This is a genomic window from Escherichia sp. E4702, assembly GCF_963883545.1.
GTDB lineage: Bacteria > Pseudomonadota > Gammaproteobacteria > Enterobacterales > Enterobacteriaceae > Escherichia.
The window spans coordinates 115,343-156,067 of record NZ_CAWORF010000027.1 but is presented as its reverse complement, the minus strand read 5'-3'; the positions used below and the strand labels follow the sequence as shown (position 1 = coordinate 156,067).

Annotated in this window: 35 protein-coding genes, 2 pseudogenes and 1 riboswitch (1 of these 38 running past the window's edge); of the genes and pseudogenes, 24 read left to right on the top strand and 13 right to left on the bottom strand. The window is 53.2% G+C overall.

Translation table 11 applies throughout. The annotated features are described in order from the left end of the window. The 4 genes and pseudogenes from AACU94_RS17635 to araB all read right to left on the bottom strand — a co-directional run. A pseudogene (locus tag AACU94_RS17635) lies at positions 1 to 1,158 on the bottom strand (3'-5' exonuclease); the annotation flags it as partial. Positions 1,159 to 1,232: 74 nt separating this feature from the next. Beyond that, on the bottom strand, positions 1,233 to 1,928 hold the full coding sequence (gene araD / locus AACU94_RS17630; RefSeq protein ID WP_135489909.1) for an L-ribulose-5-phosphate 4-epimerase: 696 nt from the start codon (positions 1,926 to 1,928) through the stop codon (positions 1,233 to 1,235). Positions 1,929 to 2,212: 284 nt separating this feature from the next. Then, positions 2,213 to 3,715, bottom strand: coding sequence for an L-arabinose isomerase (gene araA / locus AACU94_RS17625; RefSeq protein ID WP_135489907.1), 1,503 nt, complete (start codon positions 3,713 to 3,715; stop codon positions 2,213 to 2,215). A gap of 10 nt (positions 3,716 to 3,725) precedes the next feature. Further along, entirely contained in the window at positions 3,726 to 5,426 is a 1,701-nt protein-coding gene (araB, locus tag AACU94_RS17620; protein ID WP_135489906.1) for a ribulokinase, read from the bottom strand. 338 nt (positions 5,427 to 5,764) lie between these two features. Here araB and araC point away from each other — a divergent pair, with 338 nt between their 5' ends. Together araC and AACU94_RS17610 are read left to right on the top strand one after the other, a co-directional pair. Beyond that, entirely contained in the window at positions 5,765 to 6,643 is an 879-nt protein-coding gene (araC, locus tag AACU94_RS17615) for an arabinose operon transcriptional regulator AraC (protein WP_130217548.1), read from the top strand. A gap of 85 nt (positions 6,644 to 6,728) precedes the next feature. After that, positions 6,729 to 7,493 carry a DedA family protein gene (locus AACU94_RS17610; protein WP_130257856.1) on the top strand — a complete coding sequence of 255 codons (765 nt, stop codon included), beginning with the start codon at positions 6,729 to 6,731 and terminating at the stop codon, positions 7,491 to 7,493. Between the two features lie 86 nt (positions 7,494 to 7,579). On the opposite strand, the gene thiQ is transcribed toward AACU94_RS17610, so the two are convergent. From thiQ to sgrR, 4 genes are all read right to left on the bottom strand, one after another. Continuing rightward, positions 7,580 to 8,278 (bottom strand): thiamine ABC transporter ATP-binding protein ThiQ, encoded by a 699-nt coding sequence (thiQ, locus tag AACU94_RS17605; RefSeq protein ID WP_135489904.1) that lies wholly within the window; start codon positions 8,276 to 8,278, stop codon positions 7,580 to 7,582. Further along, entirely contained in the window at positions 8,262 to 9,872 is a 1,611-nt protein-coding gene (thiP, locus tag AACU94_RS17600; protein WP_135489902.1) for a thiamine/thiamine pyrophosphate ABC transporter permease ThiP, read from the bottom strand. The genes thiQ and thiP overlap by 17 nt, the downstream gene beginning before the upstream one ends. Further along, positions 9,848 to 10,831 carry a thiamine ABC transporter substrate binding subunit gene (thiB, locus tag AACU94_RS17595; RefSeq protein ID WP_001469031.1) on the bottom strand — a complete coding sequence of 328 codons (984 nt, stop codon included), beginning with the start codon at positions 10,829 to 10,831 and terminating at the stop codon, positions 9,848 to 9,850. Before thiB ends, thiP begins: the two co-directional genes overlap by 25 nt. 30 nt (positions 10,832 to 10,861) lie before the next feature. Next, positions 10,862 to 10,961: riboswitch (TPP riboswitch) on the bottom strand. A 33-nt stretch (positions 10,962 to 10,994) separates the two neighbouring features. Continuing rightward, positions 10,995 to 12,650, bottom strand: a complete 1,656-nt coding sequence (sgrR, locus tag AACU94_RS17590) for a DNA-binding transcriptional regulator SgrR (protein ID WP_135486675.1) — start codon at positions 12,648 to 12,650, stop codon at positions 10,995 to 10,997. A gap of 88 nt (positions 12,651 to 12,738) precedes the next feature. On the opposite strand from sgrR, the gene sgrT reads away from it, so the two are divergent. Next, the gene (gene sgrT, locus AACU94_RS17585; RefSeq protein ID WP_130257853.1) at positions 12,739 to 12,870 is read left to right on the top strand and encodes a glucose uptake inhibitor SgrT; all 132 of its coding nucleotides are present in this window, start codon (positions 12,739 to 12,741) and stop codon (positions 12,868 to 12,870) included. A gap of 107 nt (positions 12,871 to 12,977) precedes the next feature. On the opposite strand, the gene leuD is transcribed toward sgrT, so the two are convergent. The 5 genes from leuD to leuL form a co-directional block, all read right to left on the bottom strand. Beyond that, the gene (gene leuD / locus AACU94_RS17580; protein ID WP_135489900.1) at positions 12,978 to 13,583 is read right to left on the bottom strand and encodes a 3-isopropylmalate dehydratase small subunit; all 606 of its coding nucleotides are present in this window, start codon (positions 13,581 to 13,583) and stop codon (positions 12,978 to 12,980) included. A 10-nt stretch (positions 13,584 to 13,593) separates the two neighbouring features. After that, positions 13,594 to 14,994, bottom strand: a complete 1,401-nt coding sequence (gene leuC / locus AACU94_RS17575) for a 3-isopropylmalate dehydratase large subunit (RefSeq protein ID WP_001140645.1) — start codon at positions 14,992 to 14,994, stop codon at positions 13,594 to 13,596. Between the two features lie 2 nt (positions 14,995 to 14,996). Beyond that, positions 14,997 to 16,088, bottom strand: a complete 1,092-nt coding sequence (gene leuB / locus AACU94_RS17570) for a 3-isopropylmalate dehydrogenase (protein ID WP_000042367.1) — start codon at positions 16,086 to 16,088, stop codon at positions 14,997 to 14,999. Continuing rightward, a complete protein-coding gene (gene leuA / locus AACU94_RS17565) occupies positions 16,088 to 17,659 on the bottom strand; it encodes a 2-isopropylmalate synthase (protein ID WP_135489898.1) in 1,572 nt (523 codons plus the stop codon). Before leuA ends, leuB begins: the two co-directional genes overlap by 1 nt. 90 nt (positions 17,660 to 17,749) lie before the next feature. Beyond that, complete coding sequence (leuL, locus tag AACU94_RS17560; RefSeq protein ID WP_001300467.1) at positions 17,750 to 17,836, bottom strand: leu operon leader peptide; 87 nt, start codon at positions 17,834 to 17,836, stop codon at positions 17,750 to 17,752. Positions 17,837 to 18,496: 660 nt separating this feature from the next. Between leuL and leuO the strand changes: the two are divergent. The 21 genes and pseudogenes from leuO to lpxC all read left to right on the top strand — a co-directional run. Then, a pseudogene (leuO, locus tag AACU94_RS17555) lies at positions 18,497 to 19,440 on the top strand (transcriptional regulator LeuO). Positions 19,441 to 19,757: 317 nt separating this feature from the next. After that, positions 19,758 to 21,482, top strand: a complete 1,725-nt coding sequence (gene ilvI / locus AACU94_RS17550) for an acetolactate synthase 3 large subunit (RefSeq protein ID WP_135489897.1) — start codon at positions 19,758 to 19,760, stop codon at positions 21,480 to 21,482. Between the two features lie 2 nt (positions 21,483 to 21,484). After that, entirely contained in the window at positions 21,485 to 21,976 is a 492-nt protein-coding gene (gene ilvN / locus AACU94_RS17545; protein ID WP_001252744.1) for an acetolactate synthase small subunit, read from the top strand. Positions 21,977 to 21,987: 11 nt separating this feature from the next. Beyond that, complete coding sequence (locus AACU94_RS17540) at positions 21,988 to 22,074, top strand: hypothetical protein (RefSeq protein WP_032160836.1); 87 nt, start codon at positions 21,988 to 21,990, stop codon at positions 22,072 to 22,074. A gap of 81 nt (positions 22,075 to 22,155) precedes the next feature. Next, entirely contained in the window at positions 22,156 to 23,160 is a 1,005-nt protein-coding gene (cra, locus tag AACU94_RS17535) for a catabolite repressor/activator (protein WP_064525210.1), read from the top strand. Positions 23,161 to 23,759: 599 nt separating this feature from the next. Then, entirely contained in the window at positions 23,760 to 24,218 is a 459-nt protein-coding gene (mraZ, locus tag AACU94_RS17530; protein ID WP_064525207.1) for a division/cell wall cluster transcriptional repressor MraZ, read from the top strand. A gap of 1 nt (position 24,219) precedes the next feature. After that, positions 24,220 to 25,161, top strand: a complete 942-nt coding sequence (gene rsmH / locus AACU94_RS17525) for a 16S rRNA (cytosine(1402)-N(4))-methyltransferase RsmH (protein WP_064525204.1) — start codon at positions 24,220 to 24,222, stop codon at positions 25,159 to 25,161. Next, complete coding sequence (gene ftsL / locus AACU94_RS17520; protein ID WP_000625658.1) at positions 25,158 to 25,523, top strand: cell division protein FtsL; 366 nt, start codon at positions 25,158 to 25,160, stop codon at positions 25,521 to 25,523. Before rsmH ends, ftsL begins: the two co-directional genes overlap by 4 nt. A gap of 15 nt (positions 25,524 to 25,538) precedes the next feature. Continuing rightward, a complete protein-coding gene (gene ftsI / locus AACU94_RS17515) occupies positions 25,539 to 27,305 on the top strand; it encodes a peptidoglycan glycosyltransferase FtsI (protein WP_000642222.1) in 1,767 nt (588 codons plus the stop codon). After that, positions 27,292 to 28,779, top strand: coding sequence for a UDP-N-acetylmuramoyl-L-alanyl-D-glutamate--2,6-diaminopimelate ligase (murE, locus tag AACU94_RS17510; protein WP_130217418.1), 1,488 nt, complete (start codon positions 27,292 to 27,294; stop codon positions 28,777 to 28,779). The genes ftsI and murE overlap by 14 nt, the downstream gene beginning before the upstream one ends. Further along, positions 28,776 to 30,134 carry a UDP-N-acetylmuramoyl-tripeptide--D-alanyl-D-alanine ligase gene (gene murF, locus AACU94_RS17505; protein WP_130221633.1) on the top strand — a complete coding sequence of 453 codons (1,359 nt, stop codon included), beginning with the start codon at positions 28,776 to 28,778 and terminating at the stop codon, positions 30,132 to 30,134. Before murE ends, murF begins: the two co-directional genes overlap by 4 nt. Then, the gene (gene mraY / locus AACU94_RS17500) at positions 30,128 to 31,210 is read left to right on the top strand and encodes a phospho-N-acetylmuramoyl-pentapeptide-transferase (protein ID WP_000964122.1); all 1,083 of its coding nucleotides are present in this window, start codon (positions 30,128 to 30,130) and stop codon (positions 31,208 to 31,210) included. Before murF ends, mraY begins: the two co-directional genes overlap by 7 nt. 2 nt (positions 31,211 to 31,212) lie before the next feature. Beyond that, on the top strand, positions 31,213 to 32,529 hold the full coding sequence (gene murD / locus AACU94_RS17495; RefSeq protein ID WP_130217414.1) for a UDP-N-acetylmuramoyl-L-alanine--D-glutamate ligase: 1,317 nt from the start codon (positions 31,213 to 31,215) through the stop codon (positions 32,527 to 32,529). Continuing rightward, on the top strand, positions 32,529 to 33,773 hold the full coding sequence (gene ftsW / locus AACU94_RS17490; protein WP_130204918.1) for a cell division protein FtsW: 1,245 nt from the start codon (positions 32,529 to 32,531) through the stop codon (positions 33,771 to 33,773). Before murD ends, ftsW begins: the two co-directional genes overlap by 1 nt. Next, on the top strand, positions 33,770 to 34,837 hold the full coding sequence (gene murG / locus AACU94_RS17485; protein ID WP_130204920.1) for an undecaprenyldiphospho-muramoylpentapeptide beta-N-acetylglucosaminyltransferase: 1,068 nt from the start codon (positions 33,770 to 33,772) through the stop codon (positions 34,835 to 34,837). Before ftsW ends, murG begins: the two co-directional genes overlap by 4 nt. Positions 34,838 to 34,890: 53 nt before the next feature. After that, a complete protein-coding gene (gene murC / locus AACU94_RS17480; protein WP_130217412.1) occupies positions 34,891 to 36,366 on the top strand; it encodes a UDP-N-acetylmuramate--L-alanine ligase in 1,476 nt (491 codons plus the stop codon). After that, on the top strand, positions 36,359 to 37,279 hold the full coding sequence (gene ddlB, locus AACU94_RS17475) for a D-alanine--D-alanine ligase (RefSeq protein ID WP_130204924.1): 921 nt from the start codon (positions 36,359 to 36,361) through the stop codon (positions 37,277 to 37,279). The genes murC and ddlB overlap by 8 nt, the downstream gene beginning before the upstream one ends. A 1-nt stretch (position 37,280) precedes the next feature. Further along, positions 37,281 to 38,111 (top strand): cell division protein FtsQ, encoded by an 831-nt coding sequence (ftsQ, locus tag AACU94_RS17470; protein WP_000075731.1) that lies wholly within the window; start codon positions 37,281 to 37,283, stop codon positions 38,109 to 38,111. Then, on the top strand, positions 38,108 to 39,370 hold the full coding sequence (ftsA, locus tag AACU94_RS17465; protein ID WP_000588474.1) for a cell division protein FtsA: 1,263 nt from the start codon (positions 38,108 to 38,110) through the stop codon (positions 39,368 to 39,370). Before ftsQ ends, ftsA begins: the two co-directional genes overlap by 4 nt. 60 nt (positions 39,371 to 39,430) lie before the next feature. Further along, a complete protein-coding gene (gene ftsZ / locus AACU94_RS17460; RefSeq protein WP_064525175.1) occupies positions 39,431 to 40,582 on the top strand; it encodes a cell division protein FtsZ in 1,152 nt (383 codons plus the stop codon). Positions 40,583 to 40,682: 100 nt separating this feature from the next. Further along, on the top strand, positions 40,683 to 40,725 hold the 5' portion of the coding sequence (gene lpxC / locus AACU94_RS17455) for a UDP-3-O-acyl-N-acetylglucosamine deacetylase (protein ID WP_000595482.1). It continues 875 nt past the right edge of the window; only the first 43 of its 918 coding nucleotides appear in the window; it begins with the start codon at positions 40,683 to 40,685; its stop codon lies beyond the right edge, outside the window.

The window sequence follows — 40,725 nt, the reverse complement described above, 5'->3', positions numbered from 1 at the left end:
CATAACCAGCGCGGTGCATACGGGAAATAGACGATGACCAAACGCCGCCACCGACCCCCCGTGCCGATCCACCGGCAGGCCGTTCACCGTCGCTCGTTCGAGCAAAAACGGCATGATTTCAGTTTTATGGAAAATCTGCGTCACCAGCTCGCAATCTTTCAGGTTATAAGTCGCCAGTGCGGGCTTATCTTCGGCGAAACGGCGGTCAATTTCGTCCATCCGATCCCACGGGTTATCGATAGATTTTCCTTCGCCTAATAGCTCCTGAGCGACAGTTTCCAGTGAGAATGAAGAGAAATTCCAGAACGCGGATTTCAGCGCCTCGATACCGTCGATAATTAGCCGACCTTTGGCCTGGGCGAAAAAGACGCCGTCTTTAAAGCCGTGCTCGCGCCACTCCAGCTCGCTGTTATCGCGCCCCAGACGCAGTGGAATACGGTAACGCTCGGCATGTTTTTGCAGCATTCGCAGATCGAACTGCACCACGTTCCAGCCGATGATCACATCGGGATCGTGGTTTGCAAACCAGGCGTTAAGTTTTTCCAGCAGCTGCGGGCGGCTGGCAACGTACTCCAGTTCGAAATCGAGCGCGGAGGCGTCGCCATTCTCTGGCCCCAGCATATAAACGATGCGCTGCCCGCAGCCCTCCAGGCCGATGCAGTACAGCTCACCGTGGCGGGTGGTTTCAATATCAATAGAAACCCACTTGAGCGGCGGACGATAGTCGGGATGCGGTTTCAGGCGAGCATTAACGATAGCGCCATTGCGCATATCTCCCTCGACCCACACTGGAGCGGTGATAAAACGCTCCATCAGATAGCGTTCTGGCGGGCGCACATCAGCCTCGTAGACGGTAACGCCACCTTCACGCAGGCGCTTTTCGTAATTCATCAACTGGCGATGGGCGCGACAGTAAAGGCCATACACCGGCTGACGGTGAAAATCCTTTAACGCCAGCGGCGTCAGGCGAAAGCCTTGTTCACCTTGCAAAATATGCTGAGCGCGGGGAACCTGATCGGCGGGAATAAACGCCACGGACTCTTGCGGCGCAAGCGTAACGTGCAACGGCCCGTTGTCCGTTGCCAGCCAGAAAGAAACTTCGGTCCCTTGAGGGGTATCCCGCCAGTGTCGGGTTAAGATAAAACCTGCCTGCGCCACGCTGAAAATCCAATAAAAAACCAGGCTTGAGTATAGCCTGGTTTCGTTTGACTGGCTGTGGTTTTATACAGTCATTACTGCCCGTAATACGCCTTTGCACCATGCTTACGCAGATAGTGCTTATCCAGCAAGGTTTGCTGCATATCAGGGAGCTGCGGGGCCAGCTGGCGGCAGAAAATCCCCATATAAGCGACCTCTTCCAGCACGATAGCGTTATGCACCGCATCTTCGGCGTTTTTACCCCACGCAAACGGACCGTGAGAATGGACCAGTACGCCAGGCATTTGCGCCGCATCGATACCCTGTTTTTCAAAGGTTTCAACGATGACGTTACCGGTTTCCCACTCATATTCGCCGTTGATTTCTGCGTCGGTCATTTTGCGAGTGCAGGGAATGGTGCCGTAGAAATAGTCGGCGTGAGTGGTGCCGGTAGCCGGAATTGACTGACCCGCCTGCGCCCAGATGGTGGCATGGCGGGAGTGCGTGTGCACAATACCGCCAATGGACGGAAATGCCTGATAGAGCAGTCGGTGAGTTGGCGTGTCGGAGGAGGGCTTTTTCGTACCTTCAACCACTTCACCGGTTTCGATGCTGACCACGACCATATCGTCGGCGGTCATGATGTTGTAATCGACGCCGGAAGGTTTGATCACAAAGACGCCGCGCTCGCGATCAACGGCGCTGACGTTGCCCCAGGTCAGAGTGACCAGGTTGTGTTTTGGGAGCGCCAGGTTGGCTTCTAAAACCTGGCGTTTGAGATCTTCTAACATGTTGACTCCTTCGTGCCGGATGCGCGTTGCTTATCCGGTCTACAAAATCGCAGCGCGTAGGCCTGATAAGACGCACCAGCGTCGCATCAGGCGTTGAATGCCGGATGCACTTTGCTTATCCGGCCTACAAAATCGCAGCGCGTAGGCCTGATAAGACGCGCCAGCGTCGCATCAGGCGTTGAATGCCGGATGCGCTTTGCTTCTCCGGTCTACAAAATCGCAGCGTGTAGGCCTGATAAGACGCGTCAGCGTCGCATCAGGCGTTACATACCTGATGCGGCTACTTAGCGACGAAATCCGTAATACACTTCGTTCCAGCGCAGCGCGTCTTTAAATGCTGGCAGGCGGGTGTCGTTATCAATCACCGTGATTTCAATGTCGTGCATCTCGGCGAACTGGCGCATATCGTTAAGGTTCAGCGCATGGCTGAAGACGGTGTGGTGCGCACCACCAGCAAGGATCCACGCTTCGGAAGCAGTTGGCAGATCCGGTTGCGCTTTCCACAGCGCATTCGCCACCGGCAGTTTCGGCAGGGAGTGCGGTGTTTTCACCGTGTCGATGCAGTTAACCAGCAGACGATAACGATCGCCGAGATCAATCAGGCTGGCGACAATCGCCGGACCGGTTTGGGTATTGAAGATCAGGCGGGCAGGATCATCTTTACCACCAATACCGAGGTGCTGAACGTCGAGGATCGGTTTCTCTTCCACCGCGATCGACGGGCAGACTTCCAGCATATGGGAGCCGAGCACCAGGTCATTACCTTTCTCGAAGTGATAGGTGTAGTCCTCCATAAAGGAGGTGCCGCCCTGCAGACCGGTTGACATCACCTTCATGATGCGAAGCAGGGCGGCAGTTTTCCAGTCGCCTTCGCCCGCAAAGCCGTAACCCTGCTGCATCAGACGCTGTACGGCCAGACCAGGAAGCTGTTTCAGACCGTGCAAATCTTCAAAGGTGGTGGTGAACGCGTGGAAGCCACCTTGTTCCAGGAAACGCTTCATCCCCAGCTCAATACGCGCCGCTTCCAGCACGTTCTGTCGTTTTTCGCCGTGGATTTGAGTGGCAGGCGTCATGGTGTAGCTGCTTTCGTACTCATCGACCAGCGCGTTAACATCGCCGTCACTGATGGAGTTCACCACCTGCACCAGATCGCCAACCGCCCAGGTATTGACGGAGAAACCGAACTTGATCTGTGCGGCAACTTTATCGCCGTCAGTGACCGCCACTTCACGCATGTTATCGCCAAAACGGCAGACTTTCAGATGACGGGTATCCTGTTTAGATACCGCCTGACGCATCCAGGAGCCGATACGCTCATGGGCTTGTTTATCCTGCCAGTGACCGGTAACGACGGCATGTTGCTGACGCATACGCGCGCCGATGAAACCGAACTCGCGGCCGCCGTGCGCGGTCTGGTTCAGGTTCATAAAGTCCATGTCGATGCTGTCCCACGGCAGCGCCGCGTTGAACTGGGTGTGGAATTGCAGCAACGGTTTGTTGAGCATGGTCAGGCCGTTGATCCACATTTTGGCTGGGGAGAAGGTGTGCAGCCACACCACCAGACCTGCACAACGATCGTCGTAATTGGCGTCGCGGCAAATTGCGGTGATTTCGTCCGGCGTGGTGCCCAGCGGTTTCAGCACCAGTTTGCAGGGCAGTTTCGCTTCCGTATTCAGCGCATTAACGACGTGCTCGGCATGTTGGGTGACCTGACGCAGGGCTTCCGGGCCATACAGATGCTGGCTGCCAATTACAAACCACACTTCATAATTATCAAAAATCGTCATTGTCGTGTCCTTATAGAGTCGGAACGGCCTGGGCAGCCTGTGCCAGGGCGGAAGTTGGAAGATAGTGTTGTTCGGCGCTTACCGCCCACTGCTGATAGCGGCGATAAAGCTGTTCAAAGCGTTGTGCCTGTTCGCTGCACGGTTGCAGGGTTTTCTCTACCGCACTGGCCATTTTTTGTTGTGCTGTTGGGATGTCGGCATGCACTTTCGCGGCGACGGCAGCAAAAATCGCCGCACCGAGCGCGCAACACTGATCAGAGGCGACAATTTGCAGCGGGCGATTCAGCACGTCGCAGCAGGCTTGCATAATCACCTGATTTTTCCGCGCGATGCCGCCCAGCGCCATCACGTTGTATACGGCGATCCCCTGGTTGGTGAAGCACTCCTGAATTGCGCGCGCGCCAAAAGCGGTAGCGGCAATTAAACCGCCGAACAGTAGCGGAGCGTCGGTGGCGAGGTTCAGGTCGGTAATCACCCCTTTCAGACGTTGGTTAGCGTTTGGCGTGCGACGACCGTTAAACCAGTCGAGTACTACTGGCAGGTGATCCAGAGACGGGTTTTGAGCCCATGCTTCGGTCAGCGCCGGAAGCAGTTGTTTCTGGCTGGCTTTGATTTGCTCTTTCAGTTCCGGATGCTGGGCGGCAAGCTGTTCCAGCGGCCAGCCGAGTACGCGACCAAACCAGGCGTAGATATCACCAAACGCCGACTGACCTGCTTCCAGACCGATAAATCCAGGAACCACGCTGCCATCAACCTGACCGCAAATGCCTTTAACTGCCCGCTCGCCAACGCTCTGTTTGTCGGCAATCAGAATGTCGCAGGTGGAAGTACCGATAACTTTTACCAGTGCGTTAGGCTGTGCGCCCGCGCCGACTGCGCCCATATGGCAGTCAAACGCGCCGCCGGAAATCACCACGCTTTCAGGCAGACCGAGACGCTGCGCCCATTCCGGGCATAAAGTGCCCACCGGAATATCGGCAGTCCAGGTGTCAGTGAACAGCGGGGAAGGTAAATGACGGTTGAGAATCGGGTCCAGCTCATCAAAGAAACTGGCTGGCGGTAAACCGCCCCAGCTTTCGTGCCACAGAGATTTATGCCCGGCGCTACAGCGTCCGCGGCGAATATCCTGCGGGCGTGTGGTGCCGGAGAGTAGGGCGGGTACCCAGTCGCACAGTTCAATCCACGATGCGGCAGATTGCGCCACGGCGCTATCCTGGCGAGTCACATGCAGGATTTTTGCCCAGAACCATTCGCTGGAATAAATACCGCCAATATAGCGAGAGTAGTCAGTTTTGCCCGGTGTATGACACAAGCGGGTGATCTCTTCCGCTTCTTCAACTGCCGTGTGGTCTTTCCACAAAACGAACATCGCGTTCGGGTTTTCGGCAAACTCCGGGCGCAGCGCAAGCACGTTGCCGTCGGCGTCGATTGGTGCAGGCGTGGAGCCGGTACTGTCGACGCCAATGCCGACCACGTCAGCGCGTTGTTCGGCGCTAAGCGCGGCCAGCACGGTTTTTAGCGCCGCTTCCATTGACTCGATATAGTCACGCGGATGATGACGGAACTGGTTATTCGGGGCATCACAATATTGCCCTTCCTGCCAACGGGGATACCACTCTACGCTGGTGGCGATCTCTTCACCGGTGGCGCATTCCACCGCCAAAGCTCGCACAGAATCACTGCCAAAATCGAGGCCAATTGCAATCGCCATCGTTTCACTCCATCCAAAAAAACGGGTATGGAGAAACAGTAGAGAGTTGCGAAAAAAAGCGTCAGGCAGGATCCGCTAATCTTATGGATAAAAATGCTATGGCATAGCAAAGTGTGACGCCGTGCAAATAATCAATGTGGACTTTTCTGCCGTGATTATAGACACTTTTGTTACGCGTTTTTGTCATGGCTTTTGCCCCCCTTTGTTACAAAATGCTTTTCACAAGCGGGGTTGCCGGTTGGATTAGCGAGAAGAGCCAGTAAAAGACGCAGTGACGGCAATGTCTGATGCAATATGGACAATTGGTTTCTTCTCTGAATGGCGGGAGTATGAAAAGTATGGCTGAAGCGCAAAATGATCCCTTGCTGCCGGGTTACTCGTTCAACGCCCATCTGGTGGCGGGTTTAACGCCGATTGAGGCCAACGGTTATCTCGATTTTTTTATCGACCGACCGCTGGGAATGAAAGGCTATATTCTCAATCTCACCATTCGCGGACAGGGCATAGTGAAAAACCAGGGGCGAGAATTTGTCTGCCGACCAGGCGATATTTTGCTATTCCCGCCGGGAGAAATTCATCACTACGGTCGTCATCCGGAGGCCCGCGAATGGTATCACCAGTGGGTTTACTTTCGCCCCCGCGCTTACTGGCACGAATGGCTTAACTGGCCGTCGATATTTGCCAATACCGGTTTCTTTCGCCCGAACGAAGCGCATCAGCCGCATTTCAGCGATTTGTTCGGGCAAATTATCAATGCTGGACAAGGGGAAGGGCGCTATTCGGAGTTGCTGGCGATAAATCTTCTTGAGCAATTGTTACTGCGGCGCATGGAAGTCATTAATGAGTCGCTACATCCGCCAATGGATAATCGGGTACGCGAGGCTTGTCAGTACATCAGCGATCACCTGGCGGACAGCAATTTTGATATCGCCAGTGTCGCACAGCATGTTTGCCTGTCTCCGTCGCGTCTGTCGCATCTGTTCCGCCAGCAATTAGGGATAAGCGTCTTAAGCTGGCGCGAAGATCAACGCATCAGTCAGGCGAAGCTGCTATTGAGCACGACTCGTATGCCTATCGCCACCGTCGGACGCAATGTTGGCTTTGACGATCAGCTCTATTTCTCGCGGGTATTTAAAAAATGTACAGGCGCCAGCCCGAGCGAGTTCCGTGCCGGTTGTGAAGAAAAAGTGAATGATGTAGCTCTCAGGTTGTCATAATTGGTAACGAATCAGACGATTGACGGCTTGACGGAGTAGCATTGGGTTTGCAGAATCCCTGCTTCGTCCATTTGACAGGCACATTATGCAAGCATTGCTGGAACACTTTATTACCCAATCCACTGTGTATTCATTGATGGCGGTGGTGTTGGTGGCCTTTCTGGAGTCACTGGCGCTGGTCGGTTTGATTCTGCCCGGTACGGTGCTGATGGCGGGGCTGGGGGCGCTGATAGGTAGCGGCGAGTTAAGTTTCTGGCACGCCTGGCTGGCGGGGATTGTTGGCTGCCTGATGGGCGACTGGATCTCCTTCTGGCTGGGCTGGCGGTTTAAAAAGCCGCTGCATCGCTGGTCCTTTCTGAAGAAAAACAAAGCGCTACTCGATAAAACCGAGCATGCGCTGCATCAACACAGCATGTTTACCATTCTGGTCGGGCGCTTTGTCGGGCCGACGCGCCCGCTAGTGCCAATGGTGGCGGGGATGCTGGATCTCCCGGTGGCGAAATTTATCACGCCAAATATTATCGGCTGCCTGTTATGGCCACCGTTTTACTTCCTGCCGGGGATTCTGGCAGGCGCGGCGATCGATATTCCTGCCGGAATGCAGAGTGGCGAGTTTAAATGGTTGCTGCTGGCGACGGCGGTGTTTTTGTGGGTTGGCGGTTGGTTGTGCTGGCGATTATGGCGCAGCGGCAAGGTAACCGATCGTTTAAGTCATTATTTGTCGCGTGGTCATTTGCTGTGGCTGGCACCGTTGATTTCTGCCATTGGCGTGGTGGCGCTGGTGGTGTTAATTCGCCATCCGTTGATGCCGATGTATATCGATATATTGCGTAAAGTGGTTGGGGTTTAGGGCATAGTCTTGTGCGGGGCGACTGATGCGGACAAAACGCACCCGTAGGTCGGATAAGGCGTTCACGCCGCATCCGACAGTGCATACTAACCCGTAATCCCCAATAGTGCCGAAGCACTCGCCTTACCGCTCAACAATTCATCGGTCTTACCCTGCCAGGCGATACGCCCGTCGGCGACCACCACCGAGCGCGTGGCGATCCGCGCGGCATCTTCCACACTGTGCGACACCATCAATAGCGTCATTTTTTGCTGCTGGCAGCTCGTGCTCACCAGCGTCAGCATCTCCTGGCGTAGCGCCGGGTCGAGCGCGGAGAACGGCTCATCGAGCAATAAAATCGGTTGTTCGCGCACCAGGCAACGCGCTAACGCCACACGCTGTCGCTGACCGCCAGAAAGCTCGCCCGGTAACCGCGCCATTAAATTATCAATTCCCATCTGACGGGCAATAGCGTGCATTTTGTCCTGCTGTGCCACGTTCAGCTTCAGTCCTGGATTAAGCCCCAGCCCGATGTTCTGCGCGACCGTCAGGTGACTGAACAGGTTGTTCTCCTGAAACAGCATCGACACCGGACGGCGTGACGGCGGCGTTGTGGTGTGATCAACGCCCTCGATAGTCAGCGAACCGCTGGCTGGCGTCAGAAAACCGGCGATCAAATTCAGCAGGGTACTTTTACCCGCGCCGCTTGGCCCGAGGATCGCCACCTGCTCGCCGCGTTCCATCGTTAAGCTAAAACGCATCGGCAAATGGTGGTAAAGCCAGGTGATATCAGTCAGTTTTAACATTTCGCCCCGGTAGTTTTTCAATCACGGTAAACAGCAGAAAACAGAGCAGCAGCAGAATTAACGCGGTGACCGCGCCGTCCTGGCTGCGATAAGAGCCAATTTGCTGGTAGAGATAAAACGGCAGGGTACGGAAATCATCGTTACCGAACAACGCCACCACGCCAAAATCACCAATCGATAACACGCAGGCAAAGGCCAGCGCCTGCGCCAGCGGACGTTTCAGGGCGCGCAGCTCCACCACTTTTAAGCGTGACCAGCCTTCAATGCCCAGCGACTGACACAACATGCTGTAGCGGGCGGTGATATCGCGCATTGGGTTTTCCAGCACCTTCAGCGCGTAAGGGATCGCCATTAACGCATTGGTGAAAATCACAATGCCGTCAGCAGATTGCGGCAGGCCGATAGTGTTGTTGAGCAGTAAAAAGAAGCCCGTTGCCAGCACAATCCCCGGCATGGCGAGGATCAGCATTCCGCTCATCTCCAGCGCCTGACCCGCCAGCATTTTTTGCCGCGCCCGCAGTTCGCGACTGCTCCATAGCAGCATCATGGTCAGCACTACGCACAATACGCCTGCCGCCAGCGCAATACGCAACGAGGTCCACAGCGCCTGCCACAGCACCGGTTGTGCCAGCACTTCCGGCAACTGGCGATTTACCCCATCGACGATCACCGCCAGTAACGGTGGCAGCAACAGCAGCAGCGCCAGCACAATTAACACAGTGTCGCAAATGCGGCTATGCAGACGATCGTCCGGGTCGCGCCAACCTTGCAGCAGCGTGGTGCCAGGCGCAATGGCCTTACTCAATCGCTGACTCAGCAGCACCAGACCGAGACAGCACACCATCTGGATCAGCGCCAGCATCGCCGCGCGGGCAGGATCGTAGTCGTAACTCAGCGCCTGATAAATAGCCAGCTCGATAGTCGTCGCTTGCGGACCGCCCCCCAGCGACAGCACGGTGGCGAAGCTGGCGAAACAGAGCATAAAGATAAGCGCAGCAACCGGCGGGATTTGTCGCCGTAACCACGGCCATTCGACGAAGCGGAAAAAATGCCAGCCGCGCATCCCAAGCTGGGCGGCAAGCTGACGTTGTTCCCCGGGAATGTTTTCCAGTGCCTGGAGTAATAAGCGGCTCGCCATCGGCAGATTAAAAAATACATGCGCCAGCAAAATGCCTGGCAGGCCGTAGGGCGAAAACGTCCACTCCAGACCAAGCGATTGCCAGAGCGATGCCAGCCAGCCCTGGCGACCATAGACGCTAAGAATGCCGAAAACGGCGACCAGCACCGGGAGGATCAAGGTCATTGCGCACAGACGCAACAGCGCCAACCGCCCGGGAAAGCGCCTGCGATAAAGCGCGCGGGCAAGGAATATTGCGGGTACGACAGAGAGCAGCGCCGAGAGAAACGCCTGCCAGAAGGAGAAGCGCACCACATGCCACAGGTAGCTGTCCTGCCAGATTGCCGCCCAGCTACCCTGCGGCGCGTTCCACCACAGGGCGAGAAACGCCGCCAGTGCAACCGCCACCACAAGCGTAGCGGCGCTTACACCTGGAATTAACCAGCCGGGAATTAACGGCTGACGGCGCGTTGCCATTCGCTAATCCATGCCTGACGTTGTGCCGCCACTTCGGCTGGCGTGAACTCCAGCGTGGTGGCCGGTTTGGTCAATTGTTCAAACCCGGCAGGCAGCGTGACATTTGCCACCGGATACATCCAGTTGCCGGTTGGGATCGCATTCTGGAAAGCCGGAGAAACCATAAACTGGAGGAATTTTTGCGCCAGCTCCGGCTGCTTGCTGGCAGCGGTGCGGGCGGCAACTTCCACTTGCAGATAGTGACCTTCGCTAAAGTTCGCAGCGGCGTAGTTATCTTTCTTCTCTTCGAGAATGTGATAAGCCGGAGAGGTGGTGTAACTCAGTACCAGATCGCTTTCGCCTTTTAAAAACAGGCCGTAGGCTTCACTCCAGCCTTTGGTGACTGTGACGGTTTTCTTCGCCAGCTTCTGCCAGGCTTGTGGGGCGTCATCGCCATAGACTTTTTGCATCCACAACAGCAAGCCAAGCCCCGGCGTACTGGTACGCGGATCCTGATAAATCACTCGCCAGTTTTGATCGCTCTCAACCAGTTCTTTCAGGCTTTGCGGCGGGTTTTTCAGTTTGTTCTTGTCATAGACGAAGGCGAAGTAGCCGTAATCAAACGGTACGAAAGTGTCATTATTCCAGCCGCCGGGAACGTTTACGGCATCCGCTGCCACACCGCTTTTGGCAAACAATCCGGTTTTACTGGCGGCGTCTAACAGGTTGTTATCCAGCCCCAGCACCACATCGGCTTTGCTGTTTTTGCCTTCCATCCGTAGACGGTTGAGAAGCGAAACGCCATCTTCCAGCGCCACCAGTTTCAGTTCGCAATTACAGTCGGCTTCAAAGGCTTTTTTAACCACCGGACCAGGCCCCCAGTCGGCGGCGAAGGAATCGTAGGTATAAACAGTCAGAACGGGTTTAGCGAAAACAGGCGCTGTGCACAGCAACAGCAGGGGAAGACATTTTTTTAACACTTTGCACCTCAAAAAAGAGTGGCAAAGGACTTGAGAAGGAGCCTCAAATCCCTTCGCCGGCGTTATCCGGATCAGGTTCGACGGGTATTTTCTCAGCGCACGCGTCTGCGTGGCACCCCGTTGAGAACGGCGTTAGTGTAGTGATTTTGTTATCAACCAGCAATCATGGATCCGGTGGCGCAAACCACGCTGATTTAAAATCGAACCAGCCGAGGGTGTTCATGCGCAGGCCGCGCATACTGCGTTGTCCCTGAATAATCAGCCAGTGGTGGATCAGCGGCACCATTGCTTTACTGGCAACCAGTTGCTGGCACCAGTTCGCCAGATTCATCTCGCCATTACGCCAGCGGGCGGCGTCGGCTTGCCAGTCGAGAGGAATACAGTGTTGTAGCAGCGGTACTTCGCACAAGTGCGCGAACAGCGAAAAATCCAGCGGCAGCGTAAAGTTGGCGCTGTTAAGCCAGATGTCGCTTTCGATCTCACCTTCGTGCCACTGATCGTAGCTGATCTCTTTGATTTCCAGCGTGACCTGGTGACTTGCCAGAATCTGCTGCATGATCCTGGCAATCACCCGATGTTCAATATGATCCTGATAAAAGGTCAGGGTGAGATGTTCCAGCCCGGCAGGTTTTTCGCAATGTGTTGGGCGGGCATGGTGCCAGCGGGGGAGCAACCCATAGGCCGGAAACCACAGTTGCTGGTACTGTTCCTCGGCGAAATAAACCAGATTGGTCGGCGAAAGTACATAGCTTATCCAGTCTCTGACTTGCTGATTCGCCCCGCGATGGGTGCGGCTGTCGAACAGTAAATAGTAGCAACCTTCTTCAAGGCGACTTTCAATCTCTTTTTCCTCGCCCTGCGGCCCTTTCAGCATCAGGCCTCCAGCGGGTTCATCGGCAATTTCCGGCAAGACCCAGACGTTAACTTCGTCGATTAATGCCCGATAACCGAAGAAATCATCGAATGCCTGAATTTTCAGTTGGTTAGTGCTGTTACGCATTACCGCATACGGACCGGTACCGATAGGGTGGCTGGCAAAATTGCTGAGGGTTTCCCATTCACGCGGCAGGATCATCGCCGGAACTTGCGCCAGCAGTAACGGCAACCAGCGATCTGGCTGAGTGAGATGAATATCCAGCGTCCAGGGCGTCGGCGACACAATTTCAGCAATATGCGAATAGAGCGGCAGCGTATTGATACGCTTCAACGAGGCGATGACGTCGTCCATTTCCAGTTCACGACCATGATGAAAATGGATCCCCGGACGTAAAAAGAAGCGCCAGTGAAGTGGGGAAATTTGCTGCCAGTGGTGGGCAATATCCGCTTCCAGTTCCCCATTTTCCTCATTTATTCGGGTTAACGCACTGAAGATTTGCCGGGCGATATGCGTTTCGGAACGGCGTAATGCGCTGCCAGGCAGCAGATTGCGCAACGGGCGATAGTAGAGCACGCGCAGGATATGCCGCCCCTGGCGGAAGCTGCGGCCCAGATGAGAAACCAGCATTTGCCGCACGGCAGTTTTATCACCGACTAACTGCACCAACTGGTCGATGCGATCCTGTTCCAGCAGGTCTTCCGCCCGCTGTTGCTGAAGCGCCAGCCCGGTGTAGAGGAATGTCAGACGCGAGCGTTTACCGCGCCCAACTTCAGCTTCCCATGTTAACCAGCCGCGATCTTGCATGGTGTTGAGCAGGGTGCGCATATGACGACGGGAGCAGCTCAATAACTCCGCCAGTTCGTTGAGCGTCGTGTCCTGCGATTTACCCTCGCAGCATTGCCACAGGCGGATGAACTGTTGTTGCAGACGAGCAGATGGCATAAAAGGGGAACTCCTGCGCAAAAGTCAGCAATTTTATTTTCCCTATATTAAGTCAATAATTCCTAACGATGAAGCAAGGAGGTGCCCCATGCGTCAGTTTTATCAGCACTATTTTACCGCGATAGCGACGTTGTGCTGGCTGCGTTGGTTAAGCGTTCCACAGCGTTTAGCCATGCTTGAAGAACTGATGCAGTGGGAGGGGAGTGATTCTGAATACTGATTTGCGGACATCATGTGTGACTGAGTATTGGTGTTAATCGCCACGCCAGCAGTGAATACCTGCTGGCTTTTTTCTTTTTGGCGATTGAGTGCCGGACGGCGTACAAATTAACGCATAAACGCCGGTTGCTTCTCTTCATAAGAGGCAATAGCGTCGTCGTGCTGCAGGGTCAGACCGATGCTGTCCAGACCATTCATCATGCAGTGGCGGCGGAAGGCATCGATAGAAAAACGATACGTTTTATCACCCGCTTTCACCTCTTGCGCTTCCAGATCCACGTCGAAATGAATCCCCGGATTGGCTTTCACCAGTGCAAACAACTCATCCACTTCTGCATCGCTTAATTTCACCGGCAGCAGTTGGTTGTTAAAGCTGTTGCCATAGAAGATGTCAGCGAAACTCGGCGCAATCACCACTTTAAAACCGTAGTCGGTCAATGCCCACGGCGCGTGCTCACGCGAGGAGCCGCAGCCGAAGTTTTCTCGTGCCAGCAAAATGGAAGCGCCCTGATACTGCGGGAAGTTCAGCACGAAGTCCGGGTTTGGCTGTTGGCCTTTTTCATCCAGAAAACGCCAGTCGTTAAACAGATGCGCGCCAAAACCAGTACGCGTCACTTTCTGCAGAAACTGTTTCGGGATAATCGCATCGGTATCGACATTGGCGGCATCCAGCGGAACCACCAGGCCTGTATGTTTGATAAATTTCTCTGCCATGGTCTGCTCCTTATTTAATGTTGCGAATGTCGGCGAAATGTCCGGTCACAGCAGCGGCGGCAGCCATTGCCGGGCTGACCAGATGCGTGCGCCCGCCGCGCCCCTGGCGGCCTTCAAAGTTACGGTTGCTGGTGGAGGCGCAACGTTCGCCCGGATTCAGACGGTCGTTGTTCATCGCCAGACACATTGAGCAGCCAGGCAAACGCCATTCAAAACCGGCTTCAATAAAGATTTTGTCCAGACCTTCCGCTTCCGCCTGAGCTTTTACCGGGCCAGAGCCGGGAACCACCAGTGCCTGTACGCCTGGCGCGACTTTTCGCCCTTTGGCGATTTCCGCTGCCGCACGTAAATCTTCAATGCGCGAGTTGGTGCAAGAACCGATAAACACTTTATCGATAGCGACTTCGGTCAATGGAATACCCGGTTTCAGCCCCATATAGGCCAACGCTTTTTCTGCCGACGCGCGTTCAACCGGATCGGCAAACGAAGCCGGGTCGGGAATGTTGTCGTTCACGGAAATCACCTGGCCTGGATTGGTGCCCCAGGTGACCTGCGGGGCGATCTCTTCTGCTTGCAGAGTCACAACAGTATCGAAAGTTGCGCCTTCGTCGGTTTGCAGGGTTTTCCAGTAGGCGACGGCATCGTCAAAATCTTTGCCTTTCGGCGCATGCAGACGGCCTTTGACATAATTAAAGGTGGTTTCGTCAGGTGCAACCAGACCGGCTTTCGCGCCCATTTCGATTGCCATATTGCACAGGGTCATCCGACCTTCCATGCTTAAATCACGAATTGCTTCGCCGCAAAACTCCACCACATGTCCGGTGCCGCCAGCGCTGCCGGTTTTACCAATGATCGCCAGCACGATATCTTTCGCGGTAATGCCCGGTGCGGCTTTGCCCTGGACTTCAATTTTCATGGTCTTCGCTCGACCCTGTTTCAGGGTTTGCGTTGCCAGTACGTGTTCAACTTCGGAAGTGCCGATACCAAAGGCCAGTGCGCCAAATGCGCCGTGGGTGGCGGTGTGCGAGTCGCCACAGACAATGGTCATCCCCGGCAAGGTGACGCCCTGTTCTGGCCCCATTACGTGGACGATCCCCTGATACGGGTGATTCAGGTCATACAGCTCGACGCCAAATTCTTTGCAGTTTTTGATCAGCTCCTGCATCTGGATCCGCGCCATTTCACCGCAGGCATTAATGTCTTTGGTCTGGGTGGAGACGTTGTGATCCATGGTGGCGAAGGTTTTCCCCGGCTGACGCACCGGGCGACCGTGGGCGCGCAGGCCATCGAACGCCTGCGGTGAGGTCACTTCATGCACCAGGTGGCGGTCGATATATAACAGCGGGGTTTCGTTTTCGGCTTCGTACACTACGTGAGCGTCGAACAATTTTTCGTATAACGTCTTAGCCATGATTACACCCCTTCTGCCACATAGCGGGCAATGATATCGCCCATTTCATCGGTACTAACGGCGGCAGCGCCACGGGCTAAATCCCCGGTGCGAATGCCTTCTTCTAATGCGCGGTTAATCGCGCGTTCAATGGCGGAAGCCGCATCATCGGCATCCAGGCTGTAACGCAGCAGCAGCGCCAGCGACAGAATTTGCGCAATCGGGTTAGCGATGTTTTTGCCAGCGATATCTGGAGCCGAGCCGCCTGCCGGTTCATACAGACCAAAACCTTGCTCGTTCAGGCTGGCGGAAGGCAACATCCCCATCGAGCCAGTGATCATCGCACACTCATCAGACAGAATGTCGCCAAACAGGTTGGAGCACAGCAGAACGTCAAACTGTGATGGATCTTTAATCAGCTGCATGGTGGCGTTGTCGATGTACATATGCGCCAGTTCGACATCCGGATATTCAATGGCGATCTCATTAACAATTTCCCGCCATAAAATAGAGGATTGCAGCACATTGGCTTTGTCGATTGAGGTGACTTTGCGACGACGCTTGCGGGCAGATTCAAACGCGATACGGGCGATGCGTTCGATCTCAAAACGGTGATACACCTCGGTATCAAACGCTTTTTCATATTGTCCGCTACCTTCGCGGCCTTTTGGCTGACCAAAATAGATGCCGCCGGTCAGTTCGCGCACGCACAGGATGTCGAAGCCGTTAGCGGCAATGTCAGCACGCAGTGGACAGAATGCTTCCAGCCCCTGATACAGTTTTGCCGGACGCAGATTGCTGAATAATTTGAAGTGCTTACGCAAAGGCAGCAGTGCGCCGCGTTCTGGTTGCTGGTCTGGCGGCAAATGTTCCCACTTCGGACCGCCTACCGAGCCAAACAGCACGGCATCGGCTTGCTCACAACCTTCAACCGTCGCAGGCGGCAGCGGCTGCCCGTGGTTATCAATGGCTGCGCCGCCTACATCGTAATGGCTGGTGGTGATGCGCATCGCAAAGCGGTTGCGCACGGCATCCAGCACTTTCAGCGCCTGGGTCATCACTTCCGGACCAATACCGTCCCCCGGCAATACGGCAATATGGTAATTCTTCGACATCACACGGTTTCCTTGTTGTTTTCGTTGTGTTGAGCTTTGCGTTGCAACTCTTTTTCGACTTCTGCGGCGCGCCAGATATTGTTCAGTACGTGCACCATGGCTTTGGCGGAGGACTCGACAATATCGGTGGCCAGGCCGACGCCGTGGAAGCGGCGACCGTTGTAGTTGGCGACAATATCCACCTGACCCAGCGCATCTTTACCGTGACCTTTAGCGGTCAGGCTGTATTTCACCAGTTCGACGTTATATTCAGTGATGCGGTTAATTGCCTGATAGACGGCATCGACCGGACCGTTACCGTTGGCGGCTTCTGCTTTGACTTCTTCGCCGCAGGCCAGTTTGACGGCGGCAGTGGCAATATCGTTAGAGCCAGACTGCACGCTGAAGTAATCCAGACGGAAATGCTCTGGCTCTTCTTGCTGCTTACCGATGAAGGCCAGCGCCTCCAGATCGTAATCAAACACCTGACCTTTTTTGTCCGCCAGCTTCAGGAAGGCGTCGTACAAATTGTCTAAATTATATTCATTTTCTTTATACCCCATCTCATCCATGCGATGTTTCACCGCCGCACGCCCCGAACGAGAGGTCAGATTCAGCTGGATTTGGTTCAGACCAATAGATTCTGGTGTCATGATTTCGTAGTTTTCGCGGTTTTTCAGCACGCCATCCTGGTGGATACCGGAGGAGTGTGCGAATGCGCCGCTGCCAACAATGGCTTTGTTTGCCGGGATCGGCATATTACAAATCTGGCTAACTAACTGGCTGGTGCGCCATATTTCCTGGTGATTAATGGCGGTGTGGACGTTGAGAATATCCTTACGAACTTTAATCGCCATGATGACTTCTTCCAGGGAACAGTTACCGGCACGCTCGCCGATCCCGTTCATTGCACCTTCCACCTGGCGTGCACCAGCATGTACCGCCGCCAGTGAGTTGCCGACCGCCAGGCCCAAATCGTCGTGGGTATGTACGGAAATAATGGCTTTGTCGATGTTAGGTACGCGTTCATACAGGCCGCTGATGATTCCGGCGAACTCAAACGGCATGGTGTAGCCCACGGTGTCCGGAATGTTGATGGTGGTGGCACCGGCATTAATCGCCGCTTCGACCACTCGCGCCAGATCGGCAATGGGTGTACGCCCGGCATCTTCGCAAGAAAATTCAACGTCATCGGTGTAATTACGGGCGCGCTTCACCATATAGATAGCGCGTTCGATCACTTCATCCAGCGTGCTGCGCAGCTTGGTGGCGATGTGCATTGGGGAGGTAGCAATAAATGTATGAATACGGAAGGCTTCGGCGACTTTCAGAGATTCAGCCGCCACATCGATATCTTTTTCCACGCAGCGGGCTAACGCACATACGCGGCTATTTTTGACCTGGCGGGCGATGGTTTGCACCGATTCAAAATCGCCCGGCGAAGAGACGGGAAAACCAACTTCCATTACGTCAACACCCATACGCTCAAGGGCCAGCGCAATTTGCAGTTTTTCTTTCGCACTCAGACTTGCCTGTAACGCCTGTTCACCGTCGCGTAATGTGGTATCGAAAATAATAACTTGCTGGCTCATGGTTTGGGTCCTTGTCTCTTTTAGAGCGCCTCGCTTCGGGCATAAAAAAACCCGCGCAATGGCGCGGGTTGTTTTTGACTGCGTGCTGGCTTAATGCTGGATGCCGCTCACTCGTCTACCGCGCAAAGAAGATGCGTTTAGTAGTAGTAGACCGATAAAGCGAACGATGTGAGTCATTAAATCAGCTCCAGATGAATGCGATATGCTTTTAGAGTTACTGGATACAAAAACGGATGTCAACCCTGTAGTAAGAAAAGCGGCTTTTCAGCGGTAATTTTGCATGTCTCAAATTAGCTAATTGTGCTGTGTATACATAAACCAACAATATTAATTTCTGTCAGCCAGATCACACTTTTCATTAATTGACATACTTCAGCATAATTTATTGCATTTAATCAATAAGTGATATACGTATAGATAGTATCAATTACCTAACCCATCCTGATGATTTTTCTGTAATTATTTATTTGATGAATGTTTAATTATTGATGAAGCTTATATTATTGATAAGTTAATAAGGAAGATATGGGTGATTAATATATAAATTTTTAATTAAAGTGGCGATTTTATACATATCACGGATGATTGAGCATTCATGGTGATTATGATTATATTGTTTGTGTGACAAAAACATTATAGATAATCATGCTGTGGTGGGTGACTTTCTGCGCGGCGGTGGGTTTTGTTTTAAACAGAACTCTTATCTTTATGTTTTCCTAATTTTACTCATTTTCCTTTTTCTTATTTTATATGTATGGTAAATCATATTTTTCAGGATTATTTTTTTTCTGCATTCCGGTAAGGAAAAGGGAGTTAAGTGTGACAGTGGAGTTAAGTATGCCAGAGGTAAAAACAGATCATCCAGAACCAGCAGATTTTAGTAAGCCACAGCTGCGCATGGTCGATCTAAACTTATTAACTGTTTTCGATGCCGTGATGCAGGAGCAGAATATTACTCGTGCCGCTCATGTTCTGGGAATGTCGCAACCTGCGGTCAGTAACGCTGTTGCACGCCTGAAAGTGATGTTTAATGACGAGTTGTTTGTTCGTTATGGTCGTGGTATCCAGCCGACTGCCCGCGCATTTCAGCTTTTTGGTTCTGTGCGCCAGGCGCTGCAATTAGTGCAAAACGAATTACCAGGTTCAGGTTTTGAGCCAGCCAGTAGCGAGCGGGTATTCCATCTCTGTGTTTGCAGCCCATTAGACAGCATTCTGACCTCGCAGATTTATAATCACATTGAGCAGATTGCGCCAAATATACATGTTATGTTCAAGTCTTCATTAAATCAGAACACTGAACATCAGTTGCGCTATCAGGAAACGGAGTTCGTTATAAGTTATGAAGATTTCCACCGCCCTGAATTTACCAGTGTGCCGTTATTTAAAGATGAAATGGTGCTGGTAGCCAGTAAGAACCATCCGCATATTAAGGGTCCATTACTGAAACATGATGTTTATAACGAACAACATGCGGCGGTTTCGCTCGATCGTTTCGCCTCATTTAGTCAACCGTGGTACGACACAGTAGATAAGCAAGCCAGTATTGCTTATCAGGCATGGCAATGATGAGCGTCCTTAGCGTGGTGTCGCAAACTCACCTGGTCGCTATTGCGCCTCGTTGGCTGGCTGAAGAGTTCGCCGAATCTTTAGAATTACAGATATTGCCGCTGCCATTAAAACAGAATAGCAGAACCTGTTATCTCTCCTGGCATGAAGCTGCCGGGCGCGATAAAGGCCATCAATGGATGGAAGAGCAATTAATTTCTATATGTAAACGCTAAACAAAAGCAGAATAAATCAGGCATTCCTTTCTGGTTTATTCTGCTTTTTTTATTAAATGCAGAATTTTATTCTAAATGCATGTGCGCCAGATTTCATGAATAATTAAAAAAATAGAGAAATTGCTGTAAGTAGTCGAATCTAGCCAATTTATTATCAATTTACGCCTTCATTCTGGAGTATTTTATCGTTTCTTTTCTCCTTTCCTCCTGTTTATTCTTATTTCTTCACGTTTGTGACTCTGTCTGCCAATTGCTTAAGCAAGATCGGACGGTTAATGTGTTTTACACATTTTTTCCGCCAAACAGTGAGGCAGGCCATGGAGATGTTGTCTGGAGCCGAGATGGTCGTCCGATCGCTTATCGATCAGGGCGTTAAACAAGTATTCGGTTATCCCGGAGGCGCGGTCCTTGATATTTACGATGCATTGCATACCGTGGGGGGTATCGATCACGTATTAGTTCGTCATGAGCAAGCGGCTGTGCATATGGCCGATGGCCTGGCACGTGCAACCGGGGAAGTGGGGGTTGTGCTGGTGACGTCGGGTCCTGGGGCGACTAACGCGATTACTGGTATCGCTACTGCTTATATGGACTCCATTCCCTTGGTTGTCCTTTCTGGTCAGGTAGCGACCTCGCTGATAGGCTACGATGCCTTTCAGGAGTGCGACATGGTGGGAATTTCCCGCCCGGTGGTCAAACACAGTTTCCTGGTTAAGCAAACGGAAGACATTCCTCAGGTGCTGAAAAAGGCATTCTGGCTGGCGGCAAGTGGTCGTCCTGGGCCAGTGGTGGTTGATTTACCGAAAGATATTCTTAATCCGGCGAACAAATTACCCTACGTTTGGCCGGAGTCAGTCAGTATGCGCTCTTATAACCCGACAACACTGGGTCATAAGGGGCAGATTAAACGCGCATTGCAGACACTGGCGGCAGCGAAAAAACCGGTAGTTTACGTTGGCGGCGGCGCCGTGACTGCGAGTTGCCATCAACAACTCAAACAGATTATTGAGCAGCTTAATCTTCCCGTCGTCTCTTCATTAATGGGACTGGGGGCGTTTCCGGCAACGCATCGTCAGGCGCTGGGGATGCTGGGAATGCACGGTACCTACGAAGCCAATATGACCATGCATAATGCCGATGTTATTTTTGCGGTCGGCGTGCGCTTTGACGATCGCACCACTAACAATCTGGCCAAGTACTGCCCGAATGCAACGGTTTTACATATTGATATCGATCCAACGTCGATCTCAAAAACCGTTACCGCCGACATTCCGATCGTTGGTGACGCGCGGTTGGTGCTGGATCAAATGCTGGAGTTGCTGGCACTAGAAACGGCTCACCAACCGTTGGATGAAATTCGTGACTGGTGGCAACAGATTGAACAGTGGCGCGCTCGCCAGTGCCTTAAATACGACACTCAGAGCGAAAAGATTAAACCGCAAGCGGTGATCGAGACACTCTGGCGACTGACGAAAGGCGATGCATATGTCACGTCCGACGTCGGGCAGCACCAGATGTTCGCAGCGCTTTATTATCCTTTCGACAAACCGCGCCGCTGGATCAACTCCGGTGGCCTCGGCACTATGGGCTTTGGTTTGCCTGCGGCGCTGGGTGTCAAAATGGCATTGCCAGAAGAAACCGTGGTCTGTGTCACTGGCGACGGCAGCATTCAGATGAACATTCAGGAACTGTCTACCGCTTTGCAATATGAACTGCCGGTGCTGGTGGTGAATCTCAATAACCGCTATCTGGGGATGGTGAAGCAGTGGCAGGACATGATCTATTCCGGCCGCCATTCACAATCTTATATGCAGTCGCTACCGGATTTCGTTCGTCTGGCGGAAGCCTATGGCCATGTTGGGATCCAGATCTCTCATCCGCAAGAGCTGGAAAACAAACTTAGCGAGGCACTGGAACAGGTCCGCAATAATCGCCTGGTGTTTGTTGATGTCACTGTTGATGGCAGCGAGCACGTCTACCCGATGCAGATTCGTGGCGGCGGAATGGATGAAATGTGGTTAAGCAAAACGGAGAGAACCTGATTATGCGCCGGATATTATCCGTATTACTCGAAAATGAATCAGGCGCGTTATCCCGCGTGATCGGCCTCTTTTCCCAACGGGGCTATAACATTGAAAGCCTGACCGTTGCGCCAACCGACGATCCGACATTATCGCGTATGACTATCCAGACCGTGGGCGATGAAAAAGTGTTGGAGCAGATTGAAAAGCAATTACACAAGCTGGTCGATGTGCTGCGTGTTAGCGAACTGGGGCAGGGGGCGCATGTTGAGCGGGAAATCATGCTGGTGAAAATTCAGGCCAGTGGCTACGGACGTGACGAAGTGAAGCGCAATACGGAAATATTCCGTGGGCAAATCATTGATGTCACGCCATCGCTTTATACCGTTCAATTGGCGGGAACCAGCGATAAGCTTGATGCATTTTTAGCATCGATTCGCGATGTGGCGAAAATTGTGGAGGTCGCTCGTTCCGGTGTAGTAGGACTTTCGCGCGGCGATAAAATAATGCGTTGAGAATGATCTCAATGCGCAATTTACAGCCCAACATGTCACGTTGGGCTTTTTTTGCGAATTCAGTGGGAACCTGGAATAAAAGCAGTTGCCGCAGTTAATTTTCTGCGCTTAGATGTTAATGAATTTAACCCATGCCAGTACAATGGGTATGGTTTTTACATTTTACTCAAGGGGCAATTGTGAAACTGGATGAAATCGCTCGGCTGGCGGGAGTGTCGCGGACCACTGCAAGCTATGTTATTAACGGCAAAGCGAAGCAATACCGTGTGAGCGACAAAACCGTTGAAAAAGTCATGGCAGTGGTGCGTGAGCACAATTACCACCCAAATGCCGTGGCTGCTGGGCTTCGTGCTGGACGCACACGTTCGATTGGTCTTGTGATCCCCGATCTGGAGAACACAAGTTACACCCGTATCGCTAACTATCTTGAACGCCAGGCACGGCAACGGGGTTATCAACTGCTGATTGCCTGCTCAGAAGATCAGCCAGACAACGAAATGCGCTGTATTGAGCATCTTTTGCAGCGTCAGGTCGATGCCATCATTGTTTCGACGTCGCTGCCGCCGGAGCATCCTTTTTATCAACGCTGGGCTAACGACCCGTTCCCGATTGTCGCGCTGGATCGCGCCCTCGATCGTGAACACTTCACCAGCGTGGTTGGTGCCGACCAGGATGATGCAGAAATGCTGGCCGAAGAGTTACGTAAGTTTCCTGCTGAGACGGTGCTTTATCTTGGCGCGTTGCCGGAGCTTTCTGTCAGCTTCCTGCGCGAGCAGGGTTTCCGTACCGCCTGGAAAGATGATCCACGCGAAGTGCATTTCCTTTATGCCAACAGTTATGAGCGAGAAACCGCTGCCCAGTTGTTCGAAAAATGGCTGGAAACGCATCCGATGCCGCAGGCGCTGTTCACCACCTCATTTGCGTTGTTGCAAGGCGTTATGGATGTCACGCTGCGCCGCGATGGCAAACTGCCTTCTGATTTGGCAATTGCGACCTTTGGTGACAACGAATTGCTCGACTTCTTACAGTGTCCGGTACTGGCGGTAGCCCAGCGTCATCGCGATGTTGCGGAACGCGTACTGGAGATTGTGCTCGCCAGTCTGGACGAGCCGCGCAAACCAAAACCAGGCTTAACACGCATTAAACGTAATCTCTATCGTCGTGGTGTACTAAGCCGTAGATAAACATTACGAAAAGATGCGCCAGTGGATTTTACCTCTGGCGCATTGAGTACGTAATTGGACATCGATATCCATAATGTAAATAAGACTATTCTGGACAATTATCCATAAGCCCTCCTGAATATCCTGCCAATTAACTCCATTCGCTGCGCTGAATGATAATTAACTCGTAACGGTAGATTGCAATTGCATTATTTTGTTACAAGCAAATCGGCAATTGCCGATTAAACAAACACTTTTCTAAACTTTTGTCCAAAGTCGCTGGCATCAGGCATGGCGCACGTGCAACAGGGACTGTTATCCGGGGGAGATATGTCCTAAAATGCCGCTCGCGTCGCAAACTGACACTTTATATTTCCATTAAGGAAAATCGAGTCGTTTTTAAAACGGTAATGATGAATGGGATTTTTTCTTACAACTATTCATGACGTTAATTTGCTTCGTTTGTTGGGCGATTTTTAAACAATGCAGATATTAGCCGTAAACATTGGGTTTTTTGCTTCGGTAAGGAATGTTCCTGGCTTGACAAGCTTTTCCTCCGCTCCGTAAACTCCTTTTAGTGGGAATTTGTGGGATAAAGTGGTAATCGGGGGGAGACTGGCATGTTCCGGGGAGCAACGTTAGTCAATCTCGACAGTAAAGGGCGCTTATCGGTGCCTACCCGTTATCGGGAAGAACTGCTCGGGAGCGCTGCCGGTCAAATGGTGTGTACCATTGACATTCATCACCCGTGCCTGCTGCTTTACCCCCTTCCTGAATGGGAAATTATCGAGCACAAATTATCGCGTCTTTCGAGCATGAACCCTGTTGAACGTCGTGTTCAACGCCTTCTGTTAGGGCATGCCAGTGAGTGTCAGCTGGATAGCGCAGGTCGATTATTAATCGCGCCTGTGTTGCGGCAGCATGCCGGGCTGACGAAAGAAGTGATGCTGGTCGGGCAGTTCAATAAGTTCGAACTGTGGGATGAAACGACCTGGCATCAACAGGTCAGGGAAGATATCGACGCTGAACAGTCTGTTACCGAAAACTTGTCGGAGCGACTGCAGGACTTGTCTCTATAAAATGATGGAAAACTATAAACATACCACGGTACTGCTGGACGAAGCCGTAAATGGCCTCAATATCCGTCCTGACGGTATCTACATTGATGGAACTTTTGGTCGCGGTGGTCACTCACGTCTGATTCTTTCGCAACTTGGCGAAACGGGACGCTTGTTGGCAATCGATCGCGACCCGCAGGCTATTGCCGTCGCGAAGACTATTGATGATCCGCGCTTCTCCATCATTCATGGACCTTTCTCTGCGCTGGGCGAATATGTCGCCGAACGCGATCTTATCGGCAAGATCGACGGCATTCTGCTCGATCTTGGCGTCTCTTCACCGCAACTCGATGATGCTGAACGCGGTTTTTCCTTTATGCGTGATGGCCCGTTGGACATGCGTATGGACCCGACACGCGGTCAGTCTGCCGCCGAATGGCTACAAACCGCAGAAGAATCCGATATTGCCTGGGTATTAAAAACCTATGGCGAAGAGCGTTTTGCTAAACGTATTGCACGCGCCATTGTCGAGCGTAACCGCGAACAGCCGATGACCCGCACTAAAGAACTGGCAGAAGTCGTTGCTGCCGCAACGCCGGTGAAAGACAAATTCAAACATCCCGCGACCCGTACCTTCCAGGCGGTGCGCATTTGGGTGAACAGTGAACTGGAGGAGATAGAGCAGGCGCTAAAAAGCTCGCTTAACGTGCTGGCCCCAGGTGGGCGGCTTTCGATCATCAGTTTTCATTCGCTGGAAGATCGTATTGTGAAACGCTTTATGCGTGAAAACAGTCGCGGTCCACAAGTTCCGGCAGGGTTACCGATGACTGAAGAGCAGCTCAAAAAACTGGGTGGCCGTCAGTTGCGAGCACTAGGTAAGTTGATGCCGGGCGAAGAAGAGGTGGCAGAGAACCCTCGTGCCCGTAGTTCAGTTCTGCGTATTGCAGAGAGGACGAACGCATGATCAGCAGAGTGACAGAAGCCCTCAGCAAAGTTAAAGGATCGATGGGAAGCCACGAGCGCCATGCCTTGCCTGGCGTTATCGGTGACGATCTTTTGCGGTTTGGGAAGCTGCCGCTCTGCCTGTTCATTTGCATTATTTTGACGGCGGTGACTGTGGTGACCACGGCGCACCATACCCGTTTGCTCACCGCTCAGCGCGAACAACTGGTGCTGGAGCGAGACGCTTTAGACATTGAATGGCGCAACCTCATTCTTGAAGAGAATGCGCTCGGCGACCATAGCCGGGTGGAACGGATCGCCACGGAGAAGCTGCAAATGCAGCATGTTGATCCATCACAAGAAAATATCGTAGTGCAAAAATAAGGATAAACGCGACGCATGAAAGCAGCGGCGAAAACGCAGAAACCAAAACGTCAGGAAGAACATGCCAACTTTATCAGTTGGCGTTTTGCGTTGTTATGCGGCTGTATTTTATTGGCACTGGCTTTCCTGCTGGGGCGCGTTGCCTGGTTGCAGGTAATCTCCCCGGATATGCTGGTGAAAGAGGGCGACATGCGCTCTCTTCGCGTTCAGCAAGTCTCCACCTCCCGCGGCATGATTACCGACCGTTCTGGTCGCCCGTTAGCAGTAAGTGTGCCAGTAAAAGCGATCTGGGCCGACCCGAAAGAAGTGCATGAAGCTGGCGGCATCAGCGTCGGCGACCGTTGGAAGGCGCTGGCTAACGCGCTCAATATTCCGCTGGATCAACTTTCCGCCCGCATTAATGCCAACCCGAAAGGGCGCTTTATCTATCTGGCGCGTCAGGTTAACCCTGACATGGCTGAATACATCAAAAAACTGAAGCTGCCGGGGATTCATCTGCGCGAAGAATCTCGCCGTTACTACCCGTCTGGCGAAGTGACCGCTCACCTCATTGGCTTTACCAACGTCGATAGCCAGGGGATTGAGGGTGTCGAGAAAAGTTTTGATAAATGGCTTACCGGGCAACCGGGCGAACGTATTGTGCGTAAAGACCGCTATGGCCGTGTAATCGAAGATATTTCTTCTACCGACAGCCAGGCGGCGCATAACCTGGCGTTGAGTATTGATGAACGCTTGCAGGCGCTGGTTTATCGCGAACTGAACAACGCCGTGGCCTTTAACAAGGCTGAATCCGGCAGCGCCGTGCTGGTGGATGTCAACACCGGTGAAGTGCTGGCGATGGCCAACAGCCCGTCTTACAACCCCAACAATCTGAGTGGCACGCCAAAAGAGGCGATGCGTAACCGTACCATTACCGACGTGTTTGAACCGGGTTCTACTGTTAAACCGATGGTGGTGATGACCGCGTTGCAACGTGGTGTGGTGCGGGAAAACTCGGTGCTTAATACCGTTCCTTATCGAATTAACGGCCACGAAATTAAAGACGTGGCGCGCTATAGCGAATTAACCCTGACCGGGGTATTACAGAAGTCGAGTAACGTCGGTGTTTCCAAGCTGGCGTTAGCGATGCCGTCCTCAGCGTTAGTAGATACTTACTCACGTTTTGGGTTGGGAAAAGCGACCAATTTGGGGTTGGTCGGAGAACGCAGTGGCTTATATCCTCAAAAACAACGGTGGTCTGACATAGAGAGGGCCACCTTCTCTTTCGGCTACGGGCTAATGGTAACACCGTTACAGTTAGCGCGAGTCTACGCAACCATCGGCAGCTATGGCATCTATCGCCCGCTGTCGATTACCAAGGTTGACCCCCCGGTTCCTGGTGAACGTGTCTTCCCGGAATCCATTGTCCGCACTGTGGTGCATATGATGGAAAGCGTGGCACTACCGGGCGGCGGTGGCGTGAAGGCGGCGATTAAAGGCTATCGTATCGCCATTAAAACCGGTACCGCGAAAAAGGTCGGGCCGGATGGTCGCTACATCAATAAATATATTGCTTATACCGCAGGCGTTGCGCCTGCGAGTCAGCCGCGCTTCGCGCTGGTTGTTGTTATCAACGATCCGCAGGCGGGTAAATACTACGGCGGCGCCGTTTCCGCGCCGGTCTTTGGTGCCATCATGGGCGGCGTATTGCGCACCATGAACATCGAACCGGATGCGCTGACAACGGGTGATAAAAACGAATTTGTGATTAATCAAGGCGAGGGGACAGGTGGCAGATCGTAATTTGCGCGACCTTCTTGCTCCGTGGGTGCCAAACGCACCTTCGAGAGCACTGCGAGAGATGACACTCGACAGCCGTGTGGCTGCGTCGGGCGATCTTTTTGTAGCTGTAGTAGGTCATCAGGCGGACGGGCGTCGATATATCCCGCAGGCGATAGCGCAAGGTGTGGCTGCCATTATTGCAGAGGCGAAAGATGAGGCGACCGATGGTGAAATCCGTGAAATGCACGGCGTACCGGTCATCTATCTCAGCCAGCTCAATGAGCGTTTATCAGCGCTGGCGGGCCGCTTTTACCATGAACCCTCTGACAATTTACGTCTCGTGGGCGTAACGGGTACCAACGGCAAAACCACCACTACCCAGCTTCTGGCGCAGTGGAGTCAGTTGCTTGGTGAAACCAGCGCGGTGATGGGTACCGTAGGTAACGGCCTGCTGGGTAAAGTTATTCCGACGGAAAACACGACCGGTTCGGCAGTCGACGTTCAGCATGAGCTGGCGGGGCTGGTGGATCAGGGCGCGACTTTTTGCGCAATGGAAGTTTCCTCCCATGGGCTGGTACAACACCGTGTGGCAGCATTGAAATTTGCGGCGTCGGTCTTTACCAACTTAAGCCGCGATCACCTTGATTATCACGGTGATATGGAACATTACGAAGCCGCAAAATGGCTGCTTTATTCTGAACATCATTGTGGTCAGGCGATAGTCAACGCCGATGACGAAGTAGGCCGTCGCTGGCTGGCAAAACTGCCGGATGCAGTTGCGGTGTCGATGGAAGACCATATCAATCTGAACTGTCATGGCCGCTGGTTGAAAGCGACCGACGTGAACTATCACGACAGCGGCGCAACCATTCGCTTTAGCTCAAGCTGGGGCGATGGGGAAATTGAAAGCCATCTGATGGGCGCTTTTAACGTCAGCAACCTGCTGCTCGCGCTGGCGACGCTGCTGGCACTGGGCTACCCGCTGGCTGACCTGTTAAAAACCGCCGCGCGTCTGCAACCGGTTTGCGGACGTATGGAAGTGTTTACTGCACCGGGCAAACCGACGGTGGTTGTGGATTACGCTCACACCCCGGATGCACTGGAAAAAGCTTTGCAGGCTGCACGTCTTCACTGTGCAGGCAAGCTGTGGTGCGTCTTCGGCTGTGGCGGCGATCGTGATAAAGGCAAGCGTCCACTGATGGGGGCGATTGCTGAAGAGTTTGCTGACGTGGCGGTAGTAACTGACGATAACCCGCGTACCGAAGAACCGCGCGCCATCATCAACGATATTCTGGCGGGAATGTTAGATGCCGGACATGCCAAAGTGATGGAAGGCCGCGCCGAAGCGGTGACTTGCGCCGTTATGCAGGCTAAAGAGAACGATGTGGTGCTGGTCGCGGGCAAAGGCCATGAAGATTACCAGATTGTTGGCAATCAGCGCCTGGATTACTCCGATCGCGTCACGGTGGCGCGTTTGCTGGGGGTGATCGCATGATTAGCGTAACCCTTAGCCAACTTACCGATATTCTCAACGGTGAACTAAAAGGGGCAGATATCACCCTGGATGCCGTAACCACTGACACGCGAAAACTGACGCCGGGCTGCCTGTTTGTTGCCCTGAAAGGCGAACGTTTCGATGCCCACGATTTTGCCGACCAGGCGAAAGCTGGCGGCGCGGGCGCACTACTGGTCAGCCGTCCTCTGGATATCGACCTGCCGCAGTTAATCGTTAAAGACACGCGTCTGGCATTTGGTGAACTGGCTGCATGGGTTCGCCAGCAAGTTCCGGCGCGCGTGGTTGCTCTGACAGGTTCCTCCGGTAAAACCTCCGTTAAAGAGATGACGGCGGCGATTTTAAGCCAGTGCGGCAACACGCTTTATACGGCAGGCAATCTCAACAACGACATCGGCGTGCCAATGACGCTGCTGCGCTTAACGCCGGAATACGATTACGCGGTAATTGAGCTTGGCGCGAACCATCAGGGCGAAATTGCCTGGACCGTTAGCCTGACTCGCCCGGAAGCGGCGCTGGTCAACAATCTGGCGGCGGCGCATCTGGAAGGTTTCGGTTCTTTGGCTGGCGTGGCAAAAGCGAAAGGCGAAATCTTTACCGGCCTGCCGGAAAACGGTATCGCCATTATGAACGCCGACAACAACGACTGGCTGAACTGGCAGAGCGTAATTGGCTCACGCAAAGTGTGGCGTTTCTCACCCAATGCCGCCAACAGCGATTTCACCGCCACCAATATCCATGTGACTTCGCACGGTACGGAATTTACGCTACAAACCCCAACGGGTAGCGTCGATGTTCTGCTACCGCTACCGGGGCGTCACAATATTGCGAATGCGCTGGCAGCCGCCGCGCTCTCCATGTCCGTGGGCGCAACGCTTGATGCTATCAAAGCGGGGCTGGCAAATCTGAAAGCTGTTCCAGGCCGTCTGTTCCCCATTCAACTGGCGGAAAACCAGTTGCTGCTTGACGACTCCTACAACGCCAATGTCGGTTCAATGACCGCAGCAGTCCAGGTACTGGCTGAAATGCCGGGCTACCGCGTGCTGGTGGTGGGCGATATGGCGGAACTGGGCGCTGAAAGCGAAGCCTGCCATGTACAGGTGGGCGAAGCGGCGAAGGCGGCTGGTATTGACCGCGTGTTAAGCGTGGGTAAACAAAGCCATGCTATCAGCACCGCCAGCGGCGTTGGCGAACATTTTGCTGATAAATCCGCGTTAATTGCGCGTCTTAAATCACTGATTGCAGAGCAACAGGTGATTACGATTTTAGTTAAGGGTTCACGTAGTGCCGCCATGGAAGAGGTGGTACGCGCTTTACAGGAGAATGGGACATGCTAGTTTGGCTGGCCGAACATTTGGTCAAATATTATTCCGGCTTTAACGTCTTTTCCTATCTGACGTTTCGCGCCATCGTCAGCCTGCTGACCGCGCTGTTCATCTCATTGTGGATGGGCCCGCGTATGATTGCCCATTTGCAAAAACTCTCCTTTGGTCAGGTCGTTCGTAACGATGGCCCGGAATCGCACTTTAGTAAGCGCGGTACGCCGACCATGGGCGGGATTATGATCCTGACGGCGATTGTGATCTCCGTACTGCTGTGGGCTTACCCCTCCAACCCGTACGTCTGGTGCGTACTTGTGGTGCTGGTGGGTTACGGCATCATTGGTTTTGTCGACGACTATCGCAAAGTGGTGCGTAAAGATACCAAGGGCCTGATTGCGCGCTGGAAGTATTTCTGGATGTCGGTGATCGCGCTGGGCGTCGCCTTTGCGCTGTATCTTGCCGGGAAAGACACGCCAGCAACGCAGCTGGTGGTGCCGTTCTTTAAAGATGTGATGCCGCAGCTGGGGCTGTTCTACATCCTGCTGGCTTACTTCGTCATTGTGGGTACCGGTAACGCGGTAAACCTGACCGATGGCCTCGACGGGCTGGCGATTATGCCGACCGTATTTGTCGCCGGTGGTTTTGCGCTGGTGGCGTGGGCAACCGGCAACATGAACTTTGCCAGCTACTTGCATATACCGTATCTGCGGCACGCCGGGGAACTGGTTATTGTCTGCACCGCGATAGTCGGGGCAGGGCTGGGCTTCTTGTGGTTTAACACCTATCCGGCGCAGGTCTTTATGGGCGATGTCGGTTCGCTGGCATTAGGCGGCGCGCTGGGCATTATCGCTGTGCTGCTGCGTCAGGAATTCCTGCTGGTGATTATGGGCGGTGTGTTTGTGGTTGAAACCCTGTCGGTTATTTTGCAGGTCGGTTCCTTTAAACTGCGCGGGCAACGTATTTTCCGCATGGCGCCGATTCATCACCACTATGAACTGAAAGGTTGGCCGGAACCGCGCGTCATTGTGCGCTTCTGGATTATTTCGCTGATGCTGGTCCTGATTGGTCTGGCAACGCTGAAGGTACGTTAATCATGGCTGATTACCAGGGTAAAAATGTCGTTATTATCGGCCTGGGCCTCACCGGGCTTTCCTGCGTGGATTTTTTCCTTGCTCGCGGCGTGACGCCGCGCGTTATGGATACACGTATGACACCGCCTGGCCTGGATAAATTACCCGAAGCGGTGGAACGTCACACTGGCGGTCTTAATGACGAGTGGCTGATGGCAGCCGATCTGATCGTCGCCAGCCCCGGTATTGCGCTGGCGCATCCATCTTTAAGCGCCGCTGCCGATGCCGGAATTGAAATTGTTGGCGATATCGAACTGTTCTGCCGCGAAGCGCAGGCGCCGATTGTGGCGATCACCGGTTCTAACGGCAAAAGCACTGTCACCACCTTAGTGGGCGAAATGGCGAAAGCGGCAGGTGTTAACGTCGGCGTGGGGGGTAACATTGGCCTGCCTGCGTTGATGTTGCTGGATGCCGAGTGCGAACTGTACGTGCTGGAACTATCGAGCTTCCAGCTGGAAACCACCTCCAGCTTACAGGCGGTGGCGGCGACCATTCTGAACGTGACTGAAGATCATATGGATCGCTATCCGTTTGGATTGCAGCAATATCGTGCGGCAAAACTGCGCATTTACGAAAATGCGAAAGTTTGTGTCGTCAATGCCGATGATGCCTTAACGATGCCGGTTCGCGGTGCGGATGAACGCTGCGTCAGCTTTGGCGTCAACATGGGTGACTATCACCTGAATCATCAGCAGGGCGAAACCTGGCTGCGTGTGAAAGGCGAGAAAGTGTTGAACGTGAAAGAGATGAAACTTTCCGGACAACATAACTATACCAATGCACTGGCAGCGCTGGCGCTGGCTGATGCCGCAGGGTTACCGCGCGCCAGCAGCCTGAAAGCGTTAACCACGTTTACTGGTCTGCCGCATCGTTTTGAAGTGGTGCTGGAGCATAACGGCGTGCGCTGGATTAACGATTCGAAAGCCACCAACGTCGGGAGTACAGAGGCGGCGCTGAACGGCTTGCAGGTAGATGGTACGCTGCATTTGTTGCTGGGCGGTGATGGCAAATCGGCGGATTTCAGTCCACTGGCGCGCTATCTGAATGGCGACAACGTGCGTTTGTACTGTTTTGGTCGTGATGGCGCCCAGTTAGCGGCGCTGCGCCCGGAAGTGGCAGAGCAAACCGAAACCATGGAGCAGGCGATGCTCTTGCTGGCGCCACGCGTGCAGCCAGGGGATATGGTGCTGTTGTCACCAGCCTGTGCCAGCCTCGATCAGTTCAAGAACTTTGAACAACGGGGCAATGAGTTCGCCCGTCTGGCGAAGGAGTTAGGTTGATGCGTTTATCTCTCCCTCGCCTGAAAATGCCGCGCCTGCCAGGACTCAGTATCCTGGTCTGGATCTCCACGGCGCTTAAAGGCTGGGTGATGGGCTCGCGGGAAAAAGATACCGACAGCCTGATCATGTACGATCGCACCTTGCTGTGGCTGACCTTCGGCCTCGCGGCGATCGGCTTTATCATGGTGACTTCGGCGTCAATGCCCATTGGGCAGCGCTTAACCAACGATCCGTTTTTCTTCGCGAAGCGTGATGGCGTCTATCTGATCCTGGCATTCATTCTGGCGATCATTACGCTGCGTCTGCCGATGGAGTTCTGGCAACGTTACAGCGCCACGATGCTGCTTGGATCAATCATCCTGCTGATGATCGTGCTGGTGGTAGGTAGCTCAGTTAAAGGGGCATCACGTTGGATCGATCTCGGCCTGCTGCGTATTCAGCCTGCGGAGCTGACCAAGCTGTCGCTGTTTTGTTACATCGCCAACTATCTGGTGCGCAAAGGCGACGAAGTACGTAACAACCTGCGCGGCTTCCTGAAACCGATGGGCGTAATTCTGGTGCTTGCAGTGTTACTGCTGGCACAGCCAGACCTTGGTACAGTAGTCGTATTGTTCGTCACCACACTGGCGATGCTGTTCCTGGCGGGGGCAAAATTGTGGCAGTTCATTGCCATTATCGGCATGGGGATTTCAGCGGTCGTGCTGCTGATCCTCGCCGAACCGTACCGTATCCGCCGTGTTACTGCGTTCTGGAACCCGTGGGAAGATCCCTTCGGTAGCGGCTATCAGTTAACGCAATCCCTGATGGCCTTTGGTCGTGGCGAATTGTGGGGGCAAGGTTTAGGCAATTCGGTACAAAAACTGGAGTATCTGCCAGAAGCGCACACTGACTTCATTTTCGCCATAATCGGCGAAGAACTGGGGTATATCGGTGTGGTGCTGGCGCTTTTAATGGTATTCTTCGTCGCTTTTCGCGCGATGTCGATTGGCCGTAAAGCGTTAGAAATTGACCACCGTTTTTCCGGTTTTCTCGCCTGTTCAATTGGTATCTGGTTTAGCTTCCAGGCGCTGGTTAACGTAGGCGCGGCAGCGGGGATGTTGCCAACTAAAGGTCTGACATTGCCGCTGATCAGTTACGGTGGTTCGAGCTTACTGATTATGTCGACAGCCATCATGATGCTGTTACGTATTGATTATGAAACACGTCTGGAGAAAGCGCAGGCGTTTGTACGAGGTTCTCGATGAGTGGTAAAGGGAAGCGATTAATGGTGATGGCAGGCGGTACTGGCGGGCATGTGTTCCCGGGACTGGCTGTTGCGCACCATTTAATGGCCCAGGGGTGGCAAGTTCGCTGGCTGGGTACTGCCGATCGTATGGAAGCGGACTTAGTGCCGAAGCACGGTATCGAGATCGACTTTATTCGTATTTCTGGTCTGCGCGGCAAGGGTATTAAAGCGTTGCTCGCGGCTCCGCTGCGGATCTTTAACGCCTGGCGTCAGGCGCGGGCGATTATGAAAGCTTACAAGCCCGATGTGGTGCTCGGTATGGGCGGCTATGTTTCCGGGCCTGGTGGTCTGGCAGCATGGTCGTTAGGCATTCCGGTCGTACTTCACGAACAAAACGGCATTGCTGGCTTGACCAATAAATGGCTGGCGAAAATTGCTACCAAAGTGATGCAGGCGTTTCCGGGGGCTTTCCCTGATGCCGAAGTTGTTGGTAACCCGGTGCGTACTGATGTGCTGGCGCTGCCGTTGCCACAGCAGCGTATGGCTGGCCGTGAAGGTCCGGTTCGTGTTCTGGTGGTGGGTGGTTCCCAGGGAGCGCGCATCCTTAACCAGACAATGCCGCAGGTTGCAGCAAAGCTGGGTGATTCAGTCACTATCTGGCATCAGAGCGGCAAAGGTTCGCAACAAACCGTTGAACAGGCTTATGCCGAAGCGGGGCAACCGCAGCATAAAGTGACGGAATTTATTGATGATATGGCGGCGGCCTATGCGTGGGCGGATGTCGTCGTTTGCCGCTCTGGCGCGTTGACGGTGAGTGAAATCGCTGCGGCAGGGCTACCGGCGTTGTTTGTGCCGTTTCAACATAAAGACCGCCAACAGTACTGGAATGCGCTGCCGCTGGAAAAAGCGGGCGCGGCCAAAATTATCGAGCAGCCACAGCTTACTGTGGATGCCGTCGCCAACACCCTGGCCGGGTGGTCGCGAGAAACCTTATTAACCATGGCAGAACGCGCCCGAGCTGCATCCATTCCGGATGCCACCGAGCGAGTGGCAAATGAAGTGAGTCGGGCTGCCCGGGCGTAATCGTAGCGATGCCTTTTGCATCGTATGAATTTGAGAAGTTAATGGCGTAAAGAATGAATACACAACAATTGGCAAAACTGCGTTACATCGTGCCTGAAATGCGTCGCGTTCGGCACATACACTTTGTCGGCATCGGTGGTGCCGGTATGGGCGGTATTGCCGAAGTTCTGGCCAATGAAGGGTATCAGATCAGTGGTTCCGATTTAGCGCCAAACCCAGTCACGCAACAGTTAACGAATCTGGGAGCGACGATTTACTTCAACCATCGCCCGGAAAACGTGCGTGATGCCAGTGTGGTCGTAGTTTCCAGCGCGATTTCCGCCGATAACCCGGAAATTGTTGCCGCTCATGAGGCACGTATTCCGGTTATTCGTCGTGCTGAAATGCTGGCTGAGTTAATGCGTTTTCGTCATGGTATCGCCATTGCCGGGACGCATGGCAAAACCACGACCACCGCGATGGTTTCCAGCATCTACGCAGAAGCGGGCCTCGACCCGACCTTCGTGAACGGTGGGCTGGTAAAAGCGGCGGGTGTTCATGCACGTTTAGGGCACGGTCGTTACCTGATTGCTGAAGCGGATGAAAGCGATGCGTCGTTCCTGCATCTGCAACCGATGGTAGCGATTGTCACTAATATCGAAGCCGACCATATGGATACCTACCAGGGCGACTTTGAGAATTTAAAACAGACCTTTATTAATTTTCTGCACAACTTGCCGTTTTACGGTCGTGCGGTGATGTGTGTTGACGATCCGGTAATTCGCGAATTGTTACCGCGTGTAGGCCGTCAAACCACCACTTATGGCTTCAGCGAAGATGCTGACGTGCGTGTGGAAGATTATCAGCAGATTGGCCCGCAGGGACACTTTACGCTGCTGCGTCAGGACAAAGAGCCAATGCGCGTTACACTGAATGCGCCAGGTCGTCACAATGCCCTGAATGCTGCCGCTGCCGTTGCGGTCGCCACGGAAGAGGGGATTGAAGACGAGGCTATTTTGCGTGCGCTGGAGAGTTTCCAGGGGACCGGACGCCGCTTTGATTTCCTTGGTGAATTTCCATTGGAACCCGTGAATGGTAAAAGCGGTACGGCAATGCTGGTTGATGACTATGGTCACCACCCGACCGAAGTGGACGCGACTATTAAAGCGGCGCGAGCAGGTTGGCCGGATAAAAACCTGGTGATGCTGTTTCAGCCGCACCGTTTCACCCGCACTCGCGACCTGTATGATGATTTTGCCAATGTGCTGACTCAGGTGGATACCCTGCTGATGCTGGAAGTGTATCCGGCAGGCGAAGCGCCTATTCCGGGAGCGGACAGTCGTTCGTTGTGTCGTACAATCCGTGGCCGTGGGAAAATTGATCCGATTCTGGTGCCGGACCCGGCGCAGGTGGCCGAGATGTTAGCACCAGTATTAACTGGTAACGACCTGATCCTCGTTCAGGGGGCAGGAAATATCGGAAAAATTGCCCGATCTTTAGCTGAAATCAAACTGAAGCCGCAAACTACGGAGGAAGAGCAACATGACTGATAAAATCGCGGTCCTGTTGGGCGGGACCTCCGCAGAGCGGGAAGTTTCTCTGAATTCTGGCGCGGCAGTGTTAGCTGGGCTGCGTGAAGGCGGTATTGACGCGTATCCTGTCGACCCGAAAGAAATCGACGTAACGCAACTGAAGTCGATGGGCTTTCAGAAAGTGTTTATCGCTCTGCACGGTCGCGGTGGTGAAGATGGCACGCTGCAGGGTATGCTCGAGCTGATGGGCTTGCCTTATACCGGCAGTGGAGTGATGGCATCTGCGCTTTCAATGGATAAACTACGCAGCAAACTGCTTTGGCAGGGCGCTGGTTTACCGGTAGCGCCGTGGGTAGCATTAACCCGCGCAGAGTTTGAAAAAGGCATTAGTGATAAGCAGTTAGCAGAAATTTCTGCCTTAGGTTTGCCGCTTATCGTCAAGCCGAGCCGCGAAGGTTCCAGTGTGGGAATGTCAAAAGTAGTAGCAGAAAATGCTCTGCAAGATGCATTAAGATTGGCATTTCAGCACGATGAAGAAGTATTGATTGAAAAATGGCTAAGTGGGCCGGAGTTCACGGTTGCGATACTCGGTGAAGAAATTTTACCGTCAATACGTATTCAACCCGCTGGAACCTTCTATGATTATGAGGCGAAGTATCTCTCTGATGAGACACAGTATTTCTGCCCGGCAGGTTTAGAAGTGGCTCAAGAGGCAAATTTGCAGGCATTAGTGCTGAAAGCATGGACGACTTTAGGATGCAAAGGATGGGGGCGTATAGACGTCATGCTGGACAGTGATGGACAGTTTTATCTGCTGGAAGCTAATACCTCACCGGGTATGACCAGTCACAGTCTGGTGCCGATGGCGGCACGTCAGGCGGGTATGAGCTTCTCGCAGTTGGTAGTACGAATTCTGGAACTGGCGGACTAATATGTCGCAGGCTGCTCTGAACACGCGAAACAGTGAAGAAGAGATTTCTTCTCACCGCAATAATGGAACGCGTCTGGCGGGGATCCTTTTCCTGCTGACCGTTTTAACGACAGTGTTGGTGAGCGGCTGGGTCGTGTTGGGCTGGATGGAAGATGCGCAACGCCTGCCGCTCTCAAAGCTGGTGTTGACCGGTGAGCGCCATTACACGCGTAATGACGATATCCGGCAGTCGATCCTGGCATTGGGTGAGCCAGGTACCTTTATGACCCAGGATGTAAACATCATCCAGACGCAAATTGAACAACGCCTGCCGTGGATTAAGCAGGTGAGCGTCAGAAAGCAGTGGCCTGATGAATTGAAGATTCATCTGGTTGAATATGTGCCGATTGCGCGTTGGAATGATCAGCATATGGTTGACGCCGAAGGAAACACCTTCAGCGTTCCGCCAGATCGCACCAGCAAGCAGGTGCTCCCAATGTTGTATGGTCCGGAAGGCAGCGCAAATGAAGTGTTGCAGGGTTATCGCGAAATGGGGCAGATGCTGGCAAAGGACAGATTTACTCTGAAGGAAGCGGCGATGACCGCGCGGCGTTCCTGGCAGTTGACGCTGAATAACGATATTAAGCTCAATCTTGGCCGGGGCGATACGATGAAACGTTTGGCTCGCTTTGTAGAACTTTATCCGGTTTTACAGCAGCAGGCGCAAACCGATGGCAAACGGATTAGCTACGTTGATTTGCGTTATGACTCTGGTGCAGCAGTCGGCTGGGCGCCCTTGCCACCAGAGGAATCTACTCAGCAACAAAATCAGGCACAGGCAGAACAACAATGATCAAGGCGACGGACAGAAAACTGGTAGTAGGACTGGAGATTGGTACCGCGAAGGTTGCCGCTTTAGTAGGGGAAGTTCTGCCCGACGGTATGGTCAATATCATTGGTGTGGGCAGCTGCCCATCACGTGGTATGGATAAAGGCGGGGTGAACGACCTCGAATCCGTGGTCAAGTGCGTACAGCGCGCCATTGACCAGGCAGAATTGATGGCAGATTGTCAGATCTCTTCGGTATATCTGGCGCTTTCTGGTAAGCACATCAGCTGCCAGAATGAAATTGGTATGGTGCCTATTTCTGAAGAAGAAGTGACACAAGAAGATGTAGAAAATGTCGTCCATACCGCGAAATCGGTGCGCGTGCGTGATGAACATCGTGTGCTGCATGTGATCCCGCAAGAGTATGCGATTGACTATCAGGAAGGGATCAAAAATCCGGTAGGACTTTCTGGCGTGCGTATGCAGGCAAAAGTGCACCTGATCACATGTCACAACGATATGGCAAAAAACATTGTGAAAGCCGTTGAACGTTGTGGCCTGAAAGTTGACCAACTGATATTTGCCGGACTGGCATCAAGTTATTCGGTATTGACGGAAGACGAACGAGAACTGGGCGTCTGCGTCGTCGATATCGGTGGTGGTACAATGGATATCGCCGTTTATACTGGCGGGGCATTGCGTCACACCAAGGTAATTCCTTATGCTGGCAATGTCGTGACCAGTGATATCGCTTATGCCTTTGGCACACCGCCAAGCGACGCCGAAGCGATTAAAGTTCGTCATGGCTGCGCGCTGGGTTCCATCGTCGGTAAAGACGAGAGCGTGGAAGTGCCGAGTGTAGGTGGTCGTCCGCCGCGTAGTCTGCAACGTCAGACGCTGGCGGAGGTGATTGAGCCGCGCTATACCGAGCTGCTCAACCTGGTCAACGAAGAGATATTGCAGCTGCAGGAAAAGCTTCGCCAACAAGGCGTAAAGCATCACCTGGCTGCGGGCATTGTATTAACCGGTGGCGCGGCGCAGATCGAAGGTCTTGCCGCCTGCGCTCAACGCGTGTTTCATACGCAGGTGCGTATCGGCGCGCCGCTGAATATCACCGGTTTAACGGATTACGCTCAGGAGCCGTATTATTCAACGGCAGTGGGATTGCTTCATTACGGGAAAGAGTCACATCTTAACGGTGAAGCGGAAGTTGAAAAACGTGTTACAGCATCTGTTGGCTCGTGGATCAAGCGACTCAATAGTTGGCTGCGAAAAGAATTTTAATTTTTATGAGGCCGGCGGTGATTACGGTCTCAGGCGACAGGCACATATCGGAGAGAAACTATGTTTGAACCAATGGAACTTACCAACGACGCGGTGATTAAAGTCATCGGCGTCGGCGGCGGCGGCGGTAATGCTGTTGAACACATGGTGCGTGAGCGCATTGAAGGTGTTGAATTTTTCGCGGTAAATACCGATGCACAGGCGCTGCGTAAAACAGCGGTTGGGCAGACGATTCAGATCGGTAGTGGTATCACCAAAGGACTGGGAGCTGGCGCTAATCCAGAAGTTGGCCGTAATGCGGCTGATGAGGATCGTGATGCACTGCGTGCGGCGCTGGAAGGTGCAGACATGGTCTTTATTGCAGCGGGCATGGGCGGTGGTACCGGTACAGGTGCAGCGCCGGTTGTTGCTGAAGTGGCTAAAGATTTAGGTATTCTGACCGTTGCTGTCGTGACCAAGCCTTTCAACTTTGAAGGCAAGAAGCGTATGGCATTTGCGGAGCAGGGGATCACTGAATTATCCAAACATGTGGACTCACTGATCACAATCCCGAACGACAAACTGCTGAAAGTTCTGGGCCGCGGTATCTCCCTGCTGGACGCGTTTGGCGCAGCTAACGATGTGCTGAAAGGCGCTGTTCAGGGTATCGCCGAACTGATTACTCGTCCGGGTCTGATGAACGTGGACTTTGCAGACGTACGTACTGTGATGTCTGAAATGGGCTACGCAATGATGGGTTCTGGCGTGGCGAGCGGTGAAGACCGTGCGGAAGAAGCGGCCGAAATGGCAATTTCTTCTCCGCTGCTGGAAGATATCGACCTGTCTGGCGCGCGCGGCGTGCTGGTTAACATCACTGCGGGCTTCGACCTGCGTCTGGATGAATTCGAAACCGTAGGTAACACCATCCGTGCATTTGCTTCGGACAACGCGACCGTGGTTATCGGTACTTCTCTTGACCCGGATATGAACGATGAACTGCGCGTAACCGTGGTTGCTACAGGTATCGGTATGGACAAACGTCCTGAAATCACCCTCGTGACCAATAAGCAAGTTCAACAGCCAGTGATGGACCGTTACCAGCAGCATGGTATGGCGCCGCTGACGCAAGAGCAGAAGCCCGTGGCCAAAGTGGTGAACGACAATACGCCACAAACCGTGAAAGAGCCGGATTATCTGGATATCCCGGCATTCCTGCGTAAGCAAGCTGACTAAGAATTAGCTGGAATTTGGGTTGCGAGGCTCTTTGTGCTAAACTGGCCTGCCGAATGTATAGTACACTTCGGTTGGATAGATAATTTGGCGAGATAATACGATGATCAAACAAAGGACACTTAAACGTATCGTTCAGGCGACGG

Bases quoted from the DNA above. Each gene is read 5' to 3' on its own strand.
- araD (WP_135489909.1), bottom strand. From the start codon at position 1,928: ATGTTAGAAGATCTCAAACGCCAGGTTTTAGAAGCCAACCTGGCGCTC.
- araA (WP_135489907.1), bottom strand. From the start codon at position 3,715: ATGACGATTTTTGATAATTATGAAGTGTGGTTTGTAATTGGCAGCCAG.
- araB (WP_135489906.1), bottom strand. From the start codon at position 5,426: ATGGCGATTGCAATTGGCCTCGATTTTGGCAGTGATTCTGTGCGAGCT.
- araC (WP_130217548.1), top strand. From the start codon at position 5,765: ATGGCTGAAGCGCAAAATGATCCCTTGCTGCCGGGTTACTCGTTCAAC.
- AACU94_RS17610 (WP_130257856.1), top strand. From the start codon at position 6,729: ATGCAAGCATTGCTGGAACACTTTATTACCCAATCCACTGTGTATTCA.
- thiQ (WP_135489904.1), bottom strand. From the start codon at position 8,278: ATGTTAAAACTGACTGATATCACCTGGCTTTACCACCATTTGCCGATG.
- thiP (WP_135489902.1), bottom strand. From the start codon at position 9,872: ATGGCAACGCGCCGTCAGCCGTTAATTCCCGGCTGGTTAATTCCAGGT.
- sgrR (WP_135486675.1), bottom strand. From the start codon at position 12,650: ATGCCATCTGCTCGTCTGCAACAACAGTTCATCCGCCTGTGGCAATGC.
- sgrT (WP_130257853.1), top strand. From the start codon at position 12,739: ATGCGTCAGTTTTATCAGCACTATTTTACCGCGATAGCGACGTTGTGC.
- leuD (WP_135489900.1), bottom strand. From the start codon at position 13,583: ATGGCAGAGAAATTTATCAAACATACAGGCCTGGTGGTTCCGCTGGAT.
- leuC (WP_001140645.1), bottom strand. From the start codon at position 14,994: ATGGCTAAGACGTTATACGAAAAATTGTTCGACGCTCACGTAGTGTAC.
- leuB (WP_000042367.1), bottom strand. From the start codon at position 16,088: ATGTCGAAGAATTACCATATTGCCGTATTGCCGGGGGACGGTATTGGT.
- leuA (WP_135489898.1), bottom strand. From the start codon at position 17,659: ATGAGCCAGCAAGTTATTATTTTCGATACCACATTACGCGACGGTGAA.
- leuL (WP_001300467.1), bottom strand. From the start codon at position 17,836: ATGACTCACATCGTTCGCTTTATCGGTCTACTACTACTAAACGCATCT.
- ilvI (WP_135489897.1), top strand. From the start codon at position 19,758: ATGGAGATGTTGTCTGGAGCCGAGATGGTCGTCCGATCGCTTATCGAT.
- ilvN (WP_001252744.1), top strand. From the start codon at position 21,485: ATGCGCCGGATATTATCCGTATTACTCGAAAATGAATCAGGCGCGTTA.
- AACU94_RS17540 (WP_032160836.1), top strand. From the start codon at position 21,988: ATGCGCAATTTACAGCCCAACATGTCACGTTGGGCTTTTTTTGCGAAT.
- mraZ (WP_064525207.1), top strand. From the start codon at position 23,760: ATGTTCCGGGGAGCAACGTTAGTCAATCTCGACAGTAAAGGGCGCTTA.
- rsmH (WP_064525204.1), top strand. From the start codon at position 24,220: ATGATGGAAAACTATAAACATACCACGGTACTGCTGGACGAAGCCGTA.
- ftsL (WP_000625658.1), top strand. From the start codon at position 25,158: ATGATCAGCAGAGTGACAGAAGCCCTCAGCAAAGTTAAAGGATCGATG.
- ftsI (WP_000642222.1), top strand. From the start codon at position 25,539: ATGAAAGCAGCGGCGAAAACGCAGAAACCAAAACGTCAGGAAGAACAT.
- murF (WP_130221633.1), top strand. From the start codon at position 28,776: ATGATTAGCGTAACCCTTAGCCAACTTACCGATATTCTCAACGGTGAA.
- mraY (WP_000964122.1), top strand. From the start codon at position 30,128: ATGCTAGTTTGGCTGGCCGAACATTTGGTCAAATATTATTCCGGCTTT.
- murD (WP_130217414.1), top strand. From the start codon at position 31,213: ATGGCTGATTACCAGGGTAAAAATGTCGTTATTATCGGCCTGGGCCTC.
- ftsW (WP_130204918.1), top strand. From the start codon at position 32,529: ATGCGTTTATCTCTCCCTCGCCTGAAAATGCCGCGCCTGCCAGGACTC.
- murG (WP_130204920.1), top strand. From the start codon at position 33,770: ATGAGTGGTAAAGGGAAGCGATTAATGGTGATGGCAGGCGGTACTGGC.
- murC (WP_130217412.1), top strand. From the start codon at position 34,891: ATGAATACACAACAATTGGCAAAACTGCGTTACATCGTGCCTGAAATG.
- ddlB (WP_130204924.1), top strand. From the start codon at position 36,359: ATGACTGATAAAATCGCGGTCCTGTTGGGCGGGACCTCCGCAGAGCGG.
- ftsQ (WP_000075731.1), top strand. From the start codon at position 37,281: ATGTCGCAGGCTGCTCTGAACACGCGAAACAGTGAAGAAGAGATTTCT.
- ftsA (WP_000588474.1), top strand. From the start codon at position 38,108: ATGATCAAGGCGACGGACAGAAAACTGGTAGTAGGACTGGAGATTGGT.
- ftsZ (WP_064525175.1), top strand. From the start codon at position 39,431: ATGTTTGAACCAATGGAACTTACCAACGACGCGGTGATTAAAGTCATC.